General features: G+C 35.1%; 55 protein-coding genes, 2 pseudogenes and 1 other annotated feature (1 of these 58 running past the window's edge). Of the genes and pseudogenes, 33 read left to right on the top strand and 24 right to left on the bottom strand.

What is annotated here, in order from left to right:
* On the top strand, positions 1 to 38 hold the 3' portion of the coding sequence (gene cyoE / locus ACQKN4_RS21640; protein ID WP_079563449.1) for a heme o synthase. It extends 913 nt beyond the left edge of the window; only the last 38 of its 951 coding nucleotides appear in the window; the start codon falls outside the window, past its left edge; its stop codon occupies positions 36 to 38.
* Between the two features lie 35 nt (positions 39 to 73).
* On the opposite strand, the gene ACQKN4_RS21635 is transcribed toward cyoE, so the two are convergent.
* The 6 genes from ACQKN4_RS21635 to ACQKN4_RS21610 form a co-directional block, all read right to left on the bottom strand.
* Positions 74 to 802, bottom strand: coding sequence for a metallophosphoesterase (locus ACQKN4_RS21635; protein WP_079563448.1), 729 nt, complete (start codon positions 800 to 802; stop codon positions 74 to 76).
* A 446-nt stretch (positions 803 to 1,248) separates the two neighbouring features.
* Positions 1,249 to 1,698 carry a helix-turn-helix transcriptional regulator gene (locus ACQKN4_RS21630; RefSeq protein WP_079563468.1) on the bottom strand — a complete coding sequence of 150 codons (450 nt, stop codon included), beginning with the start codon at positions 1,696 to 1,698 and terminating at the stop codon, positions 1,249 to 1,251.
* Between the two features lie 170 nt (positions 1,699 to 1,868).
* Positions 1,869 to 2,273 carry a hypothetical protein gene (locus ACQKN4_RS21625; protein WP_079563447.1) on the bottom strand — a complete coding sequence of 135 codons (405 nt, stop codon included), beginning with the start codon at positions 2,271 to 2,273 and terminating at the stop codon, positions 1,869 to 1,871.
* A 167-nt stretch (positions 2,274 to 2,440) separates the two neighbouring features.
* The gene (locus ACQKN4_RS21620) at positions 2,441 to 3,769 is read right to left on the bottom strand and encodes a hemolysin family protein (RefSeq protein WP_079563446.1); all 1,329 of its coding nucleotides are present in this window, start codon (positions 3,767 to 3,769) and stop codon (positions 2,441 to 2,443) included.
* A 32-nt stretch (positions 3,770 to 3,801) separates the two neighbouring features.
* Positions 3,802 to 4,143, bottom strand: coding sequence for a MerR family transcriptional regulator (locus ACQKN4_RS21615; protein ID WP_240518370.1), 342 nt, complete (start codon positions 4,141 to 4,143; stop codon positions 3,802 to 3,804).
* Between the two features lie 419 nt (positions 4,144 to 4,562).
* Complete coding sequence (locus tag ACQKN4_RS21610) at positions 4,563 to 5,048, bottom strand: hypothetical protein (RefSeq protein ID WP_240518369.1); 486 nt, start codon at positions 5,046 to 5,048, stop codon at positions 4,563 to 4,565.
* A gap of 198 nt (positions 5,049 to 5,246) precedes the next feature.
* On the opposite strand from ACQKN4_RS21610, the gene ACQKN4_RS21605 reads away from it, so the two are divergent.
* Positions 5,247 to 5,375: a hypothetical protein gene (locus ACQKN4_RS21605; protein ID WP_276207774.1), complete on the top strand. Its 129-nt coding sequence runs from the start codon at positions 5,247 to 5,249 to the stop codon at positions 5,373 to 5,375.
* A 43-nt stretch (positions 5,376 to 5,418) separates the two neighbouring features.
* On the opposite strand, the gene ACQKN4_RS21600 is transcribed toward ACQKN4_RS21605, so the two are convergent.
* The 4 genes from ACQKN4_RS21600 to ACQKN4_RS21585 form a co-directional block, all read right to left on the bottom strand.
* A complete protein-coding gene (locus ACQKN4_RS21600) occupies positions 5,419 to 5,991 on the bottom strand; it encodes a 5' nucleotidase, NT5C type (protein WP_079563443.1) in 573 nt (190 codons plus the stop codon).
* A 12-nt stretch (positions 5,992 to 6,003) separates the two neighbouring features.
* Positions 6,004 to 7,119, bottom strand: coding sequence for a flavodoxin-dependent (E)-4-hydroxy-3-methylbut-2-enyl-diphosphate synthase (gene ispG / locus ACQKN4_RS21595; protein ID WP_079563442.1), 1,116 nt, complete (start codon positions 7,117 to 7,119; stop codon positions 6,004 to 6,006).
* A gap of 95 nt (positions 7,120 to 7,214) precedes the next feature.
* Positions 7,215 to 7,559, bottom strand: coding sequence for a hypothetical protein (locus ACQKN4_RS21590; RefSeq protein WP_079563441.1), 345 nt, complete (start codon positions 7,557 to 7,559; stop codon positions 7,215 to 7,217).
* A 52-nt stretch (positions 7,560 to 7,611) separates the two neighbouring features.
* Positions 7,612 to 8,130, bottom strand: a complete 519-nt coding sequence (locus ACQKN4_RS21585) for a DUF1189 family protein (protein ID WP_427484774.1) — start codon at positions 8,128 to 8,130, stop codon at positions 7,612 to 7,614.
* Between the two features lie 441 nt (positions 8,131 to 8,571).
* On the opposite strand from ACQKN4_RS21585, the gene ACQKN4_RS21580 reads away from it, so the two are divergent.
* The 4 genes from ACQKN4_RS21580 to ACQKN4_RS21565 all read left to right on the top strand — a co-directional run bounded on the left by ACQKN4_RS21580 (position 8,572) and on the right by ACQKN4_RS21565 (position 14,272).
* Positions 8,572 to 10,203: a Na/Pi cotransporter family protein gene (locus tag ACQKN4_RS21580; protein WP_079563439.1), complete on the top strand. Its 1,632-nt coding sequence runs from the start codon at positions 8,572 to 8,574 to the stop codon at positions 10,201 to 10,203.
* 202 nt (positions 10,204 to 10,405) lie between these two features.
* Positions 10,406 to 10,885 (top strand): DUF456 domain-containing protein, encoded by a 480-nt coding sequence (locus ACQKN4_RS21575; protein WP_079563438.1) that lies wholly within the window; start codon positions 10,406 to 10,408, stop codon positions 10,883 to 10,885.
* A 176-nt stretch (positions 10,886 to 11,061) separates the two neighbouring features.
* On the top strand, positions 11,062 to 11,667 hold the full coding sequence (locus ACQKN4_RS21570) for a superoxide dismutase (protein WP_079563437.1): 606 nt from the start codon (positions 11,062 to 11,064) through the stop codon (positions 11,665 to 11,667).
* Between the two features lie 400 nt (positions 11,668 to 12,067).
* The gene (locus ACQKN4_RS21565) at positions 12,068 to 14,272 is read left to right on the top strand and encodes a peptidoglycan D,D-transpeptidase FtsI family protein (protein WP_079563436.1); all 2,205 of its coding nucleotides are present in this window, start codon (positions 12,068 to 12,070) and stop codon (positions 14,270 to 14,272) included.
* A 137-nt stretch (positions 14,273 to 14,409) separates the two neighbouring features.
* On the opposite strand, the gene ACQKN4_RS21560 is transcribed toward ACQKN4_RS21565, so the two are convergent.
* Positions 14,410 to 14,607 (bottom strand): hypothetical protein, encoded by a 198-nt coding sequence (locus ACQKN4_RS21560; RefSeq protein ID WP_240518366.1) that lies wholly within the window; start codon positions 14,605 to 14,607, stop codon positions 14,410 to 14,412.
* Between the two features lie 458 nt (positions 14,608 to 15,065).
* Here ACQKN4_RS21560 and ACQKN4_RS21555 point away from each other — a divergent pair, with 458 nt between their 5' ends.
* The 9 genes from ACQKN4_RS21555 to ACQKN4_RS21515 all read left to right on the top strand — a co-directional run bounded on the left by ACQKN4_RS21555 (position 15,066) and on the right by ACQKN4_RS21515 (position 24,947).
* The gene (locus ACQKN4_RS21555) at positions 15,066 to 16,040 is read left to right on the top strand and encodes a PstS family phosphate ABC transporter substrate-binding protein (RefSeq protein WP_427484773.1); all 975 of its coding nucleotides are present in this window, start codon (positions 15,066 to 15,068) and stop codon (positions 16,038 to 16,040) included.
* Between the two features lie 64 nt (positions 16,041 to 16,104).
* Positions 16,105 to 17,052: a phosphate ABC transporter permease subunit PstC gene (gene pstC / locus ACQKN4_RS21550; protein ID WP_427484772.1), complete on the top strand. Its 948-nt coding sequence runs from the start codon at positions 16,105 to 16,107 to the stop codon at positions 17,050 to 17,052.
* Position 17,053: 1 nt separating this feature from the next.
* Positions 17,054 to 17,932, top strand: coding sequence for a phosphate ABC transporter permease PstA (gene pstA / locus ACQKN4_RS21545; RefSeq protein ID WP_079563433.1), 879 nt, complete (start codon positions 17,054 to 17,056; stop codon positions 17,930 to 17,932).
* A gap of 12 nt (positions 17,933 to 17,944) precedes the next feature.
* Positions 17,945 to 18,778 (top strand): phosphate ABC transporter ATP-binding protein PstB, encoded by an 834-nt coding sequence (gene pstB, locus ACQKN4_RS21540; RefSeq protein WP_079563432.1) that lies wholly within the window; start codon positions 17,945 to 17,947, stop codon positions 18,776 to 18,778.
* 13 nt (positions 18,779 to 18,791) lie between these two features.
* Entirely contained in the window at positions 18,792 to 19,451 is a 660-nt protein-coding gene (phoU, locus tag ACQKN4_RS21535; RefSeq protein WP_079563431.1) for a phosphate signaling complex protein PhoU, read from the top strand.
* A gap of 891 nt (positions 19,452 to 20,342) precedes the next feature.
* Positions 20,343 to 21,215 carry a hypothetical protein gene (locus ACQKN4_RS21530; protein WP_427484771.1) on the top strand — a complete coding sequence of 291 codons (873 nt, stop codon included), beginning with the start codon at positions 20,343 to 20,345 and terminating at the stop codon, positions 21,213 to 21,215.
* 220 nt (positions 21,216 to 21,435) lie between these two features.
* Positions 21,436 to 22,506, top strand: coding sequence for a mechanosensitive ion channel family protein (locus ACQKN4_RS21525; RefSeq protein WP_427484770.1), 1,071 nt, complete (start codon positions 21,436 to 21,438; stop codon positions 22,504 to 22,506).
* Between the two features lie 39 nt (positions 22,507 to 22,545).
* Positions 22,546 to 22,810: a binding site (T-box leader), on the top strand.
* A gap of 182 nt (positions 22,811 to 22,992) precedes the next feature.
* Positions 22,993 to 24,378: an anthranilate synthase component I gene (gene trpE / locus ACQKN4_RS21520; RefSeq protein WP_427484769.1), complete on the top strand. Its 1,386-nt coding sequence runs from the start codon at positions 22,993 to 22,995 to the stop codon at positions 24,376 to 24,378.
* Positions 24,375 to 24,947 (top strand): anthranilate synthase component II, encoded by a 573-nt coding sequence (locus tag ACQKN4_RS21515; protein WP_427484768.1) that lies wholly within the window; start codon positions 24,375 to 24,377, stop codon positions 24,945 to 24,947. Before trpE ends, ACQKN4_RS21515 begins: the two co-directional genes overlap by 4 nt.
* 80 nt (positions 24,948 to 25,027) lie before the next feature.
* Here ACQKN4_RS21515 and ACQKN4_RS21510 read toward each other — a convergent pair whose 3' ends face one another.
* Positions 25,028 to 25,522, bottom strand: a complete 495-nt coding sequence (locus ACQKN4_RS21510) for a hypothetical protein (RefSeq protein ID WP_427484767.1) — start codon at positions 25,520 to 25,522, stop codon at positions 25,028 to 25,030.
* A 3-nt stretch (positions 25,523 to 25,525) separates the two neighbouring features.
* Positions 25,526 to 25,969, bottom strand: a complete 444-nt coding sequence (locus tag ACQKN4_RS21505) for a hypothetical protein (protein ID WP_079563424.1) — start codon at positions 25,967 to 25,969, stop codon at positions 25,526 to 25,528.
* A 159-nt stretch (positions 25,970 to 26,128) separates the two neighbouring features.
* Between ACQKN4_RS21505 and rpmG the strand changes: the two genes are divergently transcribed.
* The 4 genes from rpmG (at position 26,129) to ACQKN4_RS21485 (ending at position 29,310) form a co-directional block, all read left to right on the top strand.
* Positions 26,129 to 26,278 (top strand): 50S ribosomal protein L33, encoded by a 150-nt coding sequence (gene rpmG / locus ACQKN4_RS21500; protein ID WP_008408521.1) that lies wholly within the window; start codon positions 26,129 to 26,131, stop codon positions 26,276 to 26,278.
* Positions 26,279 to 26,346: 68 nt separating this feature from the next.
* A complete protein-coding gene (locus ACQKN4_RS21495; RefSeq protein WP_427484766.1) occupies positions 26,347 to 26,931 on the top strand; it encodes a 5-formyltetrahydrofolate cyclo-ligase in 585 nt (194 codons plus the stop codon).
* A gap of 1 nt (position 26,932) precedes the next feature.
* On the top strand, positions 26,933 to 27,142 hold the full coding sequence (locus ACQKN4_RS21490) for a YqgQ family protein (protein ID WP_079563422.1): 210 nt from the start codon (positions 26,933 to 26,935) through the stop codon (positions 27,140 to 27,142).
* Between the two features lie 272 nt (positions 27,143 to 27,414).
* Positions 27,415 to 29,310, top strand: coding sequence for an LTA synthase family protein (locus tag ACQKN4_RS21485; protein WP_079563421.1), 1,896 nt, complete (start codon positions 27,415 to 27,417; stop codon positions 29,308 to 29,310).
* Between the two features lie 346 nt (positions 29,311 to 29,656).
* On the opposite strand, the gene ACQKN4_RS21480 is transcribed toward ACQKN4_RS21485, so the two are convergent.
* Positions 29,657 to 29,836, bottom strand: coding sequence for a DUF2759 domain-containing protein (locus ACQKN4_RS21480; protein WP_079563420.1), 180 nt, complete (start codon positions 29,834 to 29,836; stop codon positions 29,657 to 29,659).
* A gap of 168 nt (positions 29,837 to 30,004) precedes the next feature.
* On the opposite strand from ACQKN4_RS21480, the gene ACQKN4_RS21475 reads away from it, so the two are divergent.
* Positions 30,005 to 30,649, top strand: coding sequence for an MBL fold metallo-hydrolase (locus tag ACQKN4_RS21475; protein WP_427484765.1), 645 nt, complete (start codon positions 30,005 to 30,007; stop codon positions 30,647 to 30,649).
* 212 nt (positions 30,650 to 30,861) lie between these two features.
* On the opposite strand, the gene ACQKN4_RS21470 is transcribed toward ACQKN4_RS21475, so the two are convergent.
* Both ACQKN4_RS21470 and ACQKN4_RS21465 read right to left on the bottom strand, forming a co-directional pair.
* Positions 30,862 to 31,104, bottom strand: a complete 243-nt coding sequence (locus ACQKN4_RS21470; protein WP_024361272.1) for a DUF2626 family protein — start codon at positions 31,102 to 31,104, stop codon at positions 30,862 to 30,864.
* A gap of 119 nt (positions 31,105 to 31,223) precedes the next feature.
* Positions 31,224 to 31,934: a helix-turn-helix transcriptional regulator gene (locus ACQKN4_RS21465; RefSeq protein WP_079563418.1), complete on the bottom strand. Its 711-nt coding sequence runs from the start codon at positions 31,932 to 31,934 to the stop codon at positions 31,224 to 31,226.
* Positions 31,935 to 32,342: 408 nt separating this feature from the next.
* Here ACQKN4_RS21465 and ACQKN4_RS21460 point away from each other — a divergent pair, with 408 nt between their 5' ends.
* From ACQKN4_RS21460 to ACQKN4_RS21445, 4 genes are all read left to right on the top strand, one after another.
* Entirely contained in the window at positions 32,343 to 32,555 is a 213-nt protein-coding gene (locus ACQKN4_RS21460; protein WP_079563417.1) for a hypothetical protein, read from the top strand.
* A gap of 547 nt (positions 32,556 to 33,102) precedes the next feature.
* Positions 33,103 to 33,474, top strand: a complete 372-nt coding sequence (locus ACQKN4_RS21455; protein WP_079563416.1) for a GntR family transcriptional regulator — start codon at positions 33,103 to 33,105, stop codon at positions 33,472 to 33,474.
* Positions 33,475 to 33,478: 4 nt separating this feature from the next.
* On the top strand, positions 33,479 to 34,342 hold the full coding sequence (locus ACQKN4_RS21450) for an ABC transporter ATP-binding protein (protein ID WP_427484764.1): 864 nt from the start codon (positions 33,479 to 33,481) through the stop codon (positions 34,340 to 34,342).
* Complete coding sequence (locus ACQKN4_RS21445; protein ID WP_427484763.1) at positions 34,335 to 34,919, top strand: ABC-2 transporter permease; 585 nt, start codon at positions 34,335 to 34,337, stop codon at positions 34,917 to 34,919. The genes ACQKN4_RS21450 and ACQKN4_RS21445 overlap by 8 nt, the downstream gene beginning before the upstream one ends.
* A gap of 493 nt (positions 34,920 to 35,412) precedes the next feature.
* Here the strand turns inward: ACQKN4_RS21445 and ACQKN4_RS21440 are convergent, their stop codons facing one another.
* Positions 35,413 to 36,885, bottom strand: coding sequence for an ATP-binding protein (locus ACQKN4_RS21440; RefSeq protein WP_427484781.1), 1,473 nt, complete (start codon positions 36,883 to 36,885; stop codon positions 35,413 to 35,415).
* 13 nt (positions 36,886 to 36,898) lie between these two features.
* Entirely contained in the window at positions 36,899 to 37,543 is a 645-nt protein-coding gene (locus ACQKN4_RS21435) for a response regulator transcription factor (protein ID WP_079563414.1), read from the bottom strand.
* A gap of 427 nt (positions 37,544 to 37,970) precedes the next feature.
* Here ACQKN4_RS21435 and ACQKN4_RS21430 point away from each other — a divergent pair, with 427 nt between their 5' ends.
* From ACQKN4_RS21430 to ltrA, 3 genes and pseudogenes are all read left to right on the top strand, one after another.
* On the top strand, positions 37,971 to 39,422 hold the full coding sequence (locus ACQKN4_RS21430; RefSeq protein ID WP_079563413.1) for an ABC transporter permease: 1,452 nt from the start codon (positions 37,971 to 37,973) through the stop codon (positions 39,420 to 39,422).
* A gap of 11 nt (positions 39,423 to 39,433) precedes the next feature.
* Entirely contained in the window at positions 39,434 to 40,165 is a 732-nt protein-coding gene (locus ACQKN4_RS21425) for an ABC transporter ATP-binding protein (RefSeq protein WP_079563412.1), read from the top strand.
* Between the two features lie 2,344 nt (positions 40,166 to 42,509).
* Positions 42,510 to 43,772: pseudogene (ltrA, locus tag ACQKN4_RS21420) on the top strand (group II intron reverse transcriptase/maturase).
* Positions 43,773 to 44,123: 351 nt separating this feature from the next.
* On the opposite strand, the gene ACQKN4_RS21415 reads toward ltrA, so the two are convergent.
* From ACQKN4_RS21415 to ACQKN4_RS21400, 4 genes are all read right to left on the bottom strand, one after another.
* Complete coding sequence (locus ACQKN4_RS21415) at positions 44,124 to 45,461, bottom strand: histidine kinase dimerization/phospho-acceptor domain-containing protein (RefSeq protein ID WP_427484762.1); 1,338 nt, start codon at positions 45,459 to 45,461, stop codon at positions 44,124 to 44,126.
* On the bottom strand, positions 45,458 to 46,096 hold the full coding sequence (locus ACQKN4_RS21410; RefSeq protein WP_427484761.1) for a response regulator transcription factor: 639 nt from the start codon (positions 46,094 to 46,096) through the stop codon (positions 45,458 to 45,460). The genes ACQKN4_RS21415 and ACQKN4_RS21410 overlap by 4 nt, the downstream gene beginning before the upstream one ends.
* An 11-nt stretch (positions 46,097 to 46,107) precedes the next feature.
* A complete protein-coding gene (locus ACQKN4_RS21405; RefSeq protein ID WP_427484760.1) occupies positions 46,108 to 46,680 on the bottom strand; it encodes a glycoside hydrolase family 73 protein in 573 nt (190 codons plus the stop codon).
* Positions 46,681 to 46,887: 207 nt separating this feature from the next.
* A complete protein-coding gene (locus tag ACQKN4_RS21400; RefSeq protein ID WP_427484780.1) occupies positions 46,888 to 48,153 on the bottom strand; it encodes a glycoside hydrolase family 5 protein in 1,266 nt (421 codons plus the stop codon).
* Positions 48,154 to 48,525: 372 nt separating this feature from the next.
* Between ACQKN4_RS21400 and ACQKN4_RS21395 the strand changes: the two genes are divergently transcribed.
* The 4 genes from ACQKN4_RS21395 (at position 48,526) to ACQKN4_RS21380 (ending at position 53,189) form a co-directional block, all read left to right on the top strand.
* Positions 48,526 to 49,383: a metallophosphoesterase gene (locus ACQKN4_RS21395; protein ID WP_427484779.1), complete on the top strand. Its 858-nt coding sequence runs from the start codon at positions 48,526 to 48,528 to the stop codon at positions 49,381 to 49,383.
* A gap of 310 nt (positions 49,384 to 49,693) precedes the next feature.
* Positions 49,694 to 49,981: a DUF418 domain-containing protein gene (locus ACQKN4_RS21390; protein ID WP_427484759.1), complete on the top strand. Its 288-nt coding sequence runs from the start codon at positions 49,694 to 49,696 to the stop codon at positions 49,979 to 49,981.
* A 686-nt stretch (positions 49,982 to 50,667) separates the two neighbouring features.
* Positions 50,668 to 51,348 carry a response regulator transcription factor gene (locus ACQKN4_RS21385; protein ID WP_427484758.1) on the top strand — a complete coding sequence of 227 codons (681 nt, stop codon included), beginning with the start codon at positions 50,668 to 50,670 and terminating at the stop codon, positions 51,346 to 51,348.
* Positions 51,345 to 53,189 (top strand): sensor histidine kinase, encoded by a 1,845-nt coding sequence (locus tag ACQKN4_RS21380; RefSeq protein WP_427484757.1) that lies wholly within the window; start codon positions 51,345 to 51,347, stop codon positions 53,187 to 53,189. The genes ACQKN4_RS21385 and ACQKN4_RS21380 overlap by 4 nt, the downstream gene beginning before the upstream one ends.
* 78 nt (positions 53,190 to 53,267) lie before the next feature.
* Here ACQKN4_RS21380 and ACQKN4_RS21375 read toward each other — a convergent pair whose 3' ends face one another.
* On the bottom strand, positions 53,268 to 53,978 hold the full coding sequence (locus ACQKN4_RS21375; protein ID WP_427484756.1) for an N-acetylmuramoyl-L-alanine amidase family protein: 711 nt from the start codon (positions 53,976 to 53,978) through the stop codon (positions 53,268 to 53,270).
* A gap of 313 nt (positions 53,979 to 54,291) precedes the next feature.
* Between ACQKN4_RS21375 and ACQKN4_RS21370 the strand changes: the two genes are divergently transcribed.
* Complete coding sequence (locus ACQKN4_RS21370) at positions 54,292 to 55,092, top strand: polysaccharide deacetylase family protein (RefSeq protein WP_427484778.1); 801 nt, start codon at positions 54,292 to 54,294, stop codon at positions 55,090 to 55,092.
* Between the two features lie 1,524 nt (positions 55,093 to 56,616).
* Here the strand turns inward: ACQKN4_RS21370 and ACQKN4_RS21365 are convergent.
* Positions 56,617 to 56,955 (bottom strand): annotated as a pseudogene (locus tag ACQKN4_RS21365) (hypothetical protein); the annotation flags it as partial.
* A 294-nt stretch (positions 56,956 to 57,249) separates the two neighbouring features.
* Here ACQKN4_RS21365 and ACQKN4_RS21360 point away from each other — a divergent pair.
* Positions 57,250 to 57,465, top strand: a complete 216-nt coding sequence (locus ACQKN4_RS21360) for a hypothetical protein (RefSeq protein ID WP_427484755.1) — start codon at positions 57,250 to 57,252, stop codon at positions 57,463 to 57,465.
* The last annotated feature ends 206 nt before the right edge of the window (positions 57,466 to 57,671 follow it).

Below are 57,671 nucleotides of genomic sequence, written 5' to 3'. Positions count from 1 at the left end.
TCTACTCTTTAGTAGGTGTTATTTTTAAATTATATTAAAGCTTTCATTTAGCAGGAAAAGCCTACAGGTTACTCTAACTTGTTGGCTTTTCCTTTTCCACCGAGATTATTTGACGACTTGGCCATTCTAATGCATGTAACTGCCCTCCAAAAACAGCTCCACCATCAATGCCAATTATATTATTTTCTCCAAAGTAGACATTGTAATCTGTTGGATTTTGGTGAAGTTTATAAGTAGGTGTATGGCCAAAAATTACAGTTTTCCCCCCTTGATAACCTGCATGAAATTCTTCACGTATCCATAAAAACTCCATAGGTTCAGTCTCTGCCATAGCTACTCCAGGTACAACACCGCCATGTACAAAAATGGCATCCTCTAATTCGATGTAAATATCAAAGGTTTCGATAAGTTTTAAGTGTTCTTCGAGCTTTGGTAAGGTTTGAATAAAGCTAGGTAATGTATCGTTTTCAATGGCTTCCTTAAAATCGTCTATTTGATAGCCATAGCTTGCAAGTGTTGCATCGCCACCGCAAAGTCCAACCCAATGATTCCACGGTTTAGGGTGACCAGAGCGACAAGCTTTGAGCATGATGGCTTCATGATTTCCTAATAGAACACGTGCACCTTTTGTCTGTAATTCCGCCACTAAGTTTAAAACGCCACAAGATGCTGGTCCTCGGTCAATATAGTCGCCAAGTAAAAATAACCGATCTTGCATAGTATCATAATCAGCTTTCAATAATAATTCTTCAAAAAGTTCTAATTCCCCATGTATATCACTAATTGCTAGTATTCTATCCATAAAAAAGCATCCTTTCCAGTATTAGAGAAGCTACTATTAAGTATAGAGAGTGGTGTTGTAAAATTCTACTAATGTCACTTTTAACCGAAAGATTGATTGTAAAGATATCACTGTAAACGATTGTTTTCTAGTTACCTTTTATCATATGACGAAGTGAATTCATTATCTTATTCATTTGTCTATCTTGTTGAAAAATAGCGAGAGGAGAGTATTGGCTATAGACGGTTTAACTTTTTTTGTGAAAAAAAGCGTAAGAGGTGAGGGGAAAGCTAGTAAAGAAAGTAATCCAACAAATGCAAAAGGAACATACAAATGATGAAAATGAGCGAATGGAGAAGGCTAGTAGCGCAAGAATAGCAGCAACTACACTTATTCTTGCAAACTTTTTACATTCCTCGCGCATAACGTAGGAGTATTTGGTACGAATGCGCGAGTACAGTATTTAATTATTCTTGAAGATTTTCCCATGCTTGCTTAGCTATTGACTCGTCGAATGTTGATAGTAGTCGATAGTTGTCTGTATTTAAAATTCGAAAATGCTGACTAATGACATTTTGTTGTAGGCAATAGCCATTATACTCGCTAAGATTTTTCCACCATATGTATCCTCCCATTGTTTTTTCCTTAGGTTGTAAGGTTCCGTTATTAGCGATTAAATCGACAACTTCAAGTGGATCTCCGCCAAGCTCATGCTGTAAAATCGTGCTATCTCGGCATAATGCACAAACCGCAATCGTTGTAGTCCAGCCAGTTTGAATACGGCCTTTTTCAATTTGAACAAGTGTTTTTTTAGAAAGTCCTAGTAAATCGCTCATCTGATCTTGTGTTAAATCTTTTTCGGTCCGGATTAATTTCAGTTTTTCTGAAATAAGTGTGATTAATTGTTCACGATTCAAATCCAAAACACCCTTCCTTTCAGATAGTTAATACTATTATACATGAAAGTAGTAGGAGATGTTTTGTTTCGCTAGTGACTGTGATTAAAATTAGCGTTACCTAATTAACAATTGAAACATAAAAAAACAGACTGTCCCATCATCGATTCCTTGGACAGCCTGTTAGGTGTTTAAATCTCGTATTTTTTCGTGTCAGAAATAACACGGAAATGGATACCTTTAATTTGAGCACTTACTTTATGACGTAGGGTATCAATATCTACTAACTCATCATTATCATTGACACATTCTGTAATCTCTTGTAATAGCTTCGTAAATGCCTCTTTGAAGAGTGTACGCATATTATCAAAATCTAGGCTACGGAAGCTTCCGTCAATATCAAATGCCTCCACAGAATTTAATTGCTTTGAAGCACCAGCAAAACGATCATCGTACACTGTGTAGTTTTCATCCGTTACTACGATAATATATAATACTTCACCTGTAATTGTTTTTAATTCAATATTCGTTTTGTGTTTTTTGACGTCGGTAATAATATGAATACCGTCCGAATGATATAGTTTAAACAATTTCATATGTAATGCCCCCTGAAAATAGAATCATATCCATATATTTATTATATATGGATATGCCTAATAATGGTATGAGACAAAAGTATTTGGAAAAACTAGAATAGCCCTGTTGAATGTTATTTCTAAAGCTAAATTTGTTATAAACTATCAATAAAATCGTATTATCCGTATTACGCCTCTAATACGGTAGGTAAAATATTGCGAAGGGGACGAACCTCGATGTAATGAATACGATGACCTTGCTGCTCATATATGCTAAATATATATGGGGTTAGCTCAATGTTTTTAGTTGCTTTAATGCCATTGTTCACTGTTAAAAACCAACCGCCCAATGTTTCGACTTCTTCTGCTTCAAGCGTTACTTTTAATAGTTTTTCAACATCTTCAATAAGCATTTTTGCATTTAATATATAGTGATTGTCATTTACTTTTCGAATTTCTGCAATTTCATCATCGTCGAATTCATCACGAATCTCACCTACAATTTCTTCTAAAATATCCTCGACTGTTACAAGCCCAGATGTCCCACCATATTCATCCATTAAAATGGCCATATGAATGCGATCTTTTTGCATACGCACAAGTAACTCCTGAATAGGGATTGTTTCAATTACTCGTATAACAGGATTAATGAAATCTTCAAGGATTAATGAATCGTCTGTAAGTTGCTCCAGCAAACCGTGTGTAAACAATTCTTTGGCATTGATGAATCCTAAAATATTATCACGATCACCATCATAAATAGGATAACGAGTATATTTTTCAGCTGCGATGAAATGAATCATATTTGTAAAAGATTCATTTTTTTCAATTCCAGCAATTTCTGTTCGAGGAACCATAATTTCACGAGCAATACGTTCATCAAATTCAAAGACATTATTCACAAATTTTAGTTCTGTTTTATTGATTTCACCATTTTTAAAGCTTTCGGATAGTAGTAATCGTATTTCTTCCTCTGTATGTGATAACTCATGCTCAGAAGCAGGCTTCATACCAAATATGCCAACTAAGACTCGAGCTGAGCCATTTAAGAACCAGATAAATGGATACATCACTTTATAGAACAACATAATAGGCTTGGCAAAATGAAGTGTAATCGTTTCAGCTTTTTGAATCGCAGCAGTTTTTGGTGCCAATTCCCCGACAACGACATGTAAAAATGTTGCAATGGCAAAAGCACTACCAATTGTAAAGACCGTCATATAGTTATCTGGAATGCCAATCAAGTTAAAAAGAGGGTGTAGCATAAATTCAAAGGTTTTTTCACCGACCATCCCGATACCAAGCGCTGTTACAGTAATACCAAGCTGACAGGCAGATAAGTATTCGTCTAAATGATTGACAACATACTTTGCAGAAATGGCTTTTGTATTGCCCTCTGCAATCAATTGATCAAGCCTTGAGGCACGTACTTTTACAATGGCAAACTCTGTTGCCACGAAAAACCCAGTTAAAGCTAATAAAATGGTAAAAATCGATAAGTTGAGTATGGTCTCCAAATAGTCGTTCTGTATGAACAGAACGTCACCTCCTAATTATGAATAAGTAAAAGTAAAGATTGCATGAGTGCAATACTTTCGGGGGAAACATTTTTTTTAATCTTTTCAATATCTTTATTGTTTTGTTTGTTTATTTGTTCAAGTAGAGTAGTTACATCCTGCTCTAAGTCCTGCATTTTTACACGTAGCATCTGTACATCGATTTCTTCGTGCGGAGTGATGTTAAGTTCATGTTGTATTTCTATGAGTGAAAGACCTTGCTGTTTGCGTTGTTCAATATAGTGAAGTCGTTCAATCATTGTAGGGGCATAGTAGCGATAATTGGACGCAGAACGTTCAGCCTTTAATAAGCCGATGTTTGTATAATAATCGATTGTTCTTTTTGTAATGCCAGTCTTTTCTGCAAGCTCGCCAATTTTTAATTTCTCTGTCCCAATATAAACACCTCCAAACCATCACGTGATACTTTATTATACCTTGCTCGTTTTGTCATTTTCAAATAGAAGAGCCTAATATTTCTAAATTGTAAGATTTCTTGTAAGGAGGATTATTAATATAATGAACATAAAAAAACTTTTCTAACGACTAAATGTTAGAAAAGTAATATGTGTTTTCTGTAGCGAAAGCAAAGCGGCAGCAGCAAATGTTTTAACTGTGCGAAAGCGTAGCGACAGCAGCAAATGTTTTAACTGTACGACAGCAACAAAGCGCCTATCCGGAACGGAAATCACCCCCTCGTTTTGCCGAAGAGCCATTCTATATATAAATTTTTATAATAGAAAAGTTACGTGGTTTATTTTTGTAAATATGTATCATATAGGTGTTGAAGTGCATCTTCACCTGCCATTTCTACAATTTTTTTGTCATTGAATATAAGTGTTACATTTGTGCGAGCGCTATCAATTTTATCGTTCTTAATAGTGCACGTAACCTTTACTACACCTGTTTCTGCTAGCTGTTTTTTCATTGCATCATCCCATGGTTGCTCAGAAAATAGTGGTGCTAACCATGTGCCTCTCACATGAAGCTCACTTTTTTCAGCGTCATAATCCCAGCGCACGTCACGTAAAATAGTTTTAAATAGGTCATTAACTGTAAAGGATGTATCTTTATATTCAATGGCAATTGCTCGTATTTCATGTACATCACGACCAACTGCACTGGCTGCAGTTTCGGCTGCTGAATTGATGCCTGAAACCGCTTCTCTAATATCAGATAATCGATCACTACAGCCAACTAGCAGCGCGCAAAGACATGTTATACAAGTTACCTTTATCATCCATTTCACATGTAGTCCCTCCAGTATTGCAAGTTGATACTACTATAGTAACGAAAAGAAAACTATGAAAAAAGAGCATGAATGCTGGAGATTGTGACGGTTTTGCAACGATGCAACCTCCACTAGAATGTGCGAGAAATTGGAAGTTTATATATCTGAAAATTTGGTGAATAAATCAACGAAAGGGAGCGGTTTGTGATGAAGATTAATGATGAATTACTTGAGAGATTAGGAACTTATTTCGTGTACCATGCTGTTTATGAAAATTACGGCATTACCTTTGAAAATTTTGTAGAGCGTTGGTTACGGGGGATACTTGTGATATAAAAGAAGAAGAGTCGTGTTCAATGCAAGAACACGACCCTTTTGTTTATTTGAAGTAGTTAGTAATAAATTGGTTGGCTTCTTGCCAGTTATAAACTCGTACGACATTGTCCGGAACAGCAAGACGGTTATATGGAGTGTCAAATAATACGACAGGTATTTTTAATTCCTCCGCAAGCATAACCGCATTATCATGCTTATCCTCAAAAAATGCCTCAACTCCATGCTTTTTCGCTACGGAAATCTTATCGTGACTGCCAATCAGCTCGATATGGTCGTATGGAATAGACTGTGATTTAAACCAATTTACCGTAACATCTGATACATTCTCACCACGAGCAGAAATGTAATAAAGTTCGTAGTTTTCTCTCCATGTGTTTAAAATATCTTTTGCATCTTTAGCTGCTTCTGATACTTCGTACATATACGGCTCATTTTCTTTAAACCATGTATTAAATGCTACACGATCAATGGGATGTGGAAATGCTGATAAAAAATCATATTCGCACACATCGTCAAGCGTAATATTTACATTATATTGTTTATTGATATGTGGGATGAGTGTACTAGGACATGTTACTGTTCCATCGATATCAATCCCAAAGCGGGGCTTTTTCATGCTAGCACCTCCTTAGGCGTTCGCTTTTTCTGCTTCTTCAGCTGCGCGTTTTTCTGCCATTTCAGCAGCTAATTTATCGATTTCTTTTTTCAACTCTTCTACCATTGTTTCTTCAGGCACTTTACGAACTGTTTTACCCTTCATAAATAGTAAACCTTCACCGCGAGCACCAGCAATACCGATGTCGGCTTCACGTGCTTCACCAGGACCGTTTACCGCACAACCAAGCACAGCTACTTTTAACGGTACATTAAGTTTAGAAATATATTCTTCTACTTCATTGGCAATTGAAATTAAATCAATTTCGATACGACCACATGTTGGGCAAGAAATGAGGGTTGCCATATTAGAAGCAAGACCAAATGATTTTAATAGCTCACGTGCTACTTTTATTTCTTCAACAGGGTCTGCAGATAGTGAAATACGTAATGTATTACCAATACCTTTTGATAAAATTGCACCAAGTCCAGCTGCTGATTTTACTGTACCAGCAAATAATGTACCTGATTCAGTAATACCTAAGTGTAGAGGGTAATTAAAGGCTTTAGCCGCTTTTTCATAGGCTTCAATCGCTAGATTTACATCTGATGCCTTCATAGATACGATAATGTCGTGGAAGTCCAAGTCTTCCAAAATTTTAATATGGTGAAGTGCAGATTCTACCATACCGTCTGCAGTAGGGTAACCGTATTTTTCTAAAATATGACGCTCTAATGAACCAGCGTTTACCCCAATACGGATAGGAATACCTTTTGCCTTTGCTGCATTAACAACAGCCTCTACTTTTTCCTTACGCCCGATATTACCTGGGTTAATACGAACTTTATCGATACCATTTTCAATTGCTTTTAATGCTAATTTATAGTCAAAGTGAATATCAGCTACTAATGGAATATTGATACGTTTTTTAATATCTGCAATCGCATCAGCTGCACGCTCATCTGGTACTGCGACACGAACAATTTGACAGCCTGCTTCCTCAAGACGAAGAATTTCAGCTACTGTTGCTTCGACATCATGTGTTTTTGTTGTACACATACTTTGAATGAATAATTCATTACTACCACCTATTGTTAAGTTACCGACACGCACGGGACGTGTATTTGTACGGTGACAAATTTCACTCATTAACTTTCTCTCCTTTTCGGGCCATACTTTCGACCGTCACTGACATTTATTTTAGCAGTGTAAGAAAATAAGGACAAGGAAGAAACGCTACTTTTTCATTTTCCGCATTTATTTTCAAATTCAAATGATAGCGGAAGCTTAATTTTTTCACCAGGAACAGGAGCCTGTAATTGTAAGTGTGGATTCAATTCATAAAAAATCTGTAAACGTTCAGGAAAGGTCATGGGTACTTTTGCAGGATGAAGTGCAAATAAACTGTGGATAGTATCGCCTTGAATAGTCTGTACAGTGATATAATTTGGCTCTCGCTCCTTCTCACACAGGGCGTTTTCTGTTTTTTTCTGAGAAAAGGCAGCAAGTTGTAATGATCCTTCTGTTAAATCTACCTTTATAACAAAAGCAAAAATAATAATGATAGCGGTTAACACTAAAGCACGCAAAAAATCCCCTCCTTTTCTACACTATATTTAGAAGAGAGGGGAATCATGCACATTATTTTGTAATTGGTTGTTTTGGATATTCTGTGATGGCTACAATAAGTAGAGTTACTGTTAAAAGTACAGAAAAAGCAGAGATAATCGTACTGTTAATCGGTAGATAATCTGATAGCATACTTAGTAGAGTTGCCCAAGTCATGGCAAATGTTGTCGTACGCCAAATGTGACGGTATTCTCCGCGACGCTTCATGACGTTCAAAATCAGCAGACCAGCCAAGGCGTAGAGAGAAATTTGTGCAAAAATAAGCATCGTTGTAAAAACAAAAAGCATGATAATTGTCACGGGATACAAAAGCCATTTAACGCCTTCTATGTATTCGGTTATTCCATTTAAACTATTCATATCAAATGTATCAACAGACATCCCAGCTGTAAAACGACCAAAAGAGAAAACTGTAACAACAGTAATTAGCAGAAAGGTATATTGAATAACTTTCCCGATAGGTAATAAACGATAGGCAGCAAGTTTTTTTGGATGAATTAAGCTATCGATAAATAGTTGTGAGTGTTTCATAAACATATCTCCTCCAATCGTTATTTTACCATGTTCAACTTTGACAAGATATGAAAATAGAAATAATAACTGAGAGTACGATATTGAAATGGGTCATCACCAAAAGTTGTGGATGACTTTTGTTAAAACATATACTATGTAAATAGGTTGATCTTCGTTTCGACTGGGCGACTCCAGGAAGCTTTGCTCTGTGCGCCAGCAACAACAAATGTTTTCTGTAGCGAAAGCAAAGCGGCAGCAAATGTTTTATCTGTGCGAAAGCGTAGCGACAGCAACAACAAAGCGCCCAGTCGGAACGGAAATCAACCACACGTTTTGGTGATGATTTATTGAAATGTTAATATTGTGTAAAGAAGTTAAAGGTTATCTTTACTTTTTCTTTATTATCATTTAAAGATTAGGAATAGAGTAGTAGAGACGTAGGAATTGGAGCGAATACAATTGACAATAGATTGGCAAAGTATACTATTTCAATTTTTAGGCGGTTTAGGAGTCTTTTTATTTTCCATTAAATTTATGGGGGATGGGCTCCAAAAATCGGCAGATGATCGACTGCGTGAATGGTTGAATCGATTTACAACAAATCCTCTAATGGGCGTGTTAGTGGGTATAGTTGTAACGATTTGTATCCAGTCGAGCTCTGCAACGACGGTAATTACGGTTGGGCTAGTGAGTGCAGGGTTTTTAACATTACGACAAGCAATCGGTGTCATTATGGGAGCCAATATTGGCACGACAATTACCGCTTTTATTATTGGTATAAATATCGGCATTTATTTTTATCCGTTATTAGCGATTGGTGCAGGGTTGTTATTTTTCTTTAAGAAATCTACCTATCAGTATATCGGACAAATATTATTTGGCTTCGGGGGATTATTTTTAGGATTAGAGTTAATGAGTGCAAGCATGCAGTCACTTCATCAATTAGCTGATTTTGAATCATTAACGCTTCAGCTAAGCAATCTGCCCGTTGTAGGAATTTTTCTAGGGGCAATTTTTACATTGCTTGTTCAAAGTTCAACAGCGACTGTCGGTGTGCTACAGGGCTTATACGCTGAGCATTTAATTGGTTTAGAGAGTGCTCTACCTATTTTATTTGGTGAAAATATAGGCACGACCGTTACAGCAGTATTAGCATCACTAGGTGCTTCTATATATGCTAAACGTGCGGCAGCGGCACATGTGTTATTTAATATTATAGGTACAATCATTTTCATGGTGTTCTTTACACCCTTTATGCAGTACGTTTTATGGATTAGCGGACTATTCCACTTAGAGCCGAAAATGCAAATAGCGATAGCACATGGCTCATTCAACATCATTAATATGATGATCCAGCTGCCATTTATCGGAGGATTGACTGTACTTGTCACGAAGCTAGTGCCTGGGCGTGATGGCAATATTGATGTGACAACGAAACATTTAGATCCGTCATTCATCGATTCCTCTCCAGCGATTGCACTCGGGCAAGCAAAGGAGGAAGTACTACGTATGGGGGAGCACGCGCTTCGTGGTTTAGAAGAAACATTTTTATATATGAAAACAGGTGAGGCTACTCACATTCCTACAGTTTTACAACTAGAAGTAGCGCTCAATCATTTAGACAAGGAAATTACGAATTATTTAGTAATGGTGTCTAAGCAGCCACTTTCTCGCGCAGACTCAGTAAGACACCATACACTTTTAACAAATGTACGGGACATTGAGCGTATTGGTGATCATTTTGAAAATATTTTAGAGCTTTTACAATATAAAGATCATCATGAGGTAACTTTAAGTAAGTCAGCACGACAAGATTTAATAGGGATGTTTAGCTTAGCGATTGAAGCTGTACGAAAGAGTATTGCGGCACTGGATACAGCTAGTTTGAGCTTGGCGCAGGAAGTAACTGAGCTCGAAAGTTTGATAGATGATATGGAAGATAAGCTTAGACAAAAGCATATTGCACGCTTAAATACAAATGAATGTAATGGAGCTGCGGGAATCGTCTATACAGATATCGTTAGCAATTTAGAGCGTATAGGAGATCATGCAGTAAATATAGCTGACTCTATTTTAGGAATTAGAAATTAAGGAAATGAAACCTTCAGCTTTGTAAATCCGTATGAAAGGAACTGCGCGATCAGGCGGGTTAAATAGAAATATTGAGGATTTCTTTGTTGAGAATGAGCTTATGCCTTTATTAGTTACGAGGAAACAGCTCTACTCTCGAATATAGAGGAAATCAGGACTTCTAATTATCTAACTTGATGCACGACAAAAGGGGAGGTTTTTTATGGAAGTTGTAGGCTGGGTATTAGTGATTGCCTGCTTTATCATTTCATTTGTTGGATTGGTGTACCCGATCATTCCAGGTGTGATTTTTTTACTTGGTGGTTTTTTAGTATATGGATTGTTTTTTTCATTTGCAGAGTTAAGCTGGTTGTTCTGGACGAGTGAAATTATATTTGTTGTCATATTATTTGTTGCTGATTCTGTAGCAAATGCCTTTGGTATTAAGAAATTCGGTGGCTCCAATGCAGGTATGTGGGGCAGTACTATTGGTTTATTAATTGGCCCGTTCATCATTCCTGTTCTAGGAATAATAGTAGGTCCATTTTTAGGAGCGGTAATTGCAGAGTTAATGGTAGAGCGTCGTACATTTGGAGAGGCTGTAAAAAGCGGTGTTGGCTCTCTCGTGGGCTTCTTAACATCGACACTTGCAAAAGCTGTGATTCAAATCGTCATGATTGTTGTGTTCTTTATAGCGATATGATTTTCTTCCCTAAGACGTTTAACAATTAAAGAAACAGGTTAGGATAGTAATCGTATTGGCTTTTCAGTCAAAAGGCTGAAATCTTTAATTTGAAGTATTTTTCGTTGAATGGTTTGACCAATTTTGATAATCTAATAATGTATTAATTATTTCTTTACTTTAGGAGGAACTTAACAATGGCTTATGTATTACCACAATTAACTTACGCTTATGACGCATTAGAACCACATATCGATGCAAAAACAATGGAAATTCACCATTCAAAACACCACAATACTTATGTAACAAACTTAAACGCAGCAGTAGAAGGCACTGAATTTGCTGAAAAAGGCATTAACGAACTTATCGCAAACATGGATGCTCTTCCAGCTGACAAACAAACTGCTGTTCGTAACAATGGTGGCGGACATGCTAACCATACATTATTCTGGGAAGTAATCGCTCCAGGCGGATCAAACACTCCAGTTGGCGAAGTAGCAAAAGCAATCGATGCTAAATTCGGTTCTTTCGATGCATTCAAAGAAGAGTTTGCAAAAGCTGCTACAACTCGCTTCGGTTCAGGGTGGGCTTGGTTAATCGTTGATGGTGACTCAGTTGCTGTTACATCTACTCCAAACCAAGACTCTCCAGTTATGGAAGGTAAAAAACCAGTCCTAGGTTTAGACGTTTGGGAGCATGCTTACTACTTAAACTACCAAAACCGTCGTCCAGATTACATCGGCGCATTCTGGAACGTAGTAAACTGGGATGTAGTAGAAGCTAAATTCCAAGCTGCAAAATAATCTCTATTTAGATAGAAGGCTATGCCCCGGTGATGTATCACCGAGACATAGCCTTTTTTGCTGTCTTTTTAGGTTCTAAACGCTTCTAGGTATCCTATAAATGGTTGGGGATGTTCCGATACGCCTGCTAAAAAATTAGTAGTCAGTCGGTTAAATTGAAGGAGGAGTTCGCCTTGCTGTTTGAAGAAGTTTTATATTGTGCCTCCCTCTTCCAATAATTTATGTCAAAACATTTTTCAAGTAATCAATAAAAAACAGAAACTTTTCATTTTAAAATGCCGTCAAATAGAATGATGTTTTCAAACATAAATTCACAAGTACATGCTTTCCTGACGTATCTTCGAATGGTATACTAGGTATCGTGTATTTAAATTGTAATTAGATGAGGAGGGGAATACATATGCGCAAAGCACCGGGAAAAAACCGCGCGACGAATGTTAAAGCAAAACATCACTCTAATTTAACATTTCGTATGAATGTCCTTTTCTTTGCTATATTTATGGTATTTTCGTTGCTGATTTTTAGGCTTGGCTATATGCAGATTGTAAAAGGGGAAGATTATGTACGCGAATTAGAGCGTAAAGAAGAGGTACCTGTTAATACAAGTGTGCCAAGGGGACGTATGTATGATCGATACGGACGTATTTTAGTGGATAACCAACCAGAAAATGCTATTACGTATACGAAAATGCCGAGGACAACAACTGATGAAATGCTGGAAATAGCGGAAAAGCTGGCACAATTGATTGAGCAGCCTATAAACCGTGTCACTTTACGTGATAAGCAGGATTTTTGGATTAATAAAAATCGTGACGCTGCCTCTGAAAAAGTAACCGAGGCAGAAAAAAAGAAAATTGGAAACCAAGAAAATAAGACGACAAGTCAAATCAATGGAGAGATAGATAAACTTGTTCGTGAACGAATTACAAACGAAGAATTATTACAACTGACAGACAAGGATATGGAAGTATTAGCAATTTTCCGAGAGATGGCATCAGGCTACAATTTATCACCGCAAATTATTAAGAGTGAAAATGTATCAGATAGTGAATTTGCACTTGTCTCTGAGCGTTTAACTGAACTACCAGGCGTTAACACAACAACGGACTGGAAGCGTTTGAAATTATCATCACTCGCTATTTTAGGACGCACAACCGTACCAGCAAAAGGGATTCCGAAAGAAAAGCTGAATTATTATTTAGCTCGAGATTATTCACGAAATGACCGTGTTGGTGAAAGTTATATTGAAGCGCAATATGAAGATTTACTGCAAGGACAAAAATCCGTTGTTAAAAATATTACGGATAAAAAAGGTCAAGTAGTCGATACCGTTACGACTTTTGAGGGTAAACCTGGTAATGATTTAGTCTTAACACTGGATAGCGAGTTAACCGCTGAACTTGACAAAATTGTTGAGGAAGAATTGCTTAAAGTAAAATCACAAGGGGCTTCAGCTTTACTTGATCGTGCCTTTTTAGTTATGATGGACCCAAATACAGGCGATGTTTTATCAATGAATGGTAAAAAAATTGAAAAAAATCCTGAAACAGGAAAGAATGAAGTCGTTGATTATTCGTATGGGACCTTTACAACAGCTTATGAGGCAGGTTCTGCAGTTAAGGCAGCAACATTGCTAACTGGGTATAAATTGGGAGCCATTACGCCAAGTACTGTATTAGGGGATGAACCAATCCAATTATTAAATACACCAGTAAAAAAATCTGTTTTTAACCCTGGTGGCTATATTTCAATGGATGGTTTAAGAGCCTTGGAGCAATCTTCTAACGTTTATATGTTTAAAACAGCTCTGCTTATTAATGGAACACCATATAGCTATGGGATGCCACTTCGTTTAAAAGACGATACATTCCCAAAAATGCGTAATTCTTATGCACAATTCGGGTTAGGTGTAAAAACAGGGATCGATTTACCAAATGAAGTTAGTGGGGTACAAGGTCTAACTGGTCCAACCTATGGGGGTAAAGCACTCGACTTAGCTATTGGACAGTATGATACGTATACACCGTTACAATTGGCACAGTATATCTCGACAATTGCAAATGGTGGCTATCGCATTCAGCCACATGTTGTGAAGGAGGTACGTGAACCATCAAATGATGGGCAATCGCTAGGTCAATTAGTAACAGAAATAGGACCAACAATTTTAAATCAGATTGATAACTCAGCAGATGAAATTAACTATGTAAAACAAGGGTTACGTCGTGTTTATACAGGCGCAAATGGTACAGCAAAAAGATATTTTGCAAATGCACCATATACAGCCGCAGGAAAAACAGGAACAGCTGAAGTAATGTATTACGGGGATTTACGACAGTATAGGGGTCAGTATTCACTTACTTATACACATGTAGGCTTTGCCCCTTATGAGAATCCTGAAATTGCCTATGCCGTAGTTATTCCTTGGGCTTCAACAAACCCTAGACAACCTTTTTCGGCTAATAATGAGATTGCAAGAAGAGCTGTAGATAAATATTTTGAGTTAAAAGCAAAATATAACACTGAAAAAGTGACAGAAAGTAATGTAAAACAACCAATTTTACCTGCTATTACACAAGACAAAATTGGTGAAGATGAGCAAAAATAAGAGAAAACCGCTAGTGCATATCAATGCCTAGCGGTTTTTTTACAGTTTCAGAGTATTATTGACTACCCGCGAAAAAACCACGGTATGAAAAAATAATAACTTTCATACCGTGGTTTATTTATTCTCCAATAAAAGACTTATTGTACAGATAATTGTTGAATAGCTATTTCAAATTGTTGTTTCGGTTTTATTCCATAAAGCTCTATATTATTACAAAAATAAGACTCTACCATAAAATCAGCGGCTTCCTGTAGAGTATATTCCCGATGATCCATAATAAGTGTTAAATATGTTTTGAAGTAATTGGCATTTTGTACTTTTGCATGTTTAATCACAAAGTCAAACTCCTCTTAGATTATTTCCTGACACAATTGCTTATTATAGCATCTTTCCATTAGGAAGCAAGTTTATCCTCACTTTGAAGAATGCTCCTACCTCTGAAGGTAGTGAAATCCATGCAGCTATGGTCCCTTTCATAGGGGGCAGGCACCTAAGTAAATAGAGGAAATCAGTCTAAGTAAGTCCCATCCCGTGGCAATTTATCTATAGCGACAGCAACAACATGTTTTCTGTGCGAAAGCGAAGCGACAGCAACAACATGTTTTCTGTGCGAAAGCGAAGCGACAGCAATAACAAATAAGTCAATTGTAAACCCATCTTTACAATCGTTTACAAAGCATTACATTCCTTTACGTCTCTTTTACGAACTGTTTATACGACTTCAACAATTAGTCATTATAGTAAAGATTGTAAGACAAATAACTATAAAATGTTTATGACGGGGGCAAATGAGATGAAAAAGTGGAAGTACTTAACGATGACAGCGGTAATGGGGTCAGCATTAATGCTTGGCGCATGTGGTAGCGACTCTGCGCAAAAAGGTAACAATGCAGAAACAAACGCACCGGCGAGCACGGGACAAGATGCTGCTGACAAAAAGCTGCAAGGAGCTGTAGCTGGAGATGGTTCATCAACAGTCGCACCAATTATTGAAGCAGTTGTTGAAGAGTATGCAGGGGCTCAACCGAATGTCAAAGTATCGGTAGGTGTTTCAGGTACTGGTGGTGGTTTTGAAAAATTCATCGCAGGTGAGACAGACTTTTCAAATGCATCTCGTCATATAAAAGATGAAGAGAAAGCAAAACTAGAGAAGGCGGGAACTGCTTTTACAGAGCTACCATTAGCATATGACGGCATATCAATTGTCGTGAATCCTGAGAATGATTGGGCAAAAGATTTAACAGTAGAGCAATTAAAGAAAATTTGGGTAGAAGATGGTAAAGCTAAAAAATGGTCTGATATTGATCCATCTTGGCCGGACGAAAAAATTGTCTACTACTCACCAGGTACTGACTCAGGGACGTACGATTACTTTGATGAAGTTATTTTAGACGGTGCTGATCTAGCAAGCTCAGCAACATTATCAGAGGATGATAATATGCTAGTTCAAGGTGTAGCAGGTGACAAAAACGCAATCGGCTTCTTCGGCTACGCATACTACCAAGAAAATAAAGATAAATTAGGCATCGTGAATGTAAATGGTGTTGAGCCAACAAATGAAACAATTGAATCTGGTGAATACGCACCGCTTTCACGACCATTATTTGTATATGTGAAAAATAGTGCTATGAAAGAAAGCGAAGCGGCATATGATTTTATCAAATTTACACTTGAGCATGCAGGAGAAATGGCAGAAGCAGTAGGTTATGTCAGTCTACCTGAAGATAAATATAGTGAAGCTTTAAAAACTTTAGAAGGCTTAAAATAAGTAGACATGCATAGAGGGAAAGAGATGTATGCTCTTTCCCTCTATTATTTGAAAGGAGCACCTAATGGTTTCTCAAAAAGAAAACAAGACATCATCTGTGCAGCAATTAATTGCAAATTCGCGCAATCAAAAAACGAAGAAAATAGTGGAAAAAGCAATGCCAGCACTATTATTTTCTGCAGCTCTTATATCAATATTGACGACATTTGGCATAGTTTTCACCCTTATTTTTGAAACGTTTGAATTCTTTAAACGTGTTTCGATTACGGATTTCCTATTTGGTACACAGTGGCTACCGTTTTCAGGAAAGGAACCGTTATTTGGGATTTTACCTTTAATAGCTGGAACATTGAAAGTTACGCTTATTGCAGTTGTCGTAGCAGTTCCGTTTGGCATAGCTTCAGCTATTTATTTAAGTGAATATGCAAGTGAAAAAATAAGACGTACAGTTAAGCCTATTTTAGAAGTGTTAGCGGGTGTACCAACAATCGTTTATGGCTTCTTTGCATTAACATTTGTAACGCCAATGTTACAGCAAATTATTCCAGGGTTAAAACTTTTTAATGCACTTAGTCCAGGGATTGTTGTTGGGATTATGATTTTACCAATGATTACGTCACTTTCTGAGGATGCGATGTCATCGGTCCCAAATAGTATGCGTGAAGGGGCTTTAGCTCTTGGAGCAACAAAGTTTGAAGTAGCTATAAAGGTAGTATTACCAGCTGCCTTATCAGGTATTGTCGCTTCAGTTGTTCTCGCTATTTCCCGGGCAATTGGAGAAACTATGATTGTATCGCTAGCAGGTGGATCTACGCCTAAATTCGATTTAGATGTGACAGACTCGATTCAAACGATGACTGCGTATATTGTACAAGTTGCAACAGGAGACGCTGGTTATGGTACGACAATTTATTATTCTATTTATTCAGTCGGATTCACATTATTTATCTTTACTTTAGTGATGAATTTACTAGCCCACTATATTTCGAAACGCTTCAGGGAGGTTTACTAGCATGCGCTATATGGACGACACGGCCGTCATGAAACGAATGACAAAGCGTATTACATTCAATAAAGTTTGGAAGTCATTTTTCTTCTTAGCAACAACCTTTGCTTTAGTGACACTTGTTATTTTGCTTTATCGCATAGTAACGCAAGGTGTCGATTATTTATCCATCGATTTTTTAACAAATTTTGCTTCACGTTTTGCAGATAAAGCGGGTATTAAGGCAGCTTTAATAGGCTCACTTTGGCTGATGGCAGTCGTCGCTCCAGTATCGATTATATTAGGTGTAGGGACTGCGATTTATTTAGAAGAGTATGCAAAGAAAAATCGATTAAATGATTTTATTCGTATGAATATCTCGAACTTAGCGGGTGTTCCTTCCATTGTTTTTGGTTTACTTGGGTTAACAATTTTTGTTCGAATGCTGGGACTTGGAAAAAGTGTTTTAGCAGCCGGCTTTACAATGAGTTTATTAATTTTGCCAGTGATCATTGTTGCCGCGCAGGAGGCAATTCGTGCAGTACCGAATGAACAACGAGAAGCTTCTTATGGTATGGGTGCGACAAAATGGCAAACGATTGTGCATGTTGTGCTACCAGCAGCCATTCCTGGGATTTTAACAGGAAGTATATTAGCGATGTCTCGTGCGATTGGTGAAACAGCACCACTAGTAGTTATAGGTATTCCAGTTATTTTACAATTTTTACCTAACGGCTTGTTAAGTCAATTCACAGCTTTGCCAATGCAAATATACGATTGGGCAAAACGTCCGCAAGAGGCATTTCAATATGTAGCGGCAGCCGGTATTTTAGTACTTATGACCGTGCTTTTACTGATGAACTCTATTGCCATTTTTATTCGAAATAAATTCCAAAAACGTTATTAATGAGGTGACCTTATGGTACTGGGTATTAAAGAGGAAAAATCAATTGTCAAATCCATTCATACGGCTACAAAGCCATCTGCTGATGTTGCAAAAAAAATAGTATATGATACACGTAATTTGAATTTGTGGTATGGTGATCATCATGGTTTAAAAGACATCAACTTAAGCATCTATGAAAATGAAGTAACAGCTATAATTGGACCTTCTGGCTGTGGGAAATCTACTTATTTAAAAACTTTAAATAGAATGGTAGAGCTTGTACCGAGTGTTCGAACATCAGGGGAAATAGTCTATCGTGAGCGCAATATTTTAGATAAAAACTATACGGTCGAGGAATTACGTACCCGAGTAGGTATGGTATTCCAGAAGCCAAACCCATTCCCAAAGTCTATCTACGATAATATTGCATATGGTCCACGTATCCATGGTATTAAAAATAAGAAGATTCTTGATGAGATCGTTGAAAAGTCTTTACGAGGTGCGGCAATTTGGGATGAAGTAAAGGATCGCTTAAACCAAAATGCATATGGCCTATCAGGTGGTCAGCAACAACGAATCTGTATTGCGCGTTGTTTAGCCATTGAACCAGATGTTATTTTAATGGATGAGCCAACATCCGCACTTGATCCGATTTCTACATTAAAAGTCGAGGAGCTTGTACAAGAACTGAAAAAAGATTATTCAATTATTATAGTGACACATAATATGCAACAAGCAGCGCGTATTTCCGATCGTACAGCATTTTTCTTAAGTGGAGAGGTTGTTGAGTACGATAAAACAGACGTTATATTCCAAACACCAGCAGATCAACGTACTGAAGATTATATTTCAGGTCGATTCGGCTAAGGAGGAGCAGTAAATGGTAGTACGTGAACGTTTTGAACAGGAATTAAAAGAAGTCCAAGAACAATTTATTGAGATTGCTAATAGTAGTGTCAATGCTCTTAAATTAGCATTTGAAGCATTATTAAATCAGGATTTAGAGGCATCTTTAAAAATTCTTGAGGATGATTTAATCATCAATCGTCTTGAAGAAGAAATCAATGATCATGTTATTTTAATGATTGCGAAGCAGCAGCCTGTAGCTACTGATTTACGTCGTCTCATGGTGCTTGTAAAAGCGGCATCTGATATGGAAAGAGTAGGCGACTATGCAGTTAATATTGCAAAAGAAACGATTCGTATAGGAAAAGAGCCCCTAGTCTTTCCTACAACAAATTTGCAAACGATGTGTAATAAGACTGTAGAAATGCTAGAAAGTATTATAAAAGCATTTACAGAGGAAGATACTGCTCATGCCAAGGAAATTGCTGAACTAGATGATTACGTTGATGATTTATATGGAGCGACAGTAACGCTATTGCTACGTGCCGGAGCTGAAAATCCAGCACATATTTCTCAAATCACACACCTAACATTCGTTTGCCGATATTTAGAGCGCTCAGCTGACCATGCAACAAATATTGCGGAACATTTATTCTACTTGGTCAAAGGTAAACATTATGAATTAAATAATTAGTAACCAGAGAGCCAATTATAGGCTCTTTTTAGTTTGTCGACATAAGAATAAAATGTATCAATAATCAAAGGTTGATTTACACTCCGAGTTGGCGCGGGCTTGGACTCAATCTCCTCGTCACTTCGTTCCTGCCGGGCTTTCAGCTCAAGCTCATCCCGCAGGAGTCGCTACTCTCCGTGAAAAATCAACAGTTCCTATCGAAAGTATGAGTAAACATAAAGCTTTATTCATTAGGAGTAACGTTTGTTTTGCAGTCTGATAAGAGCCAATTATAGGCTCGTTTTTTCATAGTGTTGAAAAACAACGCTTAAGGGGATTTTTGATTTTTGTAAATATGGTGTAGGGTGATTCCGTGCTACTAATTCTCCTGTGAGCCAGTGTCGAGCCACTTTGTTAACACTCCACTTTTGAACTTGTAACCAATTCTTTTGATGCTTCATTTTCGCACAAACAAAACCCTCTGCTGCCGTTTCGTTGGCACTACGCTTTCGCGCAAAAAACATCTATTGGCCCGAACCCTTGAACGCGAAAGTAGGGGAACAAAGGCTAAGAGCATCACGGCCTGTGATAACGCCTTCGTGACCAACATCCCGTCGCTACCGCTACGTTAGCACTACGCTTTTGCACAGAAAACATTTGTTGCCCCAAGCGGCTCATCGGACGCCCCCAGGAAGTTCTGCTCTGCGCGAAAGCGAAGCGTCAGCAACAAAGCACTCAGTCGGAACGGAAATCAACCCCTCGCCTTGCTGAAGAGGCGTATAATACTAAGTAACAGCAACATTTTATTAAAAATAGCGTCAAAATACTGCATGCATTATTGTATTGTCAAAAAATTATTTTGGTTATACTATAGACATTATCCGGAAAAATGTGCTGAGGTGGTGCTGTTTCGTGAAAGATGCTGTAGAATTACTCATAGAGAAATTTGATCTGGAATTCACACCAGAACAACGAGACTTTTTACGTTTTCTATATGAAAACTTACATCTTGAGGAATTAAGTGACAAAGAACAAAGTTTTTTTATTGACTATTTTTACAAGAGTGAAACATTACGAAATATGGCAGCATTTGCACTTGAATTGGCAGATATCATGCGTGAAATTTGCGAACTTATACCAGCTATTGAGAAAACCGAACGATTGACCAATGGAAAAGAGCAACGCTTGTATAATGAGCGAAAGTGGCAGATAGCTAGGCGTCAAAAGCTAAGTCGTCAAACAATAAAAAAAGGAAATATCCTATATGTTCCTTTTGATGAATACAAAGAAGAAACAGGTCCAATTATTATCTGTCTTGAACAAACAACAGGAATGGCTGCATATTCTGAACTTTGTAAAAGCATAATTTTACCGTTATTTATGAACGCGCACCGTGAACGTCGCGATTTATATATCGTTCCATATGACTGTCAAATTCATGTGCATTATCGATTCGAAAACGGTCATTTAAATTTATCAGATTTTAAGGATTTTATTGAATATAAGGCAAAGGGAGAAGCTGCAATTCTGCCAGTACTTCATTTTGTAAAAGGCTTGCTTCAAGAAAATCAGCATTGTACAGAAGCGGATATTATCATTTTTACAGAAGGTACTCCAATCGATGGACAGTATCTCGTTGGAAAGCAGGCGAAAGCTTTACTTGAAGAAATGAAGCGTAAGTACCATGCTGAATTTTCGGTTATCGCTATGCATGAACATAATTTTAATGAGCAGCAATTTTGGTTCGTCAACAAAGCTTTTTTTGCGGATGACGCTATTCAATAAAAAAGGAGCTGATCGTATTGATTGGCTGCTTTTTTGTAGTTAAGGACACTATAGATTTTTATGCCTGTGGTTCACCTAAGCATAGTCGGCGTCTAGGATAAAGTGCTAAATCCTCGAGGTCGCTTCAATCCCTCGGTTAAAAGTGCTGGAGCGTTTACTTTTGCTTCGGGCTCTCAAGCGCATTTGTTCTGAATATACATAGTAGTTAGAGGAGAAAGATATGGATTCATTGAAGTGGTTATTACCTAAGATTACAGCACCGACATGGACGGAGGTTATTGTTGCCATCGCTTTTTGTGTCGTTGGTTGGCTGTTTCAACAATTTGTAATAAAGAAAATTATTAATCGCATAGTTGTATTTTTGAGAAATCGTCAACGAGAATTTCAAGCAACGGTGCTAGAACAATTTAATAAATCGATTCGCTATGCATTCATGTCTGCGGTGATTGTACTTAGCTTGTCGTTAATATTAGGTGTATTCTTATTTACACATGTAGCAACTAAAAATTTTGTGTTGTCTATTATGGTGTTTTTTGCCTTTAAAGGTGTATATGATGTATTACATTTTTATACAAAGCAGCCACTAACATTGAATAATGATGAAGAACCGAATGTCCTGTTACCGTTTTTTCTTCGTATAGGAAAAGTACTTATCATGATATTGGCAATGTTTATGATTGCTTCATTTTGGGATTTTAATTTGAATGGGTTTTTAACGGGGATTGGTTTAACGGGTGTGGCGATTGCCTTTGGTATTCGAGATACACTAGCACATGTTTTTGGTGGGATGTCAGTCGCATTAGATAACCCGTTTCAAATTGGTGATTGGGTAGCAACAGAGGACCAAAAAATTGAAGGAACAATTGAGGATATTAATCTTCGAAGTACATTAATTCAAACGGGTGATAAAGGGCTTGTTTATGTACCTAACTCTTATTTGGTAAATCGACCAATCTATAATTTATCCAAAAGGGAAAAACGAAAATGTGAGCATTTTTTATTTGTTGCTGCTGAAAATGAAGAAGAAACATTACGCAGTGCTTTAAGTGCCATTCAAAAGGAAATTTATTTGCATGCTCAAACAGAAAAAGATATGATTCATGTATGTATAGATGAGTTTTATCCAACTTCCTATCGAGTCCTTGTACGTTTCTTTGTGGCAACAAACGATACGGCAGTAATGCTGAATGTGCGACAGGATATTTTGTTTGCTATTCGTCAAATCTTTCAAGAACAAAATATTATAGTAGCAAATCCGGCTGAAGATGAATGGATTAGTACTAAAAAATAATTTGAATTGTTTGTTTTCTTGTTTTACAATGAATACATGCAATCAGCTTTGATGAAGAGTAGTAGCCATTATTTTTTGTTTTAGAGAGCTAGTGGTCGGTGGGAACTAGTACAAAAACTTGGCGAATGGACTTCGGAGCTCTAATCCTGAATAAAGTATGGATTAGCGTCTGCCTACGTTATAGGGTATAGAGATGGTCTTTAAATCTTTCAGCGGCTACCTAAGCATCAGCTGAATGTAATTATGCCGGGGCATAATTGATGAAGACCAATGAAGGTGGCACCACGGCTTTTCCGTCCTTTTGTGATGGAAAGGCCTTTTTATATGTTTTGGTGGAACTGAACAGTGTTATACAGTTCAAGTTCCTGACACAATGTTTAGTTAAAAGAAAGTGAAATGGTAACGAAACGCCAGTGTCAAAACGCCAGTGCATAATTGATAGATTTTGGTGTAGAAGAGCAGAGCATAGAGAAGGAGAGAAAGAGGATGACAGTTGAGCTTAGAAATTTTGCCATGAAGGCATTACAGGGTGATATGATGACGCCAATTTCCGTTTATCAATCACTTGAAGGGAAGCATAAAATGCTTTTCGAATCGTCTGCCAAGCATGAAGAAAGCGGGCGTTACTCGTTTATCGCCGTCAACCCAATTGCAGAACTAATTGGAGATAGGGATGGTTATTCTTATACAAAAGAAGGAGAAACAGAAAAATCGAATGACAATGTATTGCTAAAATTACAGCAAGTTATGCCATATCATAAGACAAAATACCCTTTCGCCTTTTTTGGAGGAGCTATTGGGTTCTTTGGTTACGAAACAGCATTTTATACAGAACAAATAGGTGAATACTTGCAGGATGATCTAGAAATGCCCGATGTTCATGTCTTTTTCTATGATACATTTATTGTTTTTGATCATTTAAAGCAAGAGGTTACATTAGCAGCAATCGATTTATTTAATGAAGGGCGTTCTCTTGAATCGATGGAATTGGCTATTTCTACAATGCAGAAGCAGCTTCATGCTGGAACAACTTTTGACGCCATGACGTTTGGAGAGCTAAATTTCAGACCGATGATTGCCAAAGAAAATTTTGTTGCAATGGTTGATCGCGCTAAGCAGCATATTCGTAAGGGTGACATTTTTCAAATAGTCTTATCACAACGCTTCACTTCACCATATACAGGGAATCCTTTTGCTTTATATCGTCAGTTACGTACTTCTAACCCGTCACCATATATGTTCTATATGGATTTTGGTACGTATACGATTTTAGGAACATCTCCTGAAAGTCTCGTTAAGGTGAAGGATCGAAAGGTCACGACAAATCCAATAGCAGGAACGAAGCCTAGAGGTAAAACCGTGGAGCAGGATAACGCGATTGCGGAAGTGTTATTAAATGATGAAAAAGAAATTGCTGAACATCGTATGCTCGTAGATTTAGGGCGCAATGATCTTGGGCGTATTGCTAAAGTCGGTTCAGTGAAGCTTATAAAATATATGAATATTGAGCGTTATAAACATGTAATGCATATTGTATCGGAGGTTATCGGTGAATTACGTGAGGATGTACATGTTTTGGATGTTCTTAGAGCTTGCCTTCCTGCTGGTACAGTATCAGGTGCGCCGAAAATTCGCGCTATGCAGCTAATCAATGAGCTAGAGCCTGTGAAGCGTGGTGTCTACGCTGGCGCAGTAGGTTATATTTCCACTACAGGTGATATGGATTTAGCTCTAGCTATTCGGACAATGATCATCAAGGATTATCGTGCGCATGTTCAGGCAGGGGCCGGTATTGTGTATGATTCAGTGCCTTTGTCAGAATACGAGGAAACACTAAATAAAGCTCGCGCATTATTGGAGGTAAAACAATGATTTTACTAATCGATAATTATGATTCATTCACATATAATTTATTTCAGCAAATAAGTATGCTTGGGAAAGATGTTAAAGTAGTACGTAATGATGAAGTGACAATCGAAGAAATTAAGAAAATGCAACCAGAAGCTATTATTTTATCGCCTGGACCAGGTGCGCCAATAGATGCTGGAATAACAGTAGATGTTGTCAAAAAGCTTTATACGAAATTTCCGATTTTAGGCATTTGCCTTGGACACCAATCGATAGGTCAAGCTTTTGAGAGTAGCATCGTTCAAGCTAAACATATAATGCATGGAAAATTATCGACGATTCAATATGAAAAAACAGGCTTATTTGCTCAGTTAGACGGTAAAATAGAAGTAATGCGCTATCATTCACTCGTCATTGAGCCAAGTACGTTACATGACGATTTTAATATTTTAGCAAAGTCCAGTGGTGATGGTGAAATAATGGCGATTCAACATAAGGAGTACCCACTTTATGGGCTACAATTTCATCCAGAATCCATTGGAACACAAGAGGGGAGCATAATGATGCAAACCTTTTTAGAACAAATTTCATAAACGAAATAAAATAGGCTGCCATCAAAAATCAATAATTGTGATTTTTGGTGACAGCCATTTTTGCAAATAGGATGGTAATATTATTGCTTTTTCCCTGTAATCAATTTCGCAATTTCCTCTAATGACATTGAAGAATTGACATCGTAGGCACCAATTTGTAAGCTTCGAGCGTATTTAGGATTAGCAAGTAAAAGTTCCATTTCAACACTATTTTCGATGACGCCACCATCTTCAAGCTTTTGCGCTACGGTATATGGTTCCATACCGCTATAAATTTGAAGTGTCATAGTGGTAACGTTTCCTTGAGACGCCGATTCATGTTTATCTTTAGCCGATGTTTTAGGTGCATCTGTTTTCTGTGAGTTTTCCTTTGGAGCTTGTTTACCTTGTTCCTTTAACAATGCAATTTCTTTATTTGCCTGATCGAGCTTTTTTTGCAGCTCCTCTACATTTTCTGTGTTGTTGGAAGCTTTCGTCGGAAGACCGATATTGAGATCAAAACGAACTGCTAAAGATAGCAATGCTCCGACAAGAAAAAGTGCAATGCCAAATGCGCGGATAGCGGAATTATTCATAGATTACCGACCTCCGTTTGCAATTACTTGGCGGACTTGCTCTTCAGTTAAGTTCGAACGAATACTTATATCTGCTACAGAAAGACCCTGCTTATTAAGTTCAAGTACCTGACTTATAATAATTTGATGGATAGGTTTCGTTTTTGAAGCAGCTTGTCCTGTTTTTGATGTCTGAGCAGCCTGTTGAACAGTTTGCATGACCTGTTGGATGTTCGGATTTGGTATCGTGTTATTTTGTGCAGATGATGATTTAACCTGAAACTCTGGCTCTAATAACAGCTCCTCTTCAACAATTTTCAGACGACGTTTTAAATTATTTGTTTCTTGAAAAATAGAGATGGATAGCTCCTCTACATCTTGTTCGACTTTTTTTGAGTTATTTTTGAAAAAGAACGACACGATAATTAGGAGAATTCCCACAATCATAAGTATGATGGATAAATCCACTAGTTTCACCTCATTAAGTATGTAATTATAAGGTATTTTACCATATGCAAACTTAATATGAAATGAAGGTAGATTTTTTTTTAGTTTATGTTATAATAGGTTAGTCGTATAAATCATGCTCAAAATTTAAATTCTTGATATAGAGTGGGAGGGTTAATAATGCGCGTAAACATTACTTTAGCTTGCACAGATTGCGGCGAACGTAACTACATTTCTAAAAAGAACAAGCGTAACAATCCAGAGCGTCTTGAACTTAAAAAATATTGCTCTCGCGAGAAGAAATACACTCTTCACCGTGAAACTAAGTAATCGCTCATTAAGCCAAAACCACTCGTGGTTTTGGCTTTCTACATTTTTAAGAGGGGGATAAGCTTAACATGGATAAAACAACTTTACGGAACGAGGTAAAGGAAGCTCTTGCCGAAATGAGTGAAGTAGCTTACCGCGATCAATCATTTGCTGTATTAAAAAAAGTGTTACAGGAACCATATATAATAGAAGCAACTACAATCGGCATTACCATTTCCAATAAGCCAGAAATCGACACAATTCAATTAATAGAAGAACTGTGGCAACTTGGTAAAAAAGTGGCAGTACCTAAATGTAATCCAAAGACAAGAGAAATGTCATTTTATGCCATTGATTCGTTTAACCAACTTGAAACTGTTTATATGCATTTGCGTGAGCCAATTCCAGAAAAGTGTGAGTTTGTTGACGCAAATGAAATGGATGTCATCCTTGTTCCAGGAGTTGTTTTTGATCCGTTCGGCTATCGAATAGGCTACGGCGGTGGTTATTATGATCGCTATGTATTAAACTATAAAAAGGGTAAGCTTATGTCTCTCATATTTAACGAGCAGCTATATGAACATCTCCCAAGAGAAGCGCACGACTGCCCAGTAGATATCATTGTGACACCGACAAAACGTCTTGACTGTGTAACACAACGAGGAGCGAACTAAAATGGACAAAATGTTAGATATTTATGAATTACTAAAAACATATGGCACTTATATTTACACACGTGATCCGATTGGTGATTTGATGTTAATGGAGGATGAAATTCGCGAGTTGTATAAAGCGAATGTACTAGATATTAAAGATTACCAAATGGCATTGTTACTAATTCGACAAGAAACAACAAAACTTCGTATGAAAGAAAATAGCCAGTAAGTTTTTAAAATAAATCATTTGGGGTATTGTAAAAATAATGTAACATGTATGTAATATTCTTAAAAACAGTGGCTTTCCACTGTTTTTATGATTTGTGAAACTTTTTACAATTAAAAACGTATATATTATTGTCCAGAGCGAACAAGGAGAACAGTTTTCCATAAATATATCTATTGATTATCTGTAAAAAATGGATTAAGATATATTTTGTTTCAGTAACAAATTGTAAAAAATTATTATTTTTTTGTAAGAAAGTAAGGAGGATGTTAGGAATGAAATCAATAAAGTGGCCTAAACATTCATTTATGATACTAGCAATTGTAGCAACTTGGATAAAAACGGTCATTGTTTATCACACAAGCTTTGAGATGAAAATTGAAAATGCAATGCAACAATTTATTTTGCTTATTAATCCATTGAGCTTCGTGCTATTTGCTTATGGTATTTCGTTATTCTTTAAATCACCGAAAGTTAAAAGTCGCTATATAATTACGATTAGTGTTATTTTATCGATTGTCTTATACGGAAATGTGGCATTCTATCGTTTCTACAACGACTTTATTACGCTACCGGTATTATTCCAGACAAGTAACTTTGGCGATCTAGGAACTTCAGTAGCAGCGATTGTCAGCCCTTGGGACTTATTATATTTCATCGACGTGCTGATTTTAATTTTAGCGAACAAATATTTGCCAAAGATGAAGGAAGCAGTAAAAGTCAACGTAGAATTCCGTCGCGCGTACTTCGTATTAGCGATTGCGATGACATTCTTAAACTTAGGATTAGCTGAAACTGAGCGTCCACAATTGTTAACACGTAGTTTTGACCGTGAATTACTTGTGAAAAACATTGGTACGTATAACTACCATTTGTATGATATTTATATTCAATCAAAATCCTCTGCTCAACGTGCGTTAGCGGATGGCAGTGAATTAGTAGAAGTGAACAACTATATTCGTTCTAATCAAGCAGCAATCAACCCTGAAATGTTTGGTAAATACAAGGGGCGTAATTTGATCCTTGTTTCGATGGAGTCTTTACAAAACTTTGTTATTAATAATCAAATGGATGGTCATGAAATTACACCATTCTTAAACTCTTTAACAAAAGATAAAGATACGTTTTATTTCAGTAACTTCTATCACCAAACTGGATTAGGGAAAACTTCTGACTCAGAGTTTATTACAGAGAACTCATTGTTCGGCTTAGGTCGAGGTGCGGTATTCTTCACGCATGGTGGAAATACGTATAACTCAATGGCTGAGCGCCTTGGAGATAATGGCTACTTTACAAATGTCATGCACCCGAATAATAAATCATTCTGGAATCGTGACATGATGTATCAATCATTACACATTAATAAATTCTATGATATAGATTCATATAAGATTGGCGAAGGGGAAGCAGTTAACTGGGGTATGAAAGACGTTCCATTCCTAGAGCAATCTGCAGCCTTAATGAAAGATATGCAACAGCCATTCTATTCGCGACTAATTACTTTAACGAACCATTATCCATTCACATTGGACCCTGAAGATGTAATGATTCCTGAATATACGTCAAACTCAGGTACATTAAATCGTTATTTCCAAACAGTTCGTTATATGGATGAAGCTCTTAAAGACTTCTTCCAAAGTTTAAAAGATCAAGGTGTATATGATAACTCTATTATTGTAATGTATGGTGACCATTATGGTATTTCAGAAAACCATAACAAAGCGATGGCTCAATATTTAGGAAAAGAAAGCATTACATCATTTGATAATGCAATGCTACAAGAAGTACCATTATTTATCCATATCCCTAACTCAGGAGATGGTAAAGAAATGACAGAGATTGCAGGACAAATGGATTTACGTCCAACAATTTTACACCTTCTTGGCATTGAAACTTCAAAAGATATGCAACTTGGTGCAGACCTATTCTCACCAGAGCATGAAGATTTCGTTGTTTTCCGTGACGGTCGTTTTGTAACAGATAAATATGTATACGTTGGTGAAGCTTGCTATGACAAAGCAACTGGTGAAGAAATTGATGGTGAGCCATGTGAGCCATACGCTGAACGAGCTACGAAAGAACTAGAAAATTCTGATGCCATCATTAACGGTGATTTACTCCGCTTCTATGACCAAAAGACAGGTAATTTGAAGCAAGGAGCAGTTAAGTAAACAAAGAAAGTGATCTCATGTTTAGTGAGATCTCTTTTTTTTTTTTTATTTTAAGCGTGTCTACTAGCGAGTTTTCAACAGAAGTGACGAATATAGTCTGGAAACTTCATTTAACACTTAAATGGGAGTGTTTGGAAGGTTTTTTATGTAATTCCTATCAACTGAAAATTTAAATCGTTCTGGAAGCCATGTAAGCAGCTTAGAGGAAAGGGGGCATTATCGTGTTAGAATGGGTGAAGAATTAATCCTCACTGCTCGAAAGGTCAAAAAGAGCAGCTCACAAATAGGAAGTAAATAGAAAAAAGAGCAGCCTCGTTATGGAGACCGCTCTTTCTTTGTCTGAATTTTAGTGTAATGTTGGTGGGTATCCGCTGTGAATTACAGTCATAATTACGAACCAACCGAATACTACTGCACTTAATAAGTTGAAAACAACGCTTAATAGGTTCTTTTCTTTAAGTGCTTGGAATGTACCAACTACAGCCAAAATTGAAACTAGACCAAAAATAACCATTAATAAGTTCATTAAAAATTGACACTCCTTTCGACATCAGAAAATGAATGTCGTCAACAATATTCCTCCTTAATTGTAAACGTTCTACTTGTTTTTGTCGAGAACTAAAATAGCTTAAACTATGAACATTTATCGTCAAATTGTGGTAAAGGCTGTATAATTGATATTGAGGTGATAGTAATGATGAACGTACGAAGTTATTCACTTGGACCTGTCCAAACGAATTGTTATATCGTATCGAATAAAAATAAAGAATGCATAATTTTTGATCCAGGAGAAGAAGCGGATCGAATTATCAAGGCAATACGTAGTAACGGCCTAAAACCATTAGCCATTTTTTTAACACATGCGCATTTTGATCATATCGGTGCCGTAAACGCTGTCCGCGAAGTTTTTAATGTGCCATTATGGATTCATGAAAAAGAAGTAAGTTGGTTAGGAGATCCAACAAAAAATGGCTCTAGTAAATACGCAGCATTACCAGATTATATTGTCGATGCTCCAGCTGAAGAAAATATAATTAAAAAAGAACAACTATATGAAATAAGCGATTTTAGTTTTAAAGCTATTTTTACGCCAGGACACTCACCAGGTAGTATTTCATATATATTTGAAAATGATGGCTTCGCTATTGTTGGAGATACACTCTTTGAACAAGGGGTCGGTCGTACGGACTTACTAGGAGGATCAACAAAAATATTACTAGCATCCATTCATGATAAGCTGTTGACATTACCTGAAGATACTATTATCTACCCTGGCCATGGTAATTATACAACAGTCGGTGCAGAAATGGAGACAAATCCTTTCTTGAATGGTTTTTAATTGAATGGTTTTTAATTGAATGGTTTTTAATAAATGACATCCCAAAACTATTGGCGATGAACTTGGAGAATTTATCCTTTAAAAATCCCCCTGGCATTTTCGTAATGCAAAGGGGGATTTTACTATGCTTTGAATTTTTTCTGTATCTAATGAATAAATTTACATAAAAAAAGCATGTCTCATATTGGATGAGACACGCGTTTTTCTTTGTATTAATGACCGCCACCAGGTACGTGAATGAATGTTGTATAGTACGTGAAGCCAGCAAAGAATACAGTTAAATATGCTCCGAAAATGTACATGTACATACGTTCTGAAAGGTTCAAGAAGCCTAATAATAAGAATAAACCTGTATTACCTACGAATAATAGCGATACTTCGTTCATACCACCAAGGTAGAACATGACTGCAAAAATACCTGTCCAGAATGCCATAACTTTATACATATTATCCATGAAGATTTCCCCTCCTTTTGCCCACGACACAATAATCTCTTACTCATTATAAATGATATGAAAGGTATCTGTAAACTGGAACTTCTTCTTCTTTGTGACAAACCATTGGATTTTAAAAGTTAGTTATCCATTTCTGTCACGTTTATTTCATATTTACATAAATCACAATTATGTACCATGCTATCAATTTGTATAAAATCATTGCTCGAAAATAGTGCATCAACCTGTCCTTTTAAATACGATTCATGCAAAGAACAAACAAGTTCTGAATGAGTAGTAAGTTGCCCTTGGAATGGACAATTAAAAATGGAGAACGTCACTTTTTTACCGTTTTCTGTTTGTTGTACTTGCGGAATATAGCCAATTAATGCTGCATTATCAGTTAATAGCTGAAGCTTTTGTTCGAAGGAAAGGTTATTATTTAATTGTAATTCAGCATTTACATAATTCTTCATTTGCTGATAACCGTCTTGGTAGCTTATATCTTGGCATCTTTCTAGTGCAGGTGGTCCGAATTCTTCAATTAATTGGATTGTCCACTTTAATAGTCGCTCCTCATCACGTCTTGGGAACGTTAGTGATACACCTTTATCTGATGCCTTATAAACACGACCAGGTCTGCCACCTTTCCCAGTTTTAGCAAAATCTGCTGTGATGATGTTGATTTCTGATAGCTTTGTTAAGTGTAAACGTGCAACGTTTGGATGTATGCCGAATTTATCAGCGATGTTTTGGACCGTTACAGTTTTCTTCTCTTGCAGGATATACTCATAAATAGAGTATCTAGTTTCATCGGCTAACGTACTAGTAATTTTTAATGGATGGATCATTTACTTCACCTCTATGTAATTTTTAAATGTTATTTCTTTTACCAAGTGTTAGAAAAAAACCATGTTAATTCTATTATATTGTATTATTTAAAAAGATACAGTTCCTTTAGGCATAAATATTAACTTTTTCATAAGATACTGTTCATTTTTAGTGGAAATTTGCATGTTATTCACACTTTTATAGCAAAAAACACGTTTGATAGGAAAATTTATAGCAAATTTTTATTTTACGAAAAGGGCTTTTTTCGTAATTGGTTATTATCTATACTAGGAAATAACGAATAGAGCGGTCATATTCAAATGAACTAGAAGAGGGGGGTGTGATTTACTGAATATTTAAATAATAAAGCGTTCCAAGTCTTCGAGGTATATAGAAATAATTTTGAATTATGGTCGATGGGGCTAGTTATGAATAAAAGAGATGAGAATAATGATTATATTCTAGAAGCTTCAAGATGTACGCTAGCTTTAGTACTCGCAACTTTATTAATTTGGGGAATTTTTGATGTTTTCAATGCGCAAAATACTGGGTTTGGTTTTCCGTGGTGGTTAATAATTGAAATAGTTATTGTTTATACTATCTCAAGATACTACTTTACATTCAAAAACTCAAAAAAATAAACTTAAGCTAAAGATGCTATAACCCATATTGGGCTTGGATCTGCAGTAGCTCTTAATACAATGTTAGGTTCTATACATATGGTTTAAATCAATATAAATTCTGGTTTCAAGATACGTCAGTCAAGGCTACGCAAAACGATGAACATTAATACTTTTGAAGTGGGTAGTGATGGGTCCAATTTAAACGATTATAAATACGAGGCTCTGTAATTCGGTGCCTTGTATTTTTTACGTGAAAATCCGGTAATTCAACATTTTAGAGGTCATGTGCAGACAAATTAATTAAGCGTATTAATTATATAACGTAGCGAGCGGCAAGCTGATTTTACATGTTTAACAATCATGTTGATCGATTGATAAAATTAACAAATTGCACTATCACTTTACTTCTTTATCTTAAAAATAGTTGCTCAATCCCGCTCATTAAATAAAATAGTTGCAATGTATATTGCAATGTGTAAAATGTGTATAAAGTGTATATATATTGTGTTATATTGAGTGTTTTACTAGTATGTTCTCAATCAACAAATGAAGAAGAGGGATTAGCATGCAAATCATTATTTCAAATAGTTCAAAGGAACCGATCTATGAACAAATTACAAATCAAATTAAGTCAATGATTTTAACAGGTGACCTCTTGGAAGGGACAGCATTACCCTCTATGCGTCAATTAGCAAAGGATCTACAGATTAGTGTGATCACAACCAAGCGTGCTTATGAAGAATTAGAGAAGGCAGGCTTTATTTATTCCATTGTAGGTAAAGGCTCTTTTATTGCGGAGCAAAATTTAGAGGTAATCAAAGAGAAAAAACTAAAAGTCATTGAAGAGCAGTTGAGTGCAGTCATAAAAAATAGCAGAGAAATAGGAATGTCACTTAATGAATTGCAAGAACTATTGAGTATTTTGAATGAGGAGTGAAGCAATGGAAAATGTCATTGAAATAAGTAATGTAAGCAAAAAATTCAAAGGTTTTTCTATTGAAAATCTTGACTTGCAAGTGAAGAAAGGGTACATAACAGGGTTTATCGGGGCAAATGGTGCCGGAAAGTCGACAACAATAAAAATGATAATGAATTTATTGAAGCCAGATACTGGAGAGGTTAAACTTTTTGGATTGGACTACAAAACACATGAAAAAGAGATTAAAGAGCGTATTGGGTTTGTATATGATGAAAATGTATTTTTTGAAGGGTTGAACTTAAAGGATATAAGGAAAATTGTTGGTCCAGCCTATAGAAGCTGGGATGATGCACTGTTTTATCAATATGTAAAAAAATTCGATTTACCATTAAATAAACCTATAAAAACTTTTTCAAAAGGAATGCAAATGAAGGTATCTTTAGCGATAGCCTTGTCACACCACGCAGAGCTGATTATTATGGATGAGCCGACAGCAGGTTTAGACCCTATTTTTAGACGAGAGTTCTTAAATTTATTGCAAGAGTTTATGCTTGATGGTAGTCGTACTATCTTTATCTCTACACATATTACAACCGATTTAGATCGTATTGCAGATTATATAGCCTTTATGCAGAATGGAGAATTAGTATTTAATCATTCGGGTCATGATTTAGTCGAAAATTATGCATTAGTGAAAGGAGGACTAGATCTTCTAGATAGAGACACTGAAAAAGCATTTGTGCGTGTTCATCGTGCATCAACGGGATTTGAAGCTTTAACGAAAGATAGAAGAACTGTCAATGAAATTTTCGGAGACAGTGTTGTAATTGAACGTGCCTCTTTAGAAGACATAATGTACTACTTTAAGGAGTTGGACCATGCTTAATTTAATCAGACGTGATGTAATATTACAGAAGAAACATTTGCTGGTATTTATCCCCTTTATTTTAGTCTTTGTTATTTTTGACACATCACCAGTTTTGGTATTTCTCGTCGCTAGTATTTTTATCCCCTTTAATACATATGGTTACGATGAGAAAGCAGAAACGGATATTCTATTAAATTCCTTACCGTATACTCGTAAAGAAATTATCTCATCACGTTATATAGGTGATATTGTTTATATGTCTTTATCTATTGCAGTAACGAGTTTAATCCTGTTTTTTTTTAATAAACCTTTTACAATTGTTGATATTGTAATCAGTAGCGGATTATTTTTATTATTTGTTGCTTTTACTTTTCCGTTATTCCAACTATTCAAGACAGGATACCTTACAGTAGTAATCCTCATTGGCTTTGTTATTCTAACTAAAGTAACAGGGCCTATTGTGCCGTTTATAAGTGAATTTATTGTCAATATACCTTTACAAATTTTTTATATGAGCGTGGTAATTACGATCATCACAATCTATGCTATTTCATGGGGAATTACTACGGCTATTTATCAGTGTAAAATATTCTGAATTTTTTAAAAAGGATTTTACTATCTTTAAAAGAGTTTTTCATTAACAGTTGAAGATGAAATTACTGATAAATATATTTTTACTTTTATATTTGTTGCATTTTTAATTGTTCATACATAAAAGATACAGGAGCAAATTATCATTGAAAAAATTTCGTGGGAAAAAGCGTTATTTTCATAATTTATCGATGGAACTGGACGTAGCGCACTATGATTTAGATTTTGGGGAATAAGGATGGTTTAATATTTGGCATACTCATCTTGATTATTATGCTTGATTTTGAAAACCTTTTGACAGAGTGAATCATCATGTAATGGACGCGCCGGTTCAATATTGTATTTTGGGAAGCATTACTAAAGGTGTGAAAAACTCCTTCTATCATTAAGGAATTATGAATTGTTTTTTTACACAAGATTATTTGAAAAAAATTGTGATGCTTATAAAAAATCCCCATCTCATTTCTGTAGTATGAAAAAAGATGGAGACCCTTTTTTTATTCGATGGATATTGGGATGGCAACAAAAAATAGTACACCTTGTTTGGTATTATTCATAGAATAAGTGATAAAAAGGGATTCAAAAATTTGTTTTACAATATATAATCCTAAGCCACTCCCCCCAGTATTTCGATTTCTTGACTTTTCGATTCGATAAAAGGGTTCAAATACGTGTTGTATGTTCTCTTCCTTAATTTCGACACCTGTATTAATGACTTGCATTTCGATATGATTTTGCTTAGATCCTTGGCTTAATTTAATATAGACCTTTTCGTTAAGAGGTGAATACATAATCGCATTATGAATGATGTTTTTACAAGCTTTTTCTAATAGAACACAATCCGTATAAACAAAAATGCCAGGATCAACTTCTTTTATTATTTGAATGCCTTTTTGGGAAGCAAAAAATTCGAGATCTTTTTTGATTGTATCTATTAACTTCGAAAGATTTACTTCTTCTACTTGTGGTTTAAAGGTATGTTGTTCTAGTTTTGACGTGCTTAAAATTTCACGAACCAGTTGTTCTATACTTTCAATTATTTGATGATTTTTTATTAAATATTGGTCACGATTTTGATAAGGGCCGATATTATATATCATCCCTTCTACGTAACCTTTCATTACAGTAAGAGGCGTTTTTAATTCATGTGCTACAATAGCAAAGAATTCCCTTCGCTTTGTTTCTACTTCTCTTTCTTTTTCAATATCACTTTTCAATTGCTGATTCGCTTTTTGTAAGTCAAGAATTGCCTGTTGTAAATTTATGGACATATCGTTCAAACTATTGGACAATTCCCCTAATTCATCCATAGAACAAATCTCAATTTTTTTAGAGAAATCCAAGTTCGCCATCTTTTGTGCACCTTCATTAATATAAATAAGAGGTTTTGTAATAAACCTTGAATAGAAATAAGCACTTCCTACACCAATAATCAGTACAATGATACTAATATAAGGAAGAAAACGTACCAAGACCTTTGAAGCTTCATTGATTGGTTGAAATGTTGCGAACACTATAAGCGTTAAGTTAATATCTTTGAATTGTATTGGAATGGAAATCTCATATGAATTACTAGGATTATCTAACCTCCTTGAAGGTATTCCTTTAACAAAACTTTTTGCTTGAGTACTTCCTTGAATAAAACTTCCTTGAATAGAACTTTGAAGAATAGAACTTTGAAGAATAGTAAAAGAAGGAGAATAAATAATTGTTCCTTCATTATTTTGAAGGAAGATCATTGCGTTATTCTTTTGTGCGTATTCATCAAAAAGTGGTATTGCATTTTGAAACGAAATAACTTTAGATTTATTTATTATTTCTTCGATTCCTATTTGGAGCTGATCGGTTTTGTATTGCTCATGAAATTTAGGGAGAAAGAAGTATAAAGTTAAATAAATCAGGGTTGCAAAGGCAAACAAAATGAGTGATGTAGTTATAAAGAGTTTGTAGGTAATTCGCTTCATCTTCAAGGTTTTTAAGAGTTTATTCATCGATTTTATAACCAATGCCCTTTACTGTATTAATATAAGATGTACCTAATTTTTTTCGTATGTTTTTAATATGTGTATCAATCATTCGAGTTTCTCCGTGATATTCGTATCCCCAAACCTTTTCTACGATGCTTTCTCTTGTGAGTACCTTTTTCTCATTTCGAAGTAGTAACTGTAGAATTTCGAATTCTTTTGTCGTTAAGGGAGTTTCCACCTCATTTACATATACTTTATATGCATCGCAATCAACATGTATCTCGAAATGATTATTTATACTTTGATTATAGCTTCTTCTCAGTACTGCTTCGATTCGTCTCATCAAAACATGAAAAGAAAAAGGTTTCGTAATATAATCATTGATTCCAAGATTAAAGACTTTCACTTGATTTTGTTCATCTTCTAATGCTGTTAGCATAAAAATGGCTACAGTCGACTGACTTCTAATCATTCTGACTACTTCAAATCCATTCAGGTTTGGCATCATTACATCGAAAAGAATTAAATCAAAGGATTGTTTATTAAATTGTTTCATTCCCTCTAATCCAACTTCAACTATATACTGTTGTGTCATTAAGAATTGTTTAATTAATTCTTGAATTTCTTGATCATCTTCTACCACTAGAATAGGATAGTTCATCTTTATATCACCTCTCGTAGCAATTATATCCTTCTAATCTGGAGTTGATGTGGAGATGTATTAGAATACAATGAAATACTATAAAAAATTTACTGGAAAACTATATTTATTTCATACTAGCTCCAGATTCAAGAGACATGTTTTATACATAAAGACACAAGACAGAAGGAGATAACAAAAATTAAAGTCAGCACCGTACATAAATAAGTACGCAAGTGTAAGGTAGGAAATGTAATGAAGCAATATTCTAAATGCATATCAAAAAGGATTGCGATTTACCTTAAATGACTTACTTTTATAAATGGAACAAGTGTTTTTTTACATCTCTAGGTAAACTCCTGATTAACTCCATACAAACTCCTGATTAACTCCATACAAACTCCAGATAGCATATTTAGAATAACAACTATCAAGGAGGTTAGGAAAAATGAATTTTATAAAACGAGCAATTCTTAGTATGAAAAAAAGAATAGGAACATCATTAATTTTGATGGCAGTATTCCTGATTGTTACAAATTTAGTGCTGGGAGGATTCGCGATCCAAAATGCATCACAAAAAGCTGCTGATTCAGCAAGAAAAAAACTTGGCGCAGATGTTACTTTAGGTCTTGATTTTGATAAATTAGGAAAACAAGCAAGGGAAACTGGCGAAATGCCTATTGTGCCAGATCTCAACATAAAAGAAGCAGAGCAGTTAGCGAAGTCCCAGTATGTAAAAGACTATAATTATATAACTAGTACTTTGGGAATTTCGGAGGGGCTTAAATTAGTAGGAGCTCCAGAAGAAGGAGAAGACGACGGAGGAGCAGGAGCAGGCAGAGCGGGAATGGCGGGTGTACGAGGAGGGTCAGCAGGTTCAGCTATAGAAATAGATATGAATTCTTCTTTTATGATAGAAGGAGTTCGGAAGACTTTATTACAAGAAAGTTTTAAAAATGGAAAAAGTAAAATCATTGATGGGAAACCAATTACAGAAAAAATGGAAGATAAGAATGTAGCTTTAATGGAAAAAAGATTAGCGGAACAAAACAAATTAAAAGTAGGAGATAAAGTTAAAATTCAATCAGGGGATAAGAAGAAAACCCTTGAAGTTGAAATTATTGGTATTTATGAAACGGCAGAACAAGGACTGGGCCAAAATCCCCCTCCTATAATGGATCCAGCTAATAAGCTATATATGCCTCACTCTACTTTAAAAAAATTAGAAGCAGATGAAGGTAATATAAGTAGTATTCAAGTCGTGTACTTCATGAACGATCCACTAGACATTGATGCATTTAAAAAAGAAGCAAAACAATCTGATATTGATTTTAAGTATTTTAAGTTAGACGCACATGATTCATTGTACAAACAAATGATTGGTCCTATCGAAAATATCTCTTCTACTTCTCAAATGATTATCTATATTGTATCTATTGCAGGTGCTATTATCTTAGGATTAATCATTATGTTATCGATTAAAGCACGTCGTAAGGAAATGGGAATTCTATTGTCCATTGGAGAGAAAAAATGGAAACTGATGGCGCAGTTCATGGTGGAAGTAGTATGTATTGCTATTTTAGCATTTGCATTATCTCTAGCAACAGGAGCTAAAGTTTCTCAATTTATAGGGGATAGCTTACTTTCGAGCGAAATTGCTACAGCAAGCGAAGAAGAAGAAAATCCGCAAAATAGTAGTACAGTTATGGTATCTGGACCTGGTGGTACGCTACAAAATGACACAGAAGATCCAATTGATGAAATTGATGTAAGTATAACAGGAGCGGATTTAGGAAAAATGGGGGGAATTGGACTAGCTATTGCTATATTAGCCACTCTTCTTCCAGCATTATCTATTCTGCGTTTAAATCCAAAACAAATCCTTTTAAAAGATGAATAAGGAGGCTCGATATGGAGACGATTTTACAATTTAAAAACTTAGATTATTATTATGAAAGTAACGGAAAAAAAGTAACGATACTAGAGAATGTTAATTTTTCTTTTCAAAAAGGGCTTTTCTATACGATTTTAGGGCCATCTGGATCTGGTAAAACTACAACTCTTAGCATAGGTTGTGGGCTGGATATACCTAAGAATGGTTATGTACTATATAATGGCAAGGATATTCGAAAAATTGGTTTGGATCGATACCGTAATCAAAATGTATCTGTAATTTTCCAATCCTATAATTTGATTACCTATATGACTGCTCTTCAGAATGTACTAACGGCAATGGAAATTACAGGTGTGAAGGTACAAAATAAAAAAGCAAGAGCATTAGAATTACTAGAGAAGGTAGGACTCACAGAAGTAGAAGCGAAACGCAACGTTTTGCAACTAAGTGGCGGGCAACAACAACGTGTAGCAATTGCTCGAGCACTATCTTGCAATGTGGATTTACTTATTGCTGATGAACCAACAGGAAACCTTGATGGAGAAACAGCAAAAGAGATTATTGAGTTGTTTCAGGAGCTCGCCCATCAAGAGAGTAAATGTGTAATTGTTGTTACGCATTCACAAGAAGTTGCAAAAAAATCGGATCGAGCAGTTTACTTAAGCAAAAAGAAGTTAGAAATAAAAGATATGAATAACCCCACTAAAGAAAAGTCGAAAAATATTAACTGTAACCCTATTGTAAAATAACATTTAAAGTGACCCTGAAAAGTTAGAATTGGTTATTTTATATGAAGTTTGCCCAAAATTAGTCTGGTAAGGTGTTGCACCCAAAAAGTTAGTGTAATAAATCTGAACTGCGCCCCAATCGTTAGACACACTCTAACAATTGGAGGTGCAGTTTTTCTATAGGTAAATTTACTGCTGAGGAAAAATAAGAAGCTGTTTTATGCTATTTAAGCAGCAAAGAAAGTTATAGAGAAGTTGGGAATCAATCAGTGTAGATCATAAATCAATCGTTAATTGGGTTAAACAATACGAACATAACGGCGTAAAAGTTTTTTGAAACCATATACAACGAGGGAAGATAGAATTTTACTTAAAGGAAGTCCGTAGAATTACAAATGATTTACATCAAAAGGGAATATATCCAAGCCCATTTAAAATAAAGCAGGAATTAAATTCTTCTGATTCTTTATTTCTATAAATGGAAGTAAGAGAAGGGGGGAAAGAGATAGTAACTCATCTAGGATATAAATAAAAAGAATTAATTACATATAATAAAAATATGCAATTAATTCTTTTTGAAAGCAGGACTAAAATGTTAACCAAGAATGGAAAAACTTAATTAAGATATTCCTTAAAAGGTGAAGAAATGGAATTAACAGTTACAGAAAGAACACTTAGAAATTGAGTAGAAAAATACGAAGCCGCAAAAGAGTTGCATGGAAATGGATTTGTAGGTCTTCTCCCTCAAACTAAAAAAGAGGAAATAGAAATTCAAAGTTACCCCAAGATACTATTGAGTTAATGAATAGAATTATAAGATAGTTATGAAACAATTAAACTAAAATCTGCAAAACAAGTTTATCGCGAATTACTTGTTAAATGCGAGGAATTCAATATTGATATTCCTTCATATCAAACTTTTTGTAATGCGATTAATAATCGTTCAAAATATGAAGTTGAAAAGTTTTTGAAATACACTTAAAAACTTGGAATATGGATGTGCAATATTTATGATAAGTTCAAGCTTCTAAGTTCATACAAGCCTCCACTTTATAAGCCTTTCGAAAATGAAATTTCAGCTGTAAAAATCACCTATTTAGATTTAACTAATATAGGAAAAAAACTTACGTGCGTTAATTTGTAAAGATGATAAGGTGAAAACTGTAATGAATATCCAAGTCTGTGCATTGGTGGAATATGATAATTCTCAACTATTATTAAAAGATAATGTGCTTATTTTAGAGTTAGGTGAACTCTGAGGATATAGTAGTAATTTTTACTTTTAATACGAAATACTTTGTTTGCACTTTATAGAAAACGTAATTTTTTACTGAAGCAGATTATGATAAGTTTTAAATAAGGGACATATGAATGTACAATTCAATATGGCGAAATTACTAAAATTTTGATTGATATACAGTTTAAAAAAGATACAACAGATAAGTTAAATTTATGAAGGATTGAACGACTAAAGCTTTACGTTCAACCCTTCTATTTTCGTTTTGAAGCGGAGAATATCAACCGTTTATGGACTCCTGCAAGTATTCATGTAATTTTTTGTATGGATTAAATCATTAAATTTCCTAAAGTTAAAATATAAAGCAAAACACTTCCTAAAGTAAGGAAATAAAGAATAACATTTCCTAAAGTCGAGATATCTATTGAGAAAAAAATTACCTATACATATATAATTTCCAACAAATTTATTGCTATAAATCCTTACTACTCTTATGGTTTATATATCGGAAATTTTATCCTTTATGTCACATATCCGTCTTTGACTTAAAGAATAAAATTTCCATTCGGAAACTTTATTCTTTATTTGTGCGCTCGGCATGCGTATGAACTATAGGGTGAAAGTCCCGAACCCCGAAGGCAGAAGTAGAGGTTAGCCAAGAGCAAGGGTGTCCGTGGTGACGCGGAATCTGGAGGCAAAACACCGGTCCGAGGAACACGAATCTCATATAAGGCTAGGTATGATTGGATGAGTTTGCAATTCAAAACAAAGTCCTTTCTGTCGAAGGTCATATCGAGTAAATGAGGCGGATAGATGGTGTGAAAGTGCATGTGCTTACCCGGGGAGGTCTGATGGAAACGTGAAGTACCCTTCATAAATTACTTGGTGACAAGTAGCTGAACCATCAGAAGTCAGCAGAGGTCATAGTACGATTGGGTCTAGAACTAATCGGAAGGGCTGAACAACTAAGAGAGAATAGCCCTTGGCATTCCACCTTGAATGAATAAACACAGAAAACAGGGAAACCTCACGCTTAGAAAGTAATGGTGAAGTCCATGAGGGTATTTGCAGAGGGTGTAGTTCAGGTGGGCATAAGAAGACAATCTATTCACGGAAAGGAACGAAATGGTGATGTTGAATCAAATTCTAGCACGTCCGAATATGATACAAGCATTAAAGCGAGTGGAAGCGAATAAAGGAAGCCAGGGAGTAGACATGATGCCCGTACAAACCTTACGTCAGCACATCCTCGAAAACTGGGAATCCATTAAAGCGCAAATTCTAACGGGAACCTATGAACCGCAACCAGTACTTCGTGTCGAAATCCCGAAACCAGACAGCGGTGTGCGTCTATTAGGAATCCCAACCGTGACAGACCGTTTGATTCAACAAGCTATATCGCAGATATTATCAAAGGAATATGACCAAACTTTCTCGGACAGCAGTTATGGATTCAGACCAAATCGGAGTGCTCATGACGCAGTCCGAAAAGCGAAGGGTTATATGAAAGAAGGATATCGTTGGGTTGTGGATATGGATTTAGAGAAATTCTTTGATAAGGTCAACCACGACTGATTAATGGCAACATTGGCGAAAAGAATTCACGATAAATCATTATTAAAACTTATCCGTAAATATCTCCAAGCAGGTGTCATGATAAATGGAGTTGTTTCAAGTACAGAGGAAGGAACACCGCAAGGTGGACCATTAAGTCCACTTCTTTCTGATATCGTGTTAGATGAGTTTGATAAAGAGTTAGAGAAACGTGGTCATAAATTCGTTCGCTACGCAGACGACTGCAATATCTATATGAAGAGTAAACGTGCGGGAGAGCGTACAATAGTAAGCGTACAGCGATTCGTCGAAGGAACACTACGCTTGAAAGTGAATGAGTCCAAATCAGCGGTAGACCGACCATGGAATCGAAAATTCTTGGGTTTTAGTTTTTCGTACCATAAGGAACCAAAAGTTCGAGTAGCGAAAACAAGCCTTCAGCGAATGAAGAAGAAAATACGAGAAATTACCTCTAGAAAGATGCCATTTCCAATGGAATATCGTATCAAGAAATTAAACCAATATCTAATTGGGTGGTGTGGATATTTTGCGCTCGCAGATACCCCTTCAATATTCAACAGATTAGACAGTTGGATTAAGAGAAGGTTGCGAATGTGTCTTTGGAAGAATTGGAAGAAACCCCGAACCAGAGTCAGAAACCTCATTCGTTTAAAAGTTCCATACGGAAAAGCATACGAATGGGGAAATACTCGAAAGGGATACTGGCGCATCTCAAAAAGCCCCATATTACACAGAACCCTCGGCAATTCCTATTGGGAAAGCCAAGGGCTGAAAAGTCTGCAAGTTCGTTACGAAACTTTGCGTTATTCATCTTAATTGAACCGCCGTATACGGATCCGTACGTACGGTGGTGTGAGAGGTCGGGAGTTAATTACTCCCTCCTACTCGATTGTGATTTTAAATATATATCTTTGCCGCCTTGGCAAGGATATATTTAATCTTATTTTAGGTAAGATTATACTTAAAAAGTAACCTTGTAATTAAATTACGAATATTAATAACTTGTCATCTCCGATACGATTGACAGATGAATGTATTGCTTAAGTTTTGGCGATTACTCAGTATGCAGGGGATGTCATGCTCGAAGCAGGCGAGCTTTTATTAAAGTTCATTTTAGACAATAAAATAACTAATGCTAAAAAATATACTCCTGATGGTACTAAGGTATCATGATTTATCAAAATCGATTTTAAATTTGATATTACCATTAGAAAGGGTTGCTTGCGTTTTATATCCTAATTGTTCAGCAAGGCTTTTAACAGTTGCAAGTCCGAGCCCAGTACCTGAAAAGTTCTTGTCACGAGAACTTTCTCCAACATAAAAAGGTTGCCATATTCTAGAAATATCTGTAAGCGTAGTATCATTACTAATTTCAAATACACCGTCTTGGTGAAAGATAATTTGAATTTGATCCTCAGAAGCGTATTTGACAGCATTACTAATCATATTTTCAAAAATGAAACGTACTTTATCTTGCTCAGTCGTCAGCATAAATTCAGTAACTTCAGTTTTAAAATAGATTTGTTTTTCCCTTTGTATATGTCGATAATTATCCAATAGTTCATTAATCAACATAATTAAATCAAAGTTAGTTTTATTTGAATCGTTTTCTTCTGTTTTGGCGAAATAAAGCATATCTGTTATTATTTTTTCCATTCTATCAACTTGCTTGTTAATGGTTGTAAGATAAGTTCCATCATCCATACCATCTTCAATTCCACTGGAATATACTCTAACTAATGCTAAAGGAGTTTTAAGCTCATGGGTTAAACCAATCATAAATTGCTTTAAGTCAATGTTCCGTTTAGATAAATCCTGTTGCGCTTTTTCGAGTGCCTTACTCATTTTATTAATACTTTTGGCAAGGTCCTCAATTTCATCTCCTGTTCGAATTTCAGCCTGTTTAAAATCCAACTCGCCAATTTCTTTTGCAACCTTTTTAAGTTCATTTAACGGTCTTGTTAGTTTTCGGGATAGAAAGGCAGTAATTATAATAATCATTAAGATACTGACTATCAAAAAGAAGATGTTAAAACGATTAATAAAATAGGCTATATCAATAAAATTAGCCATAGAGGCTCCAATCATAATTAGCTGATTACCTTCTTTTGAATAATGTGCGATAAAACTGGACTTTTGTTTTCCCTGATTGTAAACCTTGCCCACAATTTTATCCTCATTAACTTTTTGTAATACTTCTTCAGAAACCCAAAATTTATTAAGTGCAATATGTTCTCTTGCAAGTTGCTGTTTTAAATTTTCATTCAGGACATTAATATTATCTTCTAGCGATACTGAAAGAATAGTTACATCAAATCGATGCTCCACCAAACTCTTATCCTCAAATTCCTGGTACACTGAAAAAGCATTAGTTACGTTTTTGTTCAATTGATGAAGATAATACCTCGGTAGAAAAAAATGACTTACCGCAAGTGAGATGCTAAATGTGATGATAACAACAAGAGTTATATAAATCGTTAATTTTGTTCCAATTGTTCTTTTCATTCCCTTGTACTATATCCAACGCCTCGATGTGTTTGGATAATATCCTCTCCAATTTTTTCACGTAGACGTCGAATATGTGTATCTACTGTCCGTGGATCACCCTCATAGTCTATACCCCATATTAAATCAAGTAGTTGATCTCTCGTTAATATTTGTCTTCTATTTTGGCTAAATATACGTAAAAGCTCGAATTCAGTCTTTGTTAAAATCAATTCTTCTCCAGATTTCCATACGCGTTTGCTAGAAATATCAAATGAAACATCGTTTATTCGTTGAATGGATTCCATTTGCAACAATTTTTTTGCCCTCATTAATAAAACTTTTGGATAAAATGGTTTATTTACATAATCATCAGCGCCATCAGATAGAGCGATAAATTCATCCTCTCCTGTATCTCTAGCTGTTAGTATCAATACTTTAATTTTTTGATTCTTCTTCATTTCGCGGCAAACGGTAATCCCATCTTTTTCTGGCATCATCCAATCCAAAATGGCCAAATCAATTTTTTCATTATAGAAAATATCAAGTGCCTCTAAACCATTTGTAGCCGTAAATACCGTAAAGCCTTCCTTTTTGAAATAACTTTGTAAAATCCTTAACATATCTAGTTCATCATCAGCGATAAGTACATTCATATATTTATCTCCTAATTGTCATATTTCTCTAAATTATACTGTTCTATAATAGCAATTAATTTTTCTGGATATATAGGGTCTGTGGCATAATGATTTTTCTTCAAGGCATGTGCTGCTTCCTGATAATTCGCTGCAGCAAGAACATCATAATATTGATGCTTATTCCAACTCGTTCCTTCTAAAAATAATTTAGTATGGTCAATTAAGGCACTTTTCAAATCTGGATAAGCTCTAAATTCAGCTTCTATTGTATAACTTTTATTATTTTTATATTCAATAGTTGCCATTTTTACTGACATGCCATTGTAGCTACCTTTTATCCCAAATAAATTATTTGCTTTTACAGCCAATTCACTTTCACCATAATTTGATTCTAATATAGCCTGAGCTATTATTATGCTCGGTAATACTCCTCCTGTTTGTTGGTTTAATTCTACAGCTATAGGAGCGATTTCATCTATAAAACGAATTTCTCTATTTTCTTTCTGAAATGATCTTATAAAAAAAACAGAAAGTAAAGCTAAACTAACTACTAGAATAATTATAAACACATTGTATTTTTTATATTTGCAGATTCTTTTCATTATATAACCTCTTTTTAAATGAATTTATTACATGTATTTTAAAAGAGGAATGTTACAGTCATTTTACAAAAGAATAAGATTAGATGAAAAACCTTTAATATCATTAATGAATACTTTGTTCGCTTCTTTCTAAAAAAAAGTAGTACAAACTATAGTTTGTACTACTAATAAATAATTTTTACTAAACCTATGTGTAAAAGAATAAGGTTATTTGTTCAGTCCTTTTTTCAATGCATCCCAAATCGAATTATCAACCTCTATATCTTTTCTATCCGGTAGTTTGCCATTATCCTTAGCTTTCCAATAGGCCTCCTTGACTGGCTGACTTCCAAATTCAAAATCCATACCTTCCCACGTATCTTCACGAAATGCATAAAATGCCCAGTGCCAGCCATAATCATCGAAAATATCGATTAAATCCTTTATATATTGATCGGCACCGCCAACCATTCGGTTAATTCCAAACTCTTCAGCAATAATTCGGTTGTTTGGTATATTGTGTTGCTCTGTCCATTGTACAACTGGTTCTAAAAAATCTTTCAATGCAGCTTTATCGAACATTTTCTCTGCTTGATCTTCACCAACCTTTACCTTACCAGGATAAGTGTATGTGAATCCTTTTTTTCTATTTTGGCTTGTCATTTCATAAGGTTCATACATATGGAAAGCATATAACACATTATTGTCATCTATTGGTTTTAAATATTTAATCGCCCATGGAGTGGCAAATAAACCTGAATCTAAAATAATTGGTGTGTCAGAATCTACAATTCGTATCGAATCTACAATTGTTCCATAAAGCAGGTTTAAATCTGCAGGAGTATTTTCCAATTTGTTGTACCATTTGTTATAATCTTCAGTCCAAAAATCATTAAATCCCGTAGCTGTTTCAGGGTGTGGCTCATTCACTACGTTATATCCAACCACTGCAGGATGATCTTTCAAACGGAAGGCAAGATCTTTCCAAAAAAGTGCTGCTTGCTCATGATATTTAAAGTCTTGCCAAATACGGTCGTCATTTTCATAGTTATTAAACTGCCTCCAACGATTTCCTGGAAGACTTAGAACAGTCAGTACAACTTTTGACCCTCTTGCATATGCTGCATCCAAATCCTCTTTTAACTTTATAAAATCTTCTTCAACAATTCCCTCATATTGATCTGCATTACCGATTAAGAAATCCTTATTAGGACTAGGGTCAGGTTCGTCATTAAATAAGAAGCCTCTATCTTTTGACCATTTATCAGGTGCTAAACGGATAAATTCAATATTGAATCCATTCGCTTCTTCATAATTTTTCGGTAAAGAAGAAGAATTCATAAAGTTTGTACCTTTTCGTTGTTCAGTCCAAAAATCATTCTTTTCCTCCTTTACTTCCTCTACTTCCTGTATTTCATGTTTCTTTTCTTGCTCTAAGGAACTACAACCAGCAGCAAGTGCTACTGTTAAAAAACAACCAAGGGAGGCTATCATTTTGAATTTTCCTCTCAGCCATTTCCTTTGATTTATTTCTCTCATATTATCACCTCGTTTTATATACTACTGAACCAATGTTACGTGAAAGTGACAAATAAGCAGAGTTTAACGAGGGGTATTCAATAGGGGAGAGATAGCAATTTTAGTTTGTTATTAAATTGCTAATCGTGATTGATTCTTTGAATCTCTTTTATATAAATCTCCAAAATGACAACTTCCTGTAACAATAAGATGCTACAACATTAAATAAATTGTAGTTTTTTATGATAAATATAGAGGTGACATATGAAAGGTAATACGAAAAACACACAAAAAAATAGGGTATCAATGGTGAAATTAATCACTCCATTGAAGCCGTTAATAAGAAGGATGTTTCAACAGAAAATTAAGTGGAAATGTGTTATTTCCCTTATAATCTTCATTTTTCCAATCGCTACTTATTTATACGCGTCCCACTTTGAAACAAAATCATTGTCTATTACATGGACTGATATCAAAAATCCTAATATTCCTGAAAGTTTTCAAAATGTAAAGATTGTGCAATTCTCTGACACACACTTTGGACCGAATTTTTCTCATAAGCAGCAGAAAATGCTAATCGATCAAATAAATGAAATTAACCCCGATATTGTAGTCTTTACAGGTGATTTAATTGACAAGTTTCATGAGTATACTTCCGAAAGAAAATACTCACAAACTATTTTGTCCCAAATTCACGCACCTCTTGGAAAATATGCAGTGTTCGGTAATCATGACCGTGGAGGCGGCGGAGGGTATTTGTACGAACAGTATATGGAGGAAGCGGATTTTACAGTTTTAGTTAATGAAACTATAAAAATTAAGGCAAGCAATGATGACTATATTACGATTTCTGGTCTTGATGATTTTTTACTTGGCAAGCCAAAAGTGCAGCATACCCTTCAACACTTACAAGAGAAGGACTTTAACATATTGTTAGTGCATGAACCCGATGCAGTAGATGAAGTCCTTAAGTATTCAGTTGATTTTCAAGTATCTGGTCACAGTCATGGAGGACAAGTACAACTTCCATTCATTGGCCCTATTATCACTACTTCATTAGCAAAACAATATGTAGAAGGCATGTATTCATTAAAGGGGAAATCAAAACCATTGCAGTTGTATGTAAATCGAGGTATTGGTACAACAAGAATGCCTATACGCTTCTGGAGTAAGCCAGAACTTTCTGTTTTTTTATTAAAAAATTGAAGCTATCCGCAAGATCTCCTTTCCGTTTAATCTGGGAGAATAAATAAGGTTGGTTTTTAATGTGCCCCGGCATGCGTATGAACTATAGGGTGCAAGTCCCAAACCACGAAGACAGAAGTAGAGGTTAGCCAAAAGCAAGGGTGTCCGTGGCGACGCGGAATCTGGAGGCAAAACACCAGTCCGAGTAACACGAATCTTATATAAGGCTAGGTGATAAAGAGTTTCATCGAAGAAGAGTACAGTCGCCCAGGAGCAGAAGAGAATCTAAAAGTTGGAGACGTGAATCAAGCGTGGAAAAATCATACCTGCTTTGTTAAATAAAGCTCGCCCTATACAAATGCTGGCACCTGTGTTTGAGAGTGTGGGTAAACTATCATTAACCAATTATCTAATGCAAACCGTTATTTGTACGGCTGTATTATATGAATATGGTTTAGGGTTATCTGGAAAATTAGGCATTTTTAGCGGAATGCTATTCGGCATAGTTCTATACAGTTTCCAATGTATTTTCAGCATAGTATATTTAAAGAAATTTAAACGAGGACCAATAGAAAGTATACTCCGAATTTGGACAAATTTGTCTTGGAACGGACAGTAAGAAAACAGAAAGAAAGTGCTTTACATGAATAGTGACTCCAAAGACGACTTTAAAGATATATGGTGACTTTTAAGCATATGTAAACATCCTCTTCTGGACGTGGGAAAGGGATAGGAACTGAACTTAAACGATGGGCAACATCGTGCAAGAGAATGCGGTTGTCACTTGGTTCAATGCTTTACTTGTTTCTGAACGAATAGGTATTATAGCACCGCACGATGGATTAAAAATGAAACTTTAAAATTTCTCTTATTCAGCTAAAGGGGATGTTCGTATTAGTTGAACATCTTTGAGCTGCCTAAACGGCTCCTTTTTTATTCAACTGGGGAATCAGATGGAACTGAACTTCAATAAATTGGGCATCTGTTCAGTAGGGGAAAAGCTGCCGCCAGCAAAGTACAGGCAGGAGCCTCAACAAGTTGCCTAACTTCATTTTACAAGTTCTTCACAAAGGGTGCATTTTATTTCTCAACAGCTTTTTATTAGATATCCAGAAAAGAATGAATTATTTGCATAGATTTTACCTGATATGAAGATTAAATAAAGATATGGCAATGACGTTGATTCAACTTACTTACTCGCTTAATATGGACATGTAAAGTTCATATAAATAGATTGAATGTTACTTACATTTAATCTTGGTTAGAATGAACTTAGAATATTAAATAATTAAGCAGGGGATAAAAATGATTGATCCAATATTAATTATAGAAGATGAGGATATTTTACGAGAAATTCTTAAAGATTATTTTCTAAATGCAGGTTATTCGGTTTTAGAAGCTAAAGATGGTGAAGAGGCACTAAAGGTATTTCAAGAAAATGAGCTTAGTTTAATTATATTAGATATTATGCTACCTAAATTAGATGGATGGACTATTTGCCGACGAATTAGAAAAACTTCAAATATCCCAATTATTATGTTGACTGCTCGTACAGATGAAGATGATACATTATTAGGTTTTGAATTAGGAGCCGATGATTATGTAACGAAACCTTACAATCCACTAGTTTTATTAGCACGTGCCAAAAGGTTATTACATCAACGGGAACAGAAAAATGGTGTAGTAGGTGATTATCTAGAAAGCGGCGGCATTAAAATTTATATTCCGTCTAGGACAGTACAAGTAAATAATGAAGAGATTTCATTAACGCATACAGAATATGAAATGCTATTGTATTTAATGGGAAATAAAGGGATAGTTATAACTAGAGAGCAGCTTATAACAAAAGTATGGGGTTATGAACATATTGGAGATGACCGAACGATTAATAGTCACATGCGAAACTTGCGAAACAAATTAGGCGACCATTCCACATGTATAAAAACGATTGTTCGAACAGGTTATAAATTTGAGGACATGCGATGAAAAGAGGAATTGTATTTAAGTTGTTTTTATTAACAACAATGCTTTGTATACTTATATTGGCTACCATTTTTGTCGGACAAACAATATTCTTCAAACAATTTTATATGAATAAAAAAGTAGAAGATTTAGAATCCAATTTAACTGTATTTGAAAAAGAATATCGAAAAAATAGTAATGACATTGCAAAAATTCAGCAGCTTGAAAGAGATTTTGCTGAAAAAAATAATGCTTGGATTACAATATTGGATCAGTATGGTCTTTTAAAGCATGAGGATGATTTCTACATTGAAATACAGTTAAATGAGTATTATCAAAAACTAATTGGTATGAAAACAACTAAAGTTCCTTTATATATGATTGATGAGGATAATTCGGTCCAGTTGTCGGAATCATTATTGAAGAACAGTCAAGTATATATAATTGGATTCTTGAAAGAGTCGCAAATAATTCCAATCGAAATAATGATTGAACCAGCCGAAATAAATATTAATAATGAAGCGGATAGTAGAAATCAAAATATATTGGCAAAATCTTTTACTTTCACAAATAATATGCTCTATGAAAAAATAGGAGGAACTAGGGAAAATTTAAAAGAAGTATTTATATCTAATGAAAATTCTGATTTGGTTAATCTAGGAGGGGAAATTATTAATATTCAACTTCCAGAAAGTAATGATTTATCCAACGTCATTTATTCTAATACATTATTTTTAGAGCAAATTAAAGATTTTCAAAATAAGTTATTATTAGATAAACTTGATTTTCCTAATTCCACTACACAACTAATTAATTATGAACAAAATGATATTAAATATAAGATTTTAATTGCAAAATCAGATGAAACGAATTCATATATATTTTCAATGACTTCGCTACAACCAGTTGATGAAGCTGTGCAAATGATTGAAGAATATTATATTTACATTGTTGCTTTTGTTTCTTTATTAATATTATTGGCATCTTATTACTATTCAATAAAAATTGCAAAGCCATTATTAAGGATTACTCATACAACGGAGAAAATAGCGAATTTAGATTTTTCTGAGACAATTGCTGTTCATTCAAATGATGAAATTGGAAATTTATCGAGGAATATCAACTTACTTTCGAACGGGTTAAGTATGTATATTGAACAGTTACAGCAAGACATTGAAAAGGAAAAAAAGCTAGAAAATACGCGTAAAGAGTTTATTTCTGGTGTATCACATGAATTAAAAACACCTTTAAGTATTATGAAAAGCTGTATAACAATATTGAGAGGGAATGTTGCAAAACATAAGAAAGAGTATTATTTCGATGCATTGGAAAAAGAAGTTGATAAGATGGATTTATTGATTATCGATATGCTTGAATTAGCAAAGTATGAATCGGGAACATATAAAATGAAAATAGATTCTTTTTATATTCATTCACTATTAGAAGAGATTTGCGAAAAATTAATGCCTGAAATACAACAAAAACAATTGCAAGTTGAAACCCATGTATCACAGATCAAAGTAGAAGCCAACAAACGCCATATCGAACAGGTTCTTACGAATTTTTTGACAAATGCTATCCGATATTCTCCTTCGCAAGAAAGAATAATTTTGGCGTTGGAGGTGAAAGGAGAACTGGTGAAAATAAGTGTGGAGAATAGAGGTGCTCATATTGCAAAAGAACATCTAGAGAAAATTTGGGAGCGCTTTTATCGGATTGATGCTTCTAGAAAAAGGTCAGACGGTGGTACTGGCTTAGGACTGGCAATTTCGAAAAATATATTAATGCTACATGGGGTAGAATACGGTGTTTGCAATACAAATAATGGCGTACAGTTTTATTTTTATCTACCAATTAAAGAGTGAAAAACAGCTCATACAAACGGTTTTATAAACCATTCGTATGGGCTGTTTTTTATGGAGCTACATAATTTCATATTGTTTTTATTTTGTAAAGAATTCAATTATCCCATCTACGATAGATATAGCAGTTTTGTTTTGAAAATCTTTAGAAACCATTCGGATTTCATCTTCTTTATTTGACGTAAAGCCCAGTTCTAGTAATACTGCAGGAGCAGAATTGTTCTTTAAAACATAAAAATCACTGTCTTTTACACCACGATTTTTGGCATCATTATTTTGCCTAAAGATAGATGCTAGCAGGATTTTAGCTAAATTTTCACCCTTATTTTGATGTGAGCTGTAATGAACAGTTATTCCGTTAACACTAGGATCGGTAAAAGCGTCGTGATGAATACTAATATACAAATCAGCTGAAGCATCATCGGCAATTTGAATTCTTTTTTGTAAAGCTTCTATTTGATTACGCCCTAAATCTATATCTTTATCACGTGTTAGGATGACTGTTGCGGCTGTTCTTTTTTCAAGCTCCTGCTTAATATTTAGTGCTACTGTAAGATTCACCTCTTTTTCTCTTGTTCCATAGGTTAAGCCAGTTGTGCCAATATCAACGCCGCCATGGCCAGGATCAATCACAATGTTTTTTCCTTCTAATAAATCAATGGTACTACTTTCTACTATAGTATTGTCAATTTCAATTATCTCAGCACGATTACCTTGAGTAACATACATTAGATAAACAATACTAGCACAACTAATAGATACTAAAAGATACTTCCAACTATTTTTCTTCATTTTTTTCATACTCCAACTATTAAATTCAACTGCTTAACGTGAACCAATAGTAAGATACCTAGATAAAGATAAAATGAAGAAAGGATAAATATGAAGTAAAACTAATTCCTGACTGTGCTTTAGGTTCAAAGATAAATCGATGAACCGTTGAGAAAGGAAAGTTATCATACACCATTCAATTAAATAGAGTCAGTAATCTTCTTTAATTTAACTCGACACAATCTGCATTTTATCTTTATATTGTTCAATTAAACTAACTTTTGAAGAGGAGAGGTTGAACAATTTGAAAACAAAAACATCACGAAAAACTATCATGAAAAGTTGGATAATAATAGGAATGGTTTTAACTACTATTCTAATGTTCTATATGAGAGAGAAGCCCGAAGCATCATCTGTCAAAATAATTGCAACGGAACAAAGTAAACAAATAGCACCAAAGGAACAAAGTGAAGTCATAAAAGAGGAGCCTAAAATAGAGAATAAACTATCGATTAAACCCGTAGGAAAAGTTGTATATCTAACATTTGATGATGGTCCTAGTCAATTGACGGGACGATTTTTAGATGTATTAAAAGAACATGATGTAAAAGCAACTTTTTTTATGCAAGGGGTTAATTTACAGAATACGAATTTACAAGACAATGTAAGACGAGCTACGTCTGAAGGGCATTATGTAGGAGCACATAGCATGACACATAATAGTAAACGTTTGTACACAGACGGTAAATTTGTACAAGAAATGAATGAAACAATTGCTATAATTCATGATCTTACAGGTGAAAACCCTAAATTAGTTAGAGCTCCATATGGTTCAGTTCCAGGCTTAGATAATGAACAACTGCGCAATCAAATTGTAGAAGCGAATATTAAAGTATGGGATTGGACAATTGATTCTTTAGACTGGAAATTGAAAAATAACCCATATCAAATTGTAGAAAACGTTAAAAATGGAACTTCGAGAGATATAGAAGTTGTACTCATGCACGAAGTAAGTCAAACACTTCAAGTACTTCCAAACATTATTTCTTTTTATAAGGAAAGAGGGTATAAGTTTGGGGTTTATAATGACTTCCTTCATTTCCCTTTAAATTTCCACAACGATAAACGATTGTGAAAAATGTAGGTGGATGTATTATATAAATCAATAAAATTGAGAATACGAGGTGACGTGTCTAACTAGTGTGTCAAAAAAGTATAATAAAGAATTTAAACAAACGGTAGTTTCACTTTTTCACTCGAGTACAATTGTCAATCTACTTTCTAGAGAATGATGGCGTGTCATTGTACCACCTAATGATAATTCATAAAAGCGACTTCGCATTCTAAGTTGCGATTAGGTGAATTCGAAATTGTACAGGATTCATCTTTTTAAATTCTGTTGGAGATTTCATTCCGAATTCACCTAATCTTGATTTTATCTGTACATTGTTCTGCAATAATTATTTGTGTTGTACAAATAAATGAAAAGAGGGATTAAGATGAGTAAAAAGAATTTATTCATTGCACTTGGTATATCAACAGCATTTTTAGTAGGCGCCGTGGGTATACCTACGCTAAACAAATTCAGAAAGAAGAGTCAGTAAAACCCGTACAAATAGTCAACACAAAAACGGATGATACAACAAAATAAGAAAGTAAAGAGCTACCAACTCAATTTAGTTTTACTGATGAGGATTTGTTTACAACGAATGATCAGCCTGATTACTTTTTTTAGATGATGCAATTTCTACAACCGATTTACCAGTTACCAATTCTTGTTTTAATTCTGTTGTATTCATATTTAATAAAGAAAATAGGTCCTGATTATTTAAGAATGCATTAGAGAATGGATCTAAACAAGAAGTGATTGAGGGTATTGCTAAGGCACAAAAAGAGGTGCAGTTTAAAGGAGGAGAAACAAAAGAAACGAAAGAAAAATATTCTAAATGTATCGAAACAAATAATTGAGTACAAATAAACGGTAATAAATTTTCTTACCACTTTAAAAACATGTCAAACCGGTGATATATCATTAATTATAGAATTAGTAAGAATACAGATTATACAAATGGTTTTGTTAACCCTTTGTATAATCTGTTCTTTTTATAAAGTTACATGAACTCATTTCTGGCACGAATTGAAAAGTGCCATTAAAGATGGGTATTACATTTTCTTTAAATCATTGAAAAAAAGCGTTTTACAAATTTATGCTGGGAGGATGCGCTATCCAAAATGCATCACAAAAAGCTGCTGATTCAGCAAGAAAAAACTGGGCGGGAAATAACATTATTTTAGCAATAGTTAGTCCAATCCCCAACATTTTTCCTAAATCCCCACCTGTTACACTTACATCAATTTTATCAATTGGATCCTCTGTTTAACCAATACTTTCGGAATTTCGGATGGGCTTAAATTAGTAGGAGCTTTAGAAGAAGAAGAAGAGGCAAGTTGAGCGGGAATAGCGGGTGTACGAGGAGAATCAGGTTCAGCTACGGAAATAGATTTGAATTAAGTCATAATATATAAAGGGTGATACATATTAGTCAAATATAATATGTATCACCCTTTTACTTTTTGCTCAGTAATCGCGCTAGATTGGGATATTATGTTAATATCGATGTTTATCTTGTCGTTTTATTACTGATTAGTTAATTTATTTTTACCATGGAGTTTCAGTTTTATGCTCGATGACATGTATCACTTTTGGTTCAATATTTTTTAACATTTGCTCATATTGTTTACTATCGACATTTTCACCCTGAAATTGTACATCAGTCTGTGTTTTTGAAATGACATTAATTACTTGTTGTTTAGTAACGTTTTTAGAAGCTGCAATCTCCACTACTGATTTTCCTGTTGCCAATTCTTGTTTTAATTCTTGTGCGTTTATTTTTAATAAAGACAATAAAATTTCATCGTTCAAATAAAAGTCTGCAGTATAATCAGGTTTACCGTTTAAAGAAAATAAACCTTCGACTTTAATATTTGAAGGTGTAGGTTTACCTTCTAATACTTTTTGGATTTCTTCAGGGGTTGGTTCTTTAATTGTTTGAATTTCTTCAGGGATTGGTGCTTTAATAGAATTTACAGTTTCTATCGACTCATGTATTTCTTTTTTTTGAGTAGCATAGGCACTGCCAGCTCCTAGTAATAATGCTGTTGACATTCCAAGTACAGTGAATAATTTTGTCTTAGGATTTAACATTTTAAAACCTCTTTTCATTGTTTTATTGGGTGTTACAAGTTCTAATATAAACGCAGCATATAAAGATGAAGTGAAGATGATATAAAGTTGAAATCAAACTTTATTCTTCCACTAATCGATGCTTCAAAAGATTTGGATCCATTAGTGAAACAATTGTCGAATAGAATAGCAACCGTGTTAGAAGTCAATGAGTTAAAGGAGAAAGCTAAATCTGAATTTGAGATGATGTTAAAGGAGTTAAGTAGTTACGAAAGTGATATTAATTTTCTAATCAGAGATATTGAAGAAATGCTATCTTATTAAATCTTTTTATCGAGAGTGCCGTATTAAGTAATAACTTATAAATTAATTAAATAATGCTATAAAACAAGTATTTTAAATTTAAAAGTTCTTTTTAATGCCTTCCACAATTATTGAAGTGACCCCTAAAAGTTAGACACGGTTATTTCATTAGGCAGCTTGAGTAAAATGAGTTCGGTATTGAACCGGACTCATTTTTAATTTTGCCT

The organism is Lysinibacillus sp. NPDC093692 (genome assembly GCF_050280125.1).
Taxonomy (GTDB): Bacteria; Bacillota; Bacilli; order Bacillales_A; family Planococcaceae; genus Lysinibacillus.
The sequence above is the reverse complement of the archived record's forward strand: the minus strand, read 5'-3'. Positions and strand labels throughout refer to the sequence as shown.

Bases quoted from the DNA above. Each gene is read 5' to 3' on its own strand.
- ACQKN4_RS21635 (WP_079563448.1), bottom strand. From the start codon at position 802: ATGGATAGAATACTAGCAATTAGTGATATACATGGGGAATTAGAACTT.
- ACQKN4_RS21625 (WP_079563447.1), bottom strand. From the start codon at position 2,273: ATGAAATTGTTTAAACTATATCATTCGGACGGTATTCATATTATTACC.
- ACQKN4_RS21610 (WP_240518369.1), bottom strand. From the start codon at position 5,048: ATGATAAAGGTAACTTGTATAACATGTCTTTGCGCGCTGCTAGTTGGC.
- ACQKN4_RS21605 (WP_276207774.1), top strand. From the start codon at position 5,247: ATGAAGATTAATGATGAATTACTTGAGAGATTAGGAACTTATTTCGTG.
- ACQKN4_RS21600 (WP_079563443.1), bottom strand. From the start codon at position 5,991: ATGAAAAAGCCCCGCTTTGGGATTGATATCGATGGAACAGTAACATGT.
- ispG (WP_079563442.1), bottom strand. From the start codon at position 7,119: ATGAGTGAAATTTGTCACCGTACAAATACACGTCCCGTGCGTGTCGGT.
- ACQKN4_RS21585 (WP_427484774.1), bottom strand. From the start codon at position 8,130: ATGAAACACTCACAACTATTTATCGATAGCTTAATTCATCCAAAAAAA.
- ACQKN4_RS21575 (WP_079563438.1), top strand. From the start codon at position 10,406: ATGGAAGTTGTAGGCTGGGTATTAGTGATTGCCTGCTTTATCATTTCA.
- ACQKN4_RS21570 (WP_079563437.1), top strand. From the start codon at position 11,062: ATGGCTTATGTATTACCACAATTAACTTACGCTTATGACGCATTAGAA.
- ACQKN4_RS21565 (WP_079563436.1), top strand. From the start codon at position 12,068: ATGCGCAAAGCACCGGGAAAAAACCGCGCGACGAATGTTAAAGCAAAA.
- ACQKN4_RS21555 (WP_427484773.1), top strand. From the start codon at position 15,066: ATGAAAAAGTGGAAGTACTTAACGATGACAGCGGTAATGGGGTCAGCA.
- pstC (WP_427484772.1), top strand. From the start codon at position 16,105: ATGGTTTCTCAAAAAGAAAACAAGACATCATCTGTGCAGCAATTAATT.
- pstA (WP_079563433.1), top strand. From the start codon at position 17,054: ATGCGCTATATGGACGACACGGCCGTCATGAAACGAATGACAAAGCGT.
- pstB (WP_079563432.1), top strand. From the start codon at position 17,945: ATGGTACTGGGTATTAAAGAGGAAAAATCAATTGTCAAATCCATTCAT.
- phoU (WP_079563431.1), top strand. From the start codon at position 18,792: ATGGTAGTACGTGAACGTTTTGAACAGGAATTAAAAGAAGTCCAAGAA.
- ACQKN4_RS21525 (WP_427484770.1), top strand. From the start codon at position 21,436: ATGGATTCATTGAAGTGGTTATTACCTAAGATTACAGCACCGACATGG.
- trpE (WP_427484769.1), top strand. From the start codon at position 22,993: ATGACAGTTGAGCTTAGAAATTTTGCCATGAAGGCATTACAGGGTGAT.
- ACQKN4_RS21515 (WP_427484768.1), top strand. From the start codon at position 24,375: ATGATTTTACTAATCGATAATTATGATTCATTCACATATAATTTATTT.
- ACQKN4_RS21510 (WP_427484767.1), bottom strand. From the start codon at position 25,522: ATGAATAATTCCGCTATCCGCGCATTTGGCATTGCACTTTTTCTTGTC.
- rpmG (WP_008408521.1), top strand. From the start codon at position 26,129: ATGCGCGTAAACATTACTTTAGCTTGCACAGATTGCGGCGAACGTAAC.
- ACQKN4_RS21495 (WP_427484766.1), top strand. From the start codon at position 26,347: ATGGATAAAACAACTTTACGGAACGAGGTAAAGGAAGCTCTTGCCGAA.
- ACQKN4_RS21490 (WP_079563422.1), top strand. From the start codon at position 26,933: ATGGACAAAATGTTAGATATTTATGAATTACTAAAAACATATGGCACT.
- ACQKN4_RS21485 (WP_079563421.1), top strand. From the start codon at position 27,415: ATGAAATCAATAAAGTGGCCTAAACATTCATTTATGATACTAGCAATT.
- ACQKN4_RS21480 (WP_079563420.1), bottom strand. From the start codon at position 29,836: ATGAACTTATTAATGGTTATTTTTGGTCTAGTTTCAATTTTGGCTGTA.
- ACQKN4_RS21475 (WP_427484765.1), top strand. From the start codon at position 30,005: ATGATGAACGTACGAAGTTATTCACTTGGACCTGTCCAAACGAATTGT.
- ACQKN4_RS21470 (WP_024361272.1), bottom strand. From the start codon at position 31,104: ATGGATAATATGTATAAAGTTATGGCATTCTGGACAGGTATTTTTGCA.
- ACQKN4_RS21465 (WP_079563418.1), bottom strand. From the start codon at position 31,934: ATGATCCATCCATTAAAAATTACTAGTACGTTAGCCGATGAAACTAGA.
- ACQKN4_RS21460 (WP_079563417.1), top strand. From the start codon at position 32,343: ATGAATAAAAGAGATGAGAATAATGATTATATTCTAGAAGCTTCAAGA.
- ACQKN4_RS21455 (WP_079563416.1), top strand. From the start codon at position 33,103: ATGCAAATCATTATTTCAAATAGTTCAAAGGAACCGATCTATGAACAA.
- ACQKN4_RS21450 (WP_427484764.1), top strand. From the start codon at position 33,479: ATGGAAAATGTCATTGAAATAAGTAATGTAAGCAAAAAATTCAAAGGT.
- ACQKN4_RS21445 (WP_427484763.1), top strand. From the start codon at position 34,335: ATGCTTAATTTAATCAGACGTGATGTAATATTACAGAAGAAACATTTG.
- ACQKN4_RS21435 (WP_079563414.1), bottom strand. From the start codon at position 37,543: ATGAACTATCCTATTCTAGTGGTAGAAGATGATCAAGAAATTCAAGAA.
- ACQKN4_RS21430 (WP_079563413.1), top strand. From the start codon at position 37,971: ATGAATTTTATAAAACGAGCAATTCTTAGTATGAAAAAAAGAATAGGA.
- ACQKN4_RS21425 (WP_079563412.1), top strand. From the start codon at position 39,434: ATGGAGACGATTTTACAATTTAAAAACTTAGATTATTATTATGAAAGT.
- ACQKN4_RS21415 (WP_427484762.1), bottom strand. From the start codon at position 45,461: ATGAAAAGAACAATTGGAACAAAATTAACGATTTATATAACTCTTGTT.
- ACQKN4_RS21410 (WP_427484761.1), bottom strand. From the start codon at position 46,096: ATGAATGTACTTATCGCTGATGATGAACTAGATATGTTAAGGATTTTA.
- ACQKN4_RS21405 (WP_427484760.1), bottom strand. From the start codon at position 46,680: ATGAAAAGAATCTGCAAATATAAAAAATACAATGTGTTTATAATTATT.
- ACQKN4_RS21400 (WP_427484780.1), bottom strand. From the start codon at position 48,153: ATGATAGCCTCCCTTGGTTGTTTTTTAACAGTAGCACTTGCTGCTGGT.
- ACQKN4_RS21395 (WP_427484779.1), top strand. From the start codon at position 48,526: ATGTTTCAACAGAAAATTAAGTGGAAATGTGTTATTTCCCTTATAATC.
- ACQKN4_RS21385 (WP_427484758.1), top strand. From the start codon at position 50,668: ATGATTGATCCAATATTAATTATAGAAGATGAGGATATTTTACGAGAA.
- ACQKN4_RS21380 (WP_427484757.1), top strand. From the start codon at position 51,345: ATGAAAAGAGGAATTGTATTTAAGTTGTTTTTATTAACAACAATGCTT.
- ACQKN4_RS21375 (WP_427484756.1), bottom strand. From the start codon at position 53,978: ATGAAGAAAAATAGTTGGAAGTATCTTTTAGTATCTATTAGTTGTGCT.
- ACQKN4_RS21370 (WP_427484778.1), top strand. From the start codon at position 54,292: ATGAAAAGTTGGATAATAATAGGAATGGTTTTAACTACTATTCTAATG.